At 71.7% G+C, this 57,671-nt stretch carries 48 protein-coding genes and 1 other RNA gene (1 of these 49 running past the window's edge); 30 read left to right on the top strand and 19 right to left on the bottom strand.

All coding sequences use genetic code 11. The annotated features are described in order from the left end of the window. The 3 genes in view from OQ02_RS33690 to OQ02_RS33680 are tightly spaced (each overlapping or abutting the next) and all read right to left on the bottom strand, a layout consistent with a single transcriptional unit that may run on beyond the window. A protein-coding gene (locus OQ02_RS33690; protein WP_033442702.1) for a TIGR02680 family protein crosses the window boundary here: on the bottom strand, positions 1 to 2,924 show its 5' portion. 1,108 nt of this gene lie to the left of the window's left edge; 2,924 of the gene's 4,032 nt are visible here — the first part of the coding sequence; its start codon is at positions 2,922 to 2,924; the stop codon falls past the left edge of the window. Further along, on the bottom strand, positions 2,921 to 4,087 hold the full coding sequence (locus tag OQ02_RS33685; protein ID WP_033442701.1) for a TIGR02678 family protein: 1,167 nt from the start codon (positions 4,085 to 4,087) through the stop codon (positions 2,921 to 2,923). Before OQ02_RS33685 ends, OQ02_RS33690 begins: the two co-directional genes overlap by 4 nt. Beyond that, a complete protein-coding gene (locus OQ02_RS33680; protein WP_033442700.1) occupies positions 4,087 to 5,568 on the bottom strand; it encodes a DUF2397 domain-containing protein in 1,482 nt (493 codons plus the stop codon). Before OQ02_RS33680 ends, OQ02_RS33685 begins: the two co-directional genes overlap by 1 nt. A 51-nt stretch (positions 5,569 to 5,619) precedes the next feature. Between OQ02_RS33680 and OQ02_RS33675 the strand changes: the two genes are divergently transcribed. Continuing rightward, positions 5,620 to 6,588, top strand: a complete 969-nt coding sequence (locus tag OQ02_RS33675; RefSeq protein ID WP_033442699.1) for a cobalamin biosynthesis protein — start codon at positions 5,620 to 5,622, stop codon at positions 6,586 to 6,588. Here OQ02_RS33675 and OQ02_RS33670 read toward each other — a convergent pair. Genes OQ02_RS33670 through OQ02_RS33655 form a run of 4 tightly spaced genes read right to left on the bottom strand, consistent with a single transcriptional unit; the run spans position 6,530 to position 9,245 of the window. Further along, positions 6,530 to 7,342 (bottom strand): SURF1 family cytochrome oxidase biogenesis protein, encoded by an 813-nt coding sequence (locus OQ02_RS33670; protein ID WP_033442698.1) that lies wholly within the window; start codon positions 7,340 to 7,342, stop codon positions 6,530 to 6,532. The genes OQ02_RS33675 and OQ02_RS33670 overlap by 59 nt on opposite strands. Before the next feature lie 16 nt (positions 7,343 to 7,358). Then, positions 7,359 to 7,934, bottom strand: coding sequence for a DUF1349 domain-containing protein (locus OQ02_RS33665; protein ID WP_231500335.1), 576 nt, complete (start codon positions 7,932 to 7,934; stop codon positions 7,359 to 7,361). Then, positions 7,931 to 8,761: a fructosamine kinase family protein gene (locus OQ02_RS33660; RefSeq protein WP_033442697.1), complete on the bottom strand. Its 831-nt coding sequence runs from the start codon at positions 8,759 to 8,761 to the stop codon at positions 7,931 to 7,933. Before OQ02_RS33660 ends, OQ02_RS33665 begins: the two co-directional genes overlap by 4 nt. Before the next feature lie 28 nt (positions 8,762 to 8,789). Beyond that, positions 8,790 to 9,245 carry a low molecular weight protein-tyrosine-phosphatase gene (locus OQ02_RS33655; RefSeq protein ID WP_033442721.1) on the bottom strand — a complete coding sequence of 152 codons (456 nt, stop codon included), beginning with the start codon at positions 9,243 to 9,245 and terminating at the stop codon, positions 8,790 to 8,792. A gap of 79 nt (positions 9,246 to 9,324) precedes the next feature. Between OQ02_RS33655 and OQ02_RS33650 the strand changes: the two genes are divergently transcribed. The 8 genes from OQ02_RS33650 to OQ02_RS33620 all read left to right on the top strand — a co-directional run bounded on the left by OQ02_RS33650 (position 9,325) and on the right by OQ02_RS33620 (position 17,759). Continuing rightward, positions 9,325 to 9,792 (top strand): hypothetical protein, encoded by a 468-nt coding sequence (locus OQ02_RS33650; protein ID WP_033442696.1) that lies wholly within the window; start codon positions 9,325 to 9,327, stop codon positions 9,790 to 9,792. A gap of 407 nt (positions 9,793 to 10,199) precedes the next feature. Further along, positions 10,200 to 11,192 carry a polyprenyl synthetase family protein gene (locus tag OQ02_RS33645; protein ID WP_231500334.1) on the top strand — a complete coding sequence of 331 codons (993 nt, stop codon included), beginning with the start codon at positions 10,200 to 10,202 and terminating at the stop codon, positions 11,190 to 11,192. 10 nt (positions 11,193 to 11,202) lie between these two features. Next, a complete protein-coding gene (gene cobC, locus OQ02_RS33640) occupies positions 11,203 to 12,246 on the top strand; it encodes an Rv2231c family pyridoxal phosphate-dependent protein CobC (protein WP_033442695.1) in 1,044 nt (347 codons plus the stop codon). After that, the gene (locus tag OQ02_RS33635) at positions 12,243 to 13,118 is read left to right on the top strand and encodes a Nif3-like dinuclear metal center hexameric protein (protein WP_033442694.1); all 876 of its coding nucleotides are present in this window, start codon (positions 12,243 to 12,245) and stop codon (positions 13,116 to 13,118) included. Before cobC ends, OQ02_RS33635 begins: the two co-directional genes overlap by 4 nt. Beyond that, on the top strand, positions 13,115 to 13,852 hold the full coding sequence (locus tag OQ02_RS33630; RefSeq protein WP_033442693.1) for a zinc ribbon domain-containing protein: 738 nt from the start codon (positions 13,115 to 13,117) through the stop codon (positions 13,850 to 13,852). Before OQ02_RS33635 ends, OQ02_RS33630 begins: the two co-directional genes overlap by 4 nt. After that, on the top strand, positions 13,849 to 14,961 hold the full coding sequence (locus OQ02_RS33625) for a bifunctional RNase H/acid phosphatase (protein ID WP_033442692.1): 1,113 nt from the start codon (positions 13,849 to 13,851) through the stop codon (positions 14,959 to 14,961). Before OQ02_RS33630 ends, OQ02_RS33625 begins: the two co-directional genes overlap by 4 nt. 73 nt (positions 14,962 to 15,034) lie before the next feature. Further along, positions 15,035 to 15,433: RNase P RNA component class A (rnpB, locus tag OQ02_RS41590), an RNA gene on the top strand. Between the two features lie 715 nt (positions 15,434 to 16,148). Then, on the top strand, positions 16,149 to 17,759 hold the full coding sequence (locus OQ02_RS33620) for a DUF6345 domain-containing protein (protein WP_033442691.1): 1,611 nt from the start codon (positions 16,149 to 16,151) through the stop codon (positions 17,757 to 17,759). A gap of 249 nt (positions 17,760 to 18,008) precedes the next feature. Here OQ02_RS33620 and OQ02_RS33615 read toward each other — a convergent pair whose 3' ends face one another. Continuing rightward, positions 18,009 to 18,353 (bottom strand): ParB family protein, encoded by a 345-nt coding sequence (locus tag OQ02_RS33615; protein WP_033442690.1) that lies wholly within the window; start codon positions 18,351 to 18,353, stop codon positions 18,009 to 18,011. A 382-nt stretch (positions 18,354 to 18,735) separates the two neighbouring features. Here OQ02_RS33615 and OQ02_RS33610 point away from each other — a divergent pair, with 382 nt between their 5' ends. From OQ02_RS33610 to OQ02_RS33560, 11 genes are all read left to right on the top strand, one after another. After that, positions 18,736 to 19,014, top strand: a complete 279-nt coding sequence (locus OQ02_RS33610) for a hypothetical protein (RefSeq protein ID WP_033442689.1) — start codon at positions 18,736 to 18,738, stop codon at positions 19,012 to 19,014. 3 nt (positions 19,015 to 19,017) lie between these two features. Continuing rightward, a complete protein-coding gene (locus OQ02_RS33605; RefSeq protein WP_033442688.1) occupies positions 19,018 to 19,488 on the top strand; it encodes a hypothetical protein in 471 nt (156 codons plus the stop codon). A gap of 25 nt (positions 19,489 to 19,513) precedes the next feature. Then, the gene (locus tag OQ02_RS33600) at positions 19,514 to 22,330 is read left to right on the top strand and encodes an ATP-binding protein (RefSeq protein ID WP_051773111.1); all 2,817 of its coding nucleotides are present in this window, start codon (positions 19,514 to 19,516) and stop codon (positions 22,328 to 22,330) included. A gap of 73 nt (positions 22,331 to 22,403) precedes the next feature. After that, a complete protein-coding gene (locus OQ02_RS33595) occupies positions 22,404 to 24,311 on the top strand; it encodes a hypothetical protein (RefSeq protein WP_033442686.1) in 1,908 nt (635 codons plus the stop codon). Beyond that, positions 24,311 to 24,922: a hypothetical protein gene (locus OQ02_RS33590; RefSeq protein WP_033442685.1), complete on the top strand. Its 612-nt coding sequence runs from the start codon at positions 24,311 to 24,313 to the stop codon at positions 24,920 to 24,922. Before OQ02_RS33595 ends, OQ02_RS33590 begins: the two co-directional genes overlap by 1 nt. 1 nt (position 24,923) lies before the next feature. After that, complete coding sequence (locus OQ02_RS33585) at positions 24,924 to 25,925, top strand: C40 family peptidase (RefSeq protein WP_156077474.1); 1,002 nt, start codon at positions 24,924 to 24,926, stop codon at positions 25,923 to 25,925. Positions 25,926 to 25,937: 12 nt separating this feature from the next. After that, positions 25,938 to 26,465: a hypothetical protein gene (locus OQ02_RS33580; protein ID WP_033442684.1), complete on the top strand. Its 528-nt coding sequence runs from the start codon at positions 25,938 to 25,940 to the stop codon at positions 26,463 to 26,465. Positions 26,466 to 26,502: 37 nt separating this feature from the next. Next, positions 26,503 to 26,691: a hypothetical protein gene (locus OQ02_RS33575; protein ID WP_033442683.1), complete on the top strand. Its 189-nt coding sequence runs from the start codon at positions 26,503 to 26,505 to the stop codon at positions 26,689 to 26,691. A gap of 21 nt (positions 26,692 to 26,712) precedes the next feature. After that, positions 26,713 to 28,119, top strand: coding sequence for an RNB domain-containing ribonuclease (locus OQ02_RS33570; protein WP_156077473.1), 1,407 nt, complete (start codon positions 26,713 to 26,715; stop codon positions 28,117 to 28,119). Positions 28,120 to 28,144: 25 nt separating this feature from the next. Continuing rightward, entirely contained in the window at positions 28,145 to 28,813 is a 669-nt protein-coding gene (gene npdG, locus OQ02_RS33565; protein WP_033442682.1) for an NADPH-dependent F420 reductase, read from the top strand. Continuing rightward, the gene (locus OQ02_RS33560) at positions 28,813 to 29,568 is read left to right on the top strand and encodes a helical backbone metal receptor (RefSeq protein WP_033442681.1); all 756 of its coding nucleotides are present in this window, start codon (positions 28,813 to 28,815) and stop codon (positions 29,566 to 29,568) included. Before npdG ends, OQ02_RS33560 begins: the two co-directional genes overlap by 1 nt. Before the next feature lie 33 nt (positions 29,569 to 29,601). Here the strand turns inward: OQ02_RS33560 and pip are convergent, their stop codons facing one another. Then, on the bottom strand, positions 29,602 to 30,543 hold the full coding sequence (pip, locus tag OQ02_RS33555; protein ID WP_033442717.1) for a prolyl aminopeptidase: 942 nt from the start codon (positions 30,541 to 30,543) through the stop codon (positions 29,602 to 29,604). A 73-nt stretch (positions 30,544 to 30,616) separates the two neighbouring features. Continuing rightward, positions 30,617 to 31,471, bottom strand: a complete 855-nt coding sequence (gene panB / locus OQ02_RS33550) for a 3-methyl-2-oxobutanoate hydroxymethyltransferase (protein ID WP_033442680.1) — start codon at positions 31,469 to 31,471, stop codon at positions 30,617 to 30,619. Positions 31,472 to 31,762: 291 nt separating this feature from the next. Here panB and lysX point away from each other — a divergent pair, with 291 nt between their 5' ends. Beyond that, positions 31,763 to 35,026, top strand: coding sequence for a bifunctional lysylphosphatidylglycerol synthetase/lysine--tRNA ligase LysX (lysX, locus tag OQ02_RS33545; RefSeq protein ID WP_033442679.1), 3,264 nt, complete (start codon positions 31,763 to 31,765; stop codon positions 35,024 to 35,026). Here the strand turns inward: lysX and OQ02_RS33540 are convergent. Continuing rightward, positions 35,010 to 36,722, bottom strand: coding sequence for a right-handed parallel beta-helix repeat-containing protein (locus OQ02_RS33540; RefSeq protein WP_033442678.1), 1,713 nt, complete (start codon positions 36,720 to 36,722; stop codon positions 35,010 to 35,012). The two genes, lysX and OQ02_RS33540, sit on opposite strands and share 17 nt — an antisense overlap. Before the next feature lie 66 nt (positions 36,723 to 36,788). On the opposite strand from OQ02_RS33540, the gene OQ02_RS33535 reads away from it, so the two are divergent. Both OQ02_RS33535 and OQ02_RS33530 read left to right on the top strand, forming a co-directional pair. Then, positions 36,789 to 37,604: a TetR/AcrR family transcriptional regulator C-terminal domain-containing protein gene (locus OQ02_RS33535; RefSeq protein WP_033442677.1), complete on the top strand. Its 816-nt coding sequence runs from the start codon at positions 36,789 to 36,791 to the stop codon at positions 37,602 to 37,604. Between the two features lie 78 nt (positions 37,605 to 37,682). Next, complete coding sequence (locus tag OQ02_RS33530) at positions 37,683 to 38,510, top strand: hypothetical protein (RefSeq protein WP_033442676.1); 828 nt, start codon at positions 37,683 to 37,685, stop codon at positions 38,508 to 38,510. 78 nt (positions 38,511 to 38,588) lie between these two features. Here OQ02_RS33530 and OQ02_RS33525 read toward each other — a convergent pair whose 3' ends face one another. Beyond that, positions 38,589 to 39,338 (bottom strand): SDR family oxidoreductase, encoded by a 750-nt coding sequence (locus OQ02_RS33525; RefSeq protein ID WP_033442675.1) that lies wholly within the window; start codon positions 39,336 to 39,338, stop codon positions 38,589 to 38,591. A 120-nt stretch (positions 39,339 to 39,458) separates the two neighbouring features. Between OQ02_RS33525 and OQ02_RS33520 the strand changes: the two genes are divergently transcribed. Further along, positions 39,459 to 40,304: a helix-turn-helix transcriptional regulator gene (locus tag OQ02_RS33520; protein ID WP_033442674.1), complete on the top strand. Its 846-nt coding sequence runs from the start codon at positions 39,459 to 39,461 to the stop codon at positions 40,302 to 40,304. Here the strand turns inward: OQ02_RS33520 and OQ02_RS43005 are convergent. Next, positions 40,243 to 40,419: a DUF397 domain-containing protein gene (locus OQ02_RS43005; RefSeq protein ID WP_081916123.1), complete on the bottom strand. Its 177-nt coding sequence runs from the start codon at positions 40,417 to 40,419 to the stop codon at positions 40,243 to 40,245. The genes OQ02_RS33520 and OQ02_RS43005 overlap by 62 nt on opposite strands. Continuing rightward, positions 40,416 to 41,246 carry a helix-turn-helix domain-containing protein gene (locus OQ02_RS33515; protein WP_051773109.1) on the bottom strand — a complete coding sequence of 277 codons (831 nt, stop codon included), beginning with the start codon at positions 41,244 to 41,246 and terminating at the stop codon, positions 40,416 to 40,418. The genes OQ02_RS43005 and OQ02_RS33515 overlap by 4 nt, the downstream gene beginning before the upstream one ends. Before the next feature lie 107 nt (positions 41,247 to 41,353). Here OQ02_RS33515 and OQ02_RS42020 point away from each other — a divergent pair, with 107 nt between their 5' ends. Beyond that, complete coding sequence (locus OQ02_RS42020; protein WP_063747205.1) at positions 41,354 to 41,623, top strand: hypothetical protein; 270 nt, start codon at positions 41,354 to 41,356, stop codon at positions 41,621 to 41,623. Further along, a complete protein-coding gene (locus OQ02_RS33505; RefSeq protein ID WP_033442673.1) occupies positions 41,577 to 42,530 on the top strand; it encodes a hypothetical protein in 954 nt (317 codons plus the stop codon). Before OQ02_RS42020 ends, OQ02_RS33505 begins: the two co-directional genes overlap by 47 nt. 27 nt (positions 42,531 to 42,557) lie before the next feature. Here OQ02_RS33505 and OQ02_RS33500 read toward each other — a convergent pair whose 3' ends face one another. Together OQ02_RS33500 and OQ02_RS33495 are read right to left on the bottom strand one after the other, a co-directional pair. Next, positions 42,558 to 43,610 carry a DUF6461 domain-containing protein gene (locus OQ02_RS33500; protein ID WP_033442672.1) on the bottom strand — a complete coding sequence of 351 codons (1,053 nt, stop codon included), beginning with the start codon at positions 43,608 to 43,610 and terminating at the stop codon, positions 42,558 to 42,560. A 45-nt stretch (positions 43,611 to 43,655) separates the two neighbouring features. Further along, positions 43,656 to 45,206: an alpha/beta hydrolase gene (locus OQ02_RS33495; RefSeq protein ID WP_197043609.1), complete on the bottom strand. Its 1,551-nt coding sequence runs from the start codon at positions 45,204 to 45,206 to the stop codon at positions 43,656 to 43,658. An 83-nt stretch (positions 45,207 to 45,289) separates the two neighbouring features. Between OQ02_RS33495 and OQ02_RS33490 the strand changes: the two genes are divergently transcribed. Together OQ02_RS33490 and OQ02_RS33485 are read left to right on the top strand one after the other, a co-directional pair. After that, positions 45,290 to 47,005, top strand: a complete 1,716-nt coding sequence (locus OQ02_RS33490; protein ID WP_033442671.1) for an NAD+ synthase — start codon at positions 45,290 to 45,292, stop codon at positions 47,003 to 47,005. Positions 47,006 to 47,283: 278 nt separating this feature from the next. Next, positions 47,284 to 48,465, top strand: a complete 1,182-nt coding sequence (locus tag OQ02_RS33485; protein ID WP_063747203.1) for an MFS transporter — start codon at positions 47,284 to 47,286, stop codon at positions 48,463 to 48,465. A 4-nt stretch (positions 48,466 to 48,469) separates the two neighbouring features. Here the strand turns inward: OQ02_RS33485 and OQ02_RS33480 are convergent, their stop codons facing one another. The 3 genes from OQ02_RS33480 to OQ02_RS33470 are packed head-to-tail and all read right to left on the bottom strand — an operon-like array spanning position 48,470 to position 51,301. After that, entirely contained in the window at positions 48,470 to 49,051 is a 582-nt protein-coding gene (locus OQ02_RS33480; protein WP_033442670.1) for a TetR family transcriptional regulator, read from the bottom strand. Between the two features lie 31 nt (positions 49,052 to 49,082). Continuing rightward, a complete protein-coding gene (locus OQ02_RS33475) occupies positions 49,083 to 50,654 on the bottom strand; it encodes an MFS transporter (RefSeq protein ID WP_331281567.1) in 1,572 nt (523 codons plus the stop codon). Next, a complete protein-coding gene (locus OQ02_RS33470; RefSeq protein WP_033442668.1) occupies positions 50,651 to 51,301 on the bottom strand; it encodes an LppX_LprAFG lipoprotein in 651 nt (216 codons plus the stop codon). The genes OQ02_RS33475 and OQ02_RS33470 overlap by 4 nt, the downstream gene beginning before the upstream one ends. Before the next feature lie 150 nt (positions 51,302 to 51,451). Here OQ02_RS33470 and OQ02_RS33465 point away from each other — a divergent pair, with 150 nt between their 5' ends. Further along, positions 51,452 to 52,795: a glutamine synthetase family protein gene (locus tag OQ02_RS33465; RefSeq protein ID WP_033442667.1), complete on the top strand. Its 1,344-nt coding sequence runs from the start codon at positions 51,452 to 51,454 to the stop codon at positions 52,793 to 52,795. 11 nt (positions 52,796 to 52,806) lie between these two features. Further along, positions 52,807 to 57,252, top strand: coding sequence for an FkbM family methyltransferase (locus tag OQ02_RS41570; RefSeq protein WP_051773106.1), 4,446 nt, complete (start codon positions 52,807 to 52,809; stop codon positions 57,250 to 57,252). Positions 57,253 to 57,671 lie beyond the last annotated feature (419 nt).

Raw genomic sequence — 57,671 nt, 5'->3', positions numbered from 1 at the left:
TGCTCCGCCGCCGTCTCGATCTGCGCCTTGAGCTTCGCCGCCTCCTCGCGCGCCGACGTGACGTCCTCCCGCACCCGCTTCAAGTCGGCCCGGATCTGCACCCGTGAACGCTCCACACCGGACAGCTGCTCGGCGATCTCCCGCGCCTCACCGCCGATCGCGTCGGTCAGCTCGGCCAGGGTCGACGCCTGCGTCCCGTAGTCCCGGCACCGCGCCTCGGCCTCGGACTCGGCGGCCACCCGGTCGTCCACGGCCGCGTGGTAGCGGTGCGTCGCGTCGGTCAGGTCCCGCACGGTGGCCTGGCACTGACGGCGCAGCACGTCACCGAGCCGGTCCGCGATGCGCTGGGCCTCGGCCGCGTCGCCCTGCGCGCTCCGGAGCCCTTCCGTGTCCGCCGGCAGCTCGGCCTCGCCCGCCTGCCGGACCACGGCGGCACGTGACGCCTCGTAACGCGCTTGAGCCGCTTCCAGCTCGGCCCGCAGCTTCTCCGCGTGGGCGGCGGCGCGGTCGGCCGTCTCCCGCGCCGTGTGGAGCCGCCCGTGCCGCGCGAGCAGGTCCCGGTCGGACGGGAACCGGTCGACGTACTGCTCCCACTCCTCGACCAGACCGCGTGCCGCCAGCAGGTCGGCCGCCGCGACGCCCAGGTCGGCCCGCAACGCCGACAGCTCGTCCTCCAGCTCGCCGATCCGCCGCTGCCGGGCCGCTTCCCTCGCGCCGGCGCCGATGAACTCGGCCATCTCCTTGCGCCAGCCGCCCGTCAGCACGCCCGCCTGCCACCGGCCGTCGACGGACACCGCGAACGCGCCCCGGTCGAGCGACACCGACGCGAGCAGGCCGGCGACCACCGAAGGGGACACCGGCGAGTCGGGCTCGACCGTGGGCACCAGGACCGACGCCAGCGACGGTCCGTCCACGGGGTCGGCCGCGACGGCGACGACATCGCCGTCCACCGCCCCGGTCGGCCCGACCCACGCGTCCAACAGCCCGGACGCTTCGAGGGCCGCCTCCAGTCCGGCGCGCTGCTCCACGTCCACGCCCGCCTGGAAGTCCACCAGCCGGTAGAACGGCGCCCCGGTCGACGGATCACGGTCGGCCGCCACGAAACGCCCCCGCGCGGGCGCCTGCGCCGTGCCCGACCGGAGGCCGGTCAACTCGGCGTCCCGCGCGTCGATGGTCCGGCTCAGCTCGGCGTTCCGCTGCCCGATCGCGTGCGCGCGCTCCCGCGCCGCCGTCACCAGGGGCCCGACCCACTCACGAGCCGCACCGGCCAACGCCCGCGCCGTGGACGGGTCCACCGACGCGGGCAGCGCCAGCCCGCCTTCCGGCCGGGTCGGCCCGGCGTCCTGCCAGGCCTCCACGTCCGCCAGCCACGCCTGCGCGACCTCGGCCAGCTCCTGCGCCTCCTGGTTGCGCAACGCCGCCGCCTCCGTGGCCGCGCGCTGCGCGTCCCGCGCGGTCAGCTGGAGGGCGTCCACCTGGCGTTGCGCGGTGTCCAGCTCAGCCGCCTGCGCGGCCAGCGCGAGCGCCAGGGCACCCCGCTGCCGTGCCGAAGACGCGATCGACGACGTGCGCGACACGAGGTCGTCCAACGCCGGCTCGTCCAACCCCTGCTCGTCCAACGCCGGCGGCACGCGGCGTTCGATCGGCAGCGGCTCGGCTTCCGGATCAGGCTTGGCCCGCACCGACTCCGTCCGCACCATGGCGTCCAAAGTGGACACCCGGGGGACGTCCGGCACCGCCGCGGGGGAGAGGCCGGCCGCGCGCAGGTGGTGGCGCAGCGGCTCCACCAGCTCCTCCGCCGAGCCCAGGTCCTCGGCCAGCCGCCGCAACAGCCGCAGCACGCCGTCGACCGCGCCGTCCTCCTGCAACCGCTGCTTGTTCGCCATGTCCAACGCCGCCACGGCCGACGAACGCTTCTCCGCCACCAGCTTCTCGCGCGTCTGCAAGTCCTGGAGATCCCGGAACGCGGGCAGCTCCTTCAGCGCGCCGATGGTCTCCTCGGCCCGCTGCTCACCGGCTTCCAGCTCCGACAGCGACTGCTCCGCCGCCGCACGGGCCGCCAGCGACCCGGTCAAGGACGCCGACAGCCGAGCCGACGCCCGTTCCAGCTTCCGCACCCCGTCCTCGGCCGAGCCCAACCGCTCGGCCGCCGTGCGCAAACCGCCGAACGCGTAGTCGGAGTACGTCTTGAGGAACGTCCCCAGCGCCGCGTCCGCCGACGACAGCCGGGTGATGTTCTCCCGGATCGACTCCAGGTCGTCGAACGACGTCGCCAGCTGCTCCACCATCACCTGGTCCAACGGCGGCAGCGCGTCGGACAGGATCTGCTCCAGCTGCCCTTCCAGCACCTTCAGCCCGACGTCCGGGTTGCGCAGCGTCCGCTGGAGGTGCAGGAGGTCGCCGTACCGGGCCGCGGGCACGCCGTACACGGTCTCCGCCACGCGAGCCCGGAACGCGGCCTCCTCCAGCACGCAGTCCGCGCCGACCAGGTCGCGCAGCTGCACCGGGCCCAGCGGCGTCCGCTCCGCGCCCACCAGCGCCAGGTCGTGCCCCACTCGCAGGGGCGTGATGAACCGCCACGAGTCGGTGATCGCCTGCGACGTCTTGGACGCCTTCACGCCCAACCCGCACGTCAGGAACTCGCCCTCGCGTTCCAGCTCGACCCACGCGTACCCGATGCGGTTCGGCCCGCCGTCGTAGTCGTCCAGCATGAGCCGCCGCAGCGACACCGTGTCGAAGCCCTTGGAGCCGACCTGCCGCAGGTCGCCGTCCAGGCACAGCGGCAGCAGCAGCTCCAGCGTGCGCGACTTGCCGGACCCGTTGGTGCCCTGGAAGATCGCGCGCCCACCGGAGAAGTCGAACGACTGCTCGGTGTACTGCCAGATGTTGACGATGCCGCCCCTGTGCAGCCGCCACCTGTTCACGCGGTCTCCTCATCGAACAACGACCAGCTCGGCACTTCGGGGACGACGACGGGCTCCGCTTCCCGTTCCGGATCGCCGTCGGGCTGCGGTATCCAGCGGTGCGCGGCGGCGTTGAGCAGCCACCCGTCATCCCCTGGCACCGCCAACCCCATGCGGCGCAGCAGTTCCAGCACCTCGTCGGTCAGCCGGTCCAGGTCCTCGGTGAACTGCTTCGACCACGCGGCAGGGTAGTCCTCCACCAACTGCTCGCACACCGACCGCAACTCCGCGCGCTCGACCGCGTGCCGGCCGTCGGGGCGCGGGTCCGCGGACAGCAGCTCGGGCAGCGCCAGCAACGCGATCCGCGCGACCGTGGACGTGCCGGGGAAGTACAGGTCCGTCAGGTAGTCCTCCGGGTCGGCGGCCAGCACGCCTTCCACCCGGCACTCGGTGTGGAGCCCGAAGCACGTCTCCAGCAGCGCGGACTCCTTGCGCTGGTTGCGCCGCAGCCAGTCCGCCTGCTCGGCCGGCAGGTCCGCGTACAGCACCACCGGGTTCTCCACCAGCTTGCGCCGCACCGCGTGCTCGACACCGCGCGGACCCGGCCGGGCGGCCAGCGCCACCAGCTGATCGGGCGACGTCGCCTCGGCCACCGGACCGGTGAGCAGCTGCCCGAGCAGGTCCGTGTCGATGGTGATCAACGCCTCGGCCTGCGCGTCCACCGTGCCCTCGGTCTCGTGCAGCACGCCCAGCGACACCAGGTGCCGCAACGCCGCCGTCAACGCGCGCCGGTCCGCCACGTCGTCCACGACGGTGATCCCGGCCTCCGCCGCCGCCGCGCGGATGTCCGCCACCAGCCGCGACAGCAGCGTCTGCCGGCCGACCCCGGTCAGCACCGCCATCGTCAACGCCACGTACGCGTACCCGCGCGGTGACATGCCGAGCACGCCGCGGGAGTCGTCGGCGCCCGGCCCGGACTTGTAGAGCCGGGCGAACCGCCGCTCCACCGCCAGCCGGTACCCGAGCGTCCGGGCGAACAGGTCCTGCAACGCGGCCCGGTGCCGGTAGACCAGCGACAGCAGCTCGCCGTCCGGGCCGTCCGCGCGCAGCAACGGCCGGCGCAGCAGGGTGCGGGCGCACCGCACCGCGTTCGCCGCGTCGATCTCGGAGAGGTCGTCGAACATCAGTCGAGCACCAACGTCGAGTCGTGCAGGGTCAGGGTGCCCGCGGCCGACCGGATGCGGGTCTCCCGGCCTCGGGCGTGCGCGACGGTGACCCGCAGGCCGCGCACCGGGTCGGTGGCCGAACCCGGGTCGAACGCCGTGTCCCGCTGCGCCATGGCCAGCGTCAGCAGCTCGCACAACACGCCCAGGGCCTCACCGGACAACGTCGTCTCGGCCAACCGGGGCGCCGCCGCGGCCAGCTCCGCCACCGACGCGGCCCGCCGTTCGTCCGCCTCCCGCGCCTCGGCCAGCAACGACTGCTCGGTCATCGGGTCGTCCAGGATCCGCGACGCCCGCCCCCGCGCGCCGCGATCACTGCGGCTGCGCACGCTCACGGTGACGTCGACCACCGGACCGTCCCGCCACGGCGTGCGCTCGTTGTCGCTGTCGTGCTCGGGCGCCGGCGAGACGTGCCGCGCGGAGTAGAGCCCGAACGCCGCCGCGTACAGCTCGTTGGCCTGCGCCCGGGACCCGGAGTCGAACCACGACGCCAGCTTCAGCAGCTCGGCCCGGCGGCTCGGCAGCAGCCCGCCGCCGGACGTGGCCCGCTTCACGCTGGCCAGCAGCGACCCGATCGCCCGCGCGGTGGCCTCGCGCAACGCCGTCACCTGGCTCGGCCGGCCGGGCCGGTCCACGAACCAGTCCGTCAGCTCCTGCCAGTCCTCGGCGGACCGCCCGCGCGCTCGTTCGACCTGCTCGCCGAGGTCGGCGCGGCCCAGGAGCCGCAGCAGCTCGGACCGCGCCGAGTTCACCCGCGCCAGGGCGTCCGCGATGGCCGGGGTGTGCCGCAGCACGTCCTCCACGACCATCTGGATGTACTCGACCAGCAGGTTCCGGAACCCCGAGATCTCCTCCGGCGCCAGGTGGTGCCGCGTCACGACCTGACCCAGGTACGCGTAGAAGTCGCGCACGGTCGCGGCCAGCTCGGCGTGCTGCAGGAACAGCGTGGTGACCTGCTCGGCCAGCACCTCGCGCGGCCGGCGACCGCCGCTGATCAACGCCTCCGACAGCGACTGCCCCAGCCCGCCCAGACCGCGTTCCACGGCGGGCAGCAGCTCCCGGGACACCTCCCGCGCGCCCTCGGGCACGCGCAGCAGTTCGTCCACGTCGCGCTGCACCCGGACCGCGAGCTTGCTGACCTGGTAGCGCACGCTGCCGTGCTGGAACTCGGCGATGCTCGACGCCACCACCTCGCGCCGGCCCTGCACCAGGTTGCCCCACTCGACCAGCTGCCGGAGCCGGTTGATCACGTTCTCGATGCGCGACTCGCCCGGCTCGACCCGGCCCTCGCGCTCGGCGCCGGCCAGGGCGCCCGCGACCTCGCCCGCGGACAGGTCGGCCAGCAGTGTCGAGGTGAACAGCCGCATGATCGCCAGGTACGTGCGCTGGTGGTCGCGCGCGTCCAGGTAGGCGTAGAGCTTGAGGCGGCCGGCTGGTTCCACGGTGGGCCACCCTAATGCGGCGGTCCGACACCTGCGGGCTACCGTGCCGGTGTGAGTCTGGGGCGGGCGGTGGGGTTGGTGCTGGGCGTGGCCGCCGACGCGGTGTTCGGCGACCCCCGGAAGTATCACCCGGTAGCGGGATTCGGGCGGGCTGCGGCGGCGCTGGAGCGCAAGCTGCACCGCGACCACAAGGCGGCGGGGGTCGCGCACACGGTGGCGCTGGTCGGCGGCACCGTGCTGGCCGGTGTCGCGGTGGAACGGCTGGGCCGGCGCAGCCAGGTGGCGCAGGCCCTGACCACGGCCGCGGCGACGTGGATCGTGCTCGGCGGGTCGTCGTTGGCCGACGAGGGCACCGCGATGGGCCGCGAGCTGGACGGCGGCGACCTCGAAGCGGCGCGCAATCGTTTGCCCAACCTGTGCGGGCGTGAGCCGCGCAAGCTGGACACGCTGGGCCTGGCGAAGGCGACCGTCGAGTCCGTGGCGGAGAACACGTCCGACGCGGTGGTGGCCCCGCTCTTCTGGGGAGCGGTCGCGGGCGTGCCCGGTCTGCTCGGCTACCGCGCGGCGAACACCCTGGACGCCATGGTCGGCCACCGCAACGAGCGCTACCTGCGGTTCGGCTGGTCGGCGGCCCGGTTGGACGACGTGGCGAACCTCGTGCCGTCACGGCTGGCGGCACTGCTCACGACGGCGGGCGCGCCGGTCGTCGGCGGGTCCGCGGGTGAGGCTTGGCGGACGTGGCGACGCGACGCGGCGGCGCACCCCAGCCCCAACGCGGGTCAGGTGGAGGCGGCGTTCGCGGGGGCGTTGGAGGTCCGGCTGGGTGGGCGGACCGTGTACGCGCACGGCGCGGAGGACCGGCCGGTGCTCGGCCACGGCCGCAACCCCGACGCGGGCCACGTGACGCGGGCGGTGGAGCTGTCCCGGGTCGTCGGCGCCTCGGCGGCGGCCGTGACCGCGGTCATCGCGCTGGTGCGGCCTCGTCTTCGGCGAGCTGCTCGGCGACGGACTTCCGCCTGACCTTGGTCTTGCCCTGGTCCCGGTCGCGGTCGTCCAGCGCGCCGCCGGGCCGGACCTCGCGGACGGTGAAGTACAGCCAGCCGCCGAGCGCCATCGCGCCGAACGCGATCCACTGCAACGCGTAGGAGAAGAACGGCCCCGCGTCGAGCTTCGGCAGCGGCAACGACTCCTCGACGCCGGGCTGGCCCTCGGTGAGCTGGAAGTAGCCCGGCCGGATGTCCAGCCCCGCCGCGCGCCCGACCACGGCCGCGTTCACCGAGTACACCTGGCGGTGCTGGTCCTCCTGGAACGCCTCGCGCTGGTCCGACTCCTCACGCCGGACCAACGCGACCAGGGTCACCTCGTCGGTCGGCACGGGCTTCAACCCGGGCACCTTGATGCCGTTGACGGGCCGCACGTAGCCCCGGTCGACCAGCACGATCGGACCACCGGTCAGCTGGAACGGGGTCAGCACCTCGAACGCCGCCTCGCCCTGGACGGTCCGCAGCCGTGCCACGGCCTGCCCCTCGGGCAGGTAGCGGCCGGTCAGCGTGACGCGCCGCCACTCGACGTCGGCGTTCGGCCGGTCGAGCAGCGTGGTGACGGGCACCGGATCGGTGCGGACGGACGAGGTGACCGCGCTGTTTTGCGCCTCGCGCTCCACGTCGCGGCTGAACTGCCACGGTGCGAGCAGCGTGAAGCACGCGCCCGCGAACACCCAGACCACCAGCGTCAAGGCCAGCCAGCCGGGTTGCAACAGGAACTTCAACCGCACGTGACCACGGTAAGCCCTAGGCCGTTGTGACCTGCACCCGGTCGAATCGCGTGGTGAAACCGGGGCCGGTCGGTGCCGCCGCCATCACCCCGACCAGCGCCTCCACCTCGGGCGGGAAGTAGGCGAGGCGCAGCATCGTGGTCGGCTCGGCGTCACCCATGCCGTAGCGGACGGTCACCGCGTCGCCCTCGCGCACGGCGGAGATCGTCGCCCGCTGCACCGGCCCGCCGGGCACCACGGACCAGTCCGACACGTCGCGCGTGACGACCGTGCTGACCTGGAACTCGTCGTCCACCAGCTCGACGCCCGCCTTGATCCAGTTCCGGCCGTCGACCCACAGCGCGATGCCGGCCTGGTCGTACTGGGCGGCGTAGTCGGCGGTGAACGAGGCCACGATGGTGAAGTCGCCGGTCAGCGGCACCCCGAGCACGTGCCCGCTGTCGCGGACGTAGCCGTAGTGCGTGGTCCGCCAGAAGTCGGAGTCCGGGTCGCTGGTGATGCTCAGCCCGTCCTGGTCGCTCCAGGCGCGGGGCTCGTTGAGCCACCGCCAGTCGTCGCGGTCGAACGCCTTGATCCCCATGTGCGACATCATGTCAGCGAACGTGCCGTGGACAACGCCTGTTGTGCGTAACCACGGCCGAACAGCGCAGCGTGGACGAGCACCGGGAAGAGCTGGTGCAGCGGGAACCGGCCGCGCCAGCCGTCGCCGAGCGGTGCCGCCTCGTCGTAGGCGGCGAGGACGCGGTCCAGGTGGGGGCAGCCGAACAGGGCGAGCATGGCCAGGTCGCTCTCCCGGTGACCGCCGTGGGCGGCGGGGTCGATGAGCCAGGCGCGGCCGTCGGCGGCCCAGTGCACGTTGCCGTTCCAGAGGTCGCCGTGCAGCCGGGCCGGTGGCTCGTCGGGGGCCTCGACCGCCACGGCGTCGAAGATCCGGGCTTCTCGGGCGGTCAACGCGCCCGCGTCCACGGCGAGGCGGGCGTAGTAGGCGATCCGGTGCTCCTTGAACCAGTCCGCCCAGGTCGCGGACGGGGTGTTCCGCATCGGTGCGAGCCCGATCGCCGCGTTCACCGGCCCGTGGGGCGGGGGAGCGCCGAACGCGGGCGCGCCCGTCGCGTGCAGGGCGGCGAGCCGACGCCCGAACTCCTCGGCAGCACTCGGTGTTGGTCGGCCGCGCTCCACCCGGTCCAGCACCAGCCAGTGCCCCCGGTGGCCGCGCACCCTCGGCACCGGCGGTCCTGCCGGCTCGGCCAACCACGCCAAGGACGCCGCCTCGGCCGACACCGCGTCCGGGTCGTCGTGCCGCTTGGCCACCACCAGGTCACCGTCGGCCAGGTCGACTTCCCACACGTCGCCGCCCAACCGCCGCGCCCCGACCGCGCGCACCCCGGTCAGCCCACCCGCCGCTTCGGCGGCTGTCACCGTCGTCCCCGGTGGCCCGGACCGCTGGTCACAGCCGTTCGCGCACCCACGCCAGCAGCCCCGGCACGGAGGCCTCGACCATCCCCACCACCGCGTCGAACCCGGCCTTGTCGCCGTAATAGGGATCGGGCACGTCCACGCCGTCCGCGTCCGGGTCGAACGAGCGCAGCAGCCGCACCCGCTCCGGTTCGGGGACCATCCGCCGCAACGCCCGCGCGTGCCCGGAGTCCAGCGCCACCAGCAGGTCCGCGTCGAGGTGGTCCTCACCGACCTGTGCCGCGGCGTGGTCGGTCGGGTAGCCGTTGTCGGCCAGCGACTTCGCCGCCCGGGGGTCGGCCGGGTCGCCCACGTGCCAGCCCCCGGTGCCCGCGCTGGTCACCTCCACAAGATCACCCAACCCGGCCCGGCGCAGGTGCTCGCGGAATATGATCGCGGCTACGGGGGAACGGCAGATGTTGCCGGTGCAGATGAACGAGACGGTCAGCGTCACGGCAGGTGAGTCTGCCAGGTGTGCGGCCCGGGTCCTCGCCACTCGAATCGGCCGGCGTTCGTGGGGGGTCCGCATGTCGGGGGTGCTGGTCGGTGTCGTCGTGCTGCTCGCGGCCACGGTCGCCGTGGTGGTCGCGGTGCGCCGCCGGTCCTGGCCCGAGACGCCCGCGTTCGCCAGACCACGCCCCGTGACGTCGCCCGGCGGACCTGCCCGCGACCCGGACGCCGGATTCTTCACCCACCGCGGTTTGCTGTTCCGGAAAAGGCATTTCTTCGTCGGCACGGGCTGCCCGCCGGTCCTCGTCACCGATTTCCGGTCACTCGACGTGTTGCGTCGGGAACAGCCTGTGCGCATTGCCCGGCACGGCATTCGAACGTGGTGGTGGTACCGGGACGAGTTCTATCGCGAGGCGGCCGGGCTGGGGCCCGACGACGTGCTGACCTGGGTTCGTGAGCGGGATCGGAGACTGCTGGCCAGGCAGGACCGGGCCCGGCTGCTGTCCGCGGCGGAGGAGAGCCTGCGAAAGCGCGAGAACGGGTAACGAACGAGCCCGTAATTCCGACGCCAATGTGTGGGGAATGCGTCGGGAAGGAAAGTGAATGACTCGCACATGTGTCGTGCGCCGGGTTCGTCCGTCCTATTCGGAGCGGGTGGCGCCGGGGCGCACCGGGGTGTCCGGGCGGCCGAGGAAGGTCGGGGACCGGTGAACGAGCCGTCGCTGTGCCGGTGGAACAGGTGCGAGGTGCCCTCGCTCACGCACCTGGTCATGAGCCTCGCCATGGTGTTCTTCGCCATGGCCAGCTCGATGGTCTGAACGGCCCCTGACTCGGAACTCGCAGGTCACGGGGTTGTGAGCCGTTTCGGCGGCACCCGGCCGGTCCGCCGCGCGCGGCTTCGGGTTTCGACAATCTCAGTGCGCTCTCAGGTGCGACGCGAGACGATCAACCCGTGTCCACCGTGAAGCCGTCGACCATGCCGACCATGCCGGCGCTCGCCCGGGCGCTGCCGAAGGTCGAGGACGAGATCCGGGCCCTGGCGACGTCGTCGTCATTACCGATCGTCAACACCTACACCGGCCGCATCACCGCGGCGGGCGGCAAGCGACTCCGCTCGGTGCTGATCCTGGCCGGCGAGCTGGCCGCGTCGGGCATGATCACCGACAAGGGCATCACCTCCGCGGCCTGCGTCGAGCTGCTGCACGCGGGCTCACTGGTGCACGACGACCTGATGGACAACGCCGAGGAACGCCGCGGCGTGCGCACCGTCAACGCGGACTGGGGCGTCGGCCCCGCCGTCCTCGTCGGCGACTTCATGCTCGCCCGCGCCAGCCAGGCCGCGCTCGACCAGATCTCCCCGTACGCCGCGAGCGTGATGGCGCAGTCGGTCACCCAGCTGGTCGAGGGCCAGGTGCTGGAGGTGCTCGACCTCTACAACGCGCACCGCACCCCGGACAACGCCCTGCGGTCCATCGAGCTGAAGACCGGCGCCCTGTTCGAGGTGGGCTGCGTGCTGGCCGCGCACTGCGCCGACGCCGACGACGCCACCGCCGCCGCGCTGTCCCAGTACGGCGCGCTGTTCGGCCTGATGTTCCAGATCCTCGACGACCTGCTGGACCTGGCGTCCACTGCGGAACGGCTGGGCAAGCCGGTCGGCAACGACATCCGCCAGGGCGTCTACACGTTCCCGCTGCTCAGGGCGATGACCTCGGACCAGCGAGCGCTGCTCGAGAAGCGGGGCCGCGACCTGACGGACGCGGAGCTCGACCACCTGCTGATGGAGCTGCGCGACACCAGCCTGGTCGCGGACACCCTCGCCCACTGCACGTCGCTGGCCGCGCAGGCGGTGCGCGGACTGCCGGACCTGCCCGAGTCGGAGGCGCTCGGCGTGCTGCGCGAGCTGCCCGGGGCCTACCTGGACTGGGCGGCGTCCCAGATCGCCTAGACTCGCGGCGATGACCAGCCAGGATTCCGGCCGGGCGCTCCTGCGCCACCACGGGGACGTCGACGCCGCGCCCGGACTCGCGGACTTCGCGGTGAACGTGCGGCTGCCCGCGCCGCCCGCGTGGCTGCGCGACCGGCTGGTCGCCGCGCTGGACGACCTCGGCTCCTACCCGTCTGCCGCCGCCGAAGAACGCGCCCGTCAAGCCGTCGCGGCGAGGCACGGCCGTGCCGCCGACGAGGTCCTGGTGCTCAACGGTGCCGCGGAGGGGTTCGCGCTGCTGCCGAACCTGCACCCGTGCCTGGCCGCGGTGGTGCACCCGTCGTTCACCGAGCCCGAGGTGGCGTTGCGGGACGCGGGCGTGCCCGTGCACCGGGTGCAGCTGTGGCCCGAGGACGACTACGCGCTGCGGCCCGAACTGGTGCCGGAGGAAGCCGACCTGGTCGTGCTCGGCAACCCGACCAACCCGACGTCCGTGCTGCACCCGGCGGCGGTCGTGGCCTCGCTGAGCAGGCCCGGTCGGGTGCTGGTGGTGGACGAGGCGTTCGCCGACACGATCCCCGGTGAGCCGGAGTCGCTCGCCGGCCGCGCCGACGTGCCGGGTCTGCTGGTGCTGCGGAGCCTGACCAAGACGTGGGGGCTCGCGGGTCTGCGCGCGGGCTACCTGCTCGGCGCGCCGGAGCTGCTGGCCCGGCTCGCCCTGCCGCGTCCCCAGTGGCCGGTGGGCAGCCTGGTGCTGGAGGCCGTCGTCGCGTGCTGCGAGCCGGACGCCGTGGCCGAGGCAGAGGCGTTGGCGCGTGAGGCGCGTGAGCACACCGCGCACGCCGTGTCCCAGCTCGGTGACCTCGTGGTCGTGCCGCCCGACGCGCCGTTCGTGCTGCTGCGCGTGCCCGAGGGTGAACGGGTGCGGCAAGCGTTGCGGGACAAGGGGATCGCGGTGCGGCGCGGTGACACGTTCCCCGGCCTGACCCCCGACCACCTGCGGGTCGCGGTCCGCGCGCCCGGGGAGTTCGCGTCCCTTGTGGACGCCCTGCGAGTGGTGCTGGAGGAGCGGTGACGACGCTCGGCGACGTGCTGGCAGCCCTGGAGGCCGCCTACCCGCCCGCGACCGCCGAGTCCTGGGACGCCGTGGGCCTGGTCTGCGGCGACCGCGCCGAACCGGTGTCCAGGGTGCTGTTCTGCGTCGACCCGGTCGAGTCCACAGTGGACGAGGCGCTGGAGGTGGGCGCGCAACTCCTGGTGGCGCACCACCCGCTGATGCTGCGCGGCGTCACCGGCGTGCCCGCCGACGACCCGAAGGGCGGGCTGGTCCACCGGCTCATCCGGTCCGGCGTCGCCCTCTACACCGCGCACACCAACGCCGACACGGCCAACCCCGGCGTCTCGGACGCCCTGGCCCAGGCCATCGGCCTGCGCGTCACCGGCCCGCTCGTGCCCCACCCCGACACCGACTCACACACCGACTCACGCACCGACACCGACTCACGCACTGACTCACGCACCGGCATCGGCCGGATCGGCGAGCTGGACCGGCCCGAACCGCTGCACCGGTTCACCCGCCGCGTCGCCGACGCCCTGCCCGCGACGGCGTGGGGCGTGCGCTCGGCGGGCGACCCCGATCGACCCGTCCGGCGGGTGGCGGTGTGCGGCGGCGCGGGCGACAGCTACCTGGCCGCCGCGTCCCGCGCCGGCGTCGACGCCTACGTCACCGCCGACCTGCGCCACCACCCGGCGGGCGAGCACCTGGCCGCGGGCGGCCCGGCACTGGTCGACGTCGCGCACTGGGCCAGTGAGTGGCCGTGGTGCGGACAGGCTGCAGACGTCGTGCGCGCCGCGCTCGGCGGTACGGTCGAAGTCCTCGTCTCGACCCGCCGGACCGACCCGTGGACCGTCGGCGTGACGAGCCGAACAGGAGGATCATCCCAGTGAAAGCCGATCCCGCCGTGCAGCGCAGGCTGCTCGACCTCGCGCAGGTCGACGCCGAACTGTCGCGCGTCCTCCATCGACGCCGCACGCTGCCCGAGATCGCGGAGATCGCCGAGGCGGAGAAGCAGTTCCGCGCCAAGCAGGACGCGCTGACCACGATCGAGACCACGCTCGGCGACCTGAACCGCGAGGTCAAGCGGCAGGAGACCGAGATCGACCAGGTCCGCGCCCGCGAGGAGCGCGACCGCAAGCTGCTCCGCGAGGGCACCGTCGGCGCCAAGCAGCTGACCGACCTGGAGCACGAGCTGGCCACCCTCGGCCGCCGCCGCGGCGCGCTGGAGGACGACCTGCTGGAGCTCATGGAACGCCGCGAAGCCGTCGAAGCGGACGGCCAGCACGCCCGGGTCGCCCTGGACAAGGCCCAGGAGGCGATGTCCGACGCCGCGCGCCGCCGGGACAGCGCGTTGGCCGACCTGGAGTCGACCGAGACCAAGCGCGCCGCCGACCGCAAGCTCATGGTCGGCCAGTTCACCGCGCCGCTGCTCGCGCTGTACGACCGGGTGCGCACGCACAAGGGCATCGGCGCGGCGCTGCTCCAGTCACGCCGCTGCGGCGCGTGCCGCATCGAACTCGACCGCAACGCGTTCGCCCAGATCAAGGAAGCAGCGCCGGACGAGGTCATCCAGTGCGAGGAGTGCGGCGCGATCATGGTGCGGACCGGGGAATCGGGTCTGTGAGGGTCGTCGTCGAGGCCGACGGCGGCTCGCGCGGCAACCCCGGGCCCGCCGGGTACGGGGCCGTGGTGCTGGACGAGTCCGGCGCGGTCGTGGCCGAGCGGTCCGAGGGCATCGGGGTCGCGACCAACAACGTCGCCGAGTACCAAGGGCTCCTCGCGGGCCTGCGGGCGGCGGCGGAGGTCGGCGCGTCCGAGGTCGACGTGCGGATGGACTCCAAGCTCGTGGTCGAGCAGATGTCCGGCCGGTGGAAGGTGAAGCACCCGTCCATGCAGCCGCTGGTCGCGCAGGCCCGTGAGCTGGCGCGGGCGTTCGACCGGGTGGGCTACGAGTGGATCCCGCGCGAGCGCAACCAGCGCGCGGACCGGCTGGCGAACCAGGCGATGGACGAGCAGGCGGGCGTGGCGCGGCCGGAGAAGCAGACAGCGGCGCGGCCGGAGCCCCAGCAGCCGGACGTGGCGGCGACGCAGTCACCCACGTCGTGGACGGGCGCGGTCGGTGAGCCGACGCGGCTGTACCTGCTGCGGCACGGGCAGACCGAGCTGTCGGTGGCCCGCCGGTACTCCGGGCGCGGCAACCCGCCGTTGACCGACATCGGGCGCGGGCAGGCCGAGGCCGCGGCACGTCGGCTGGCGAAGATCGAAGGCCTGAGCGCGGTGGTGGCGTCCCCGTTGGCGCGGGCCCAGGAGACGGCGCGGGCCGTCGCGGCGGCCACCGGGGTCGAGGTCGCGGTGGACGAGGACCTGATCGAGACCGACTTCGGCGCGTGGGAGGGCCTGACCTTCGCCGAAGCCGCCGAACGCGACCCCGACGTGCACCGGCGGTGGCTCGGCGACCCGTCCGTGCCCGCGCCGGGTGGCGAGAGCTTCGACCAGGTGCACCACCGGGTGCGGCGGGCGCGCAACGCCGTCGTGTCCCGGTTCGGCGGTGCCAACGTCGTCGTGGTCAGCCACGTCACGCCGATCAAGTCGTTGCTGCGGATGGGCTTGGACGTCGGCCCGTCCCTGCTGTTCCGGCTGCACCTGGACCTGGCGTCGTTGTCGGTGGTCGAGTTCTACCCCGACGGGCACGCCTCCGTGCGGCTGGTCAACGACACGTCGCACCTGGCATAGGTCCGCGCAGTCCGCTCCGGGGACCGGCCTGGTGCCACGGCCTGGGAACACGCCGGTATCCTGGTGGGGCGGATGAGTCGGCAGGGCGGCCGCGTCGACGGATTCCGATCCGTCGCCGAGGAAAGTCCGGACTCCACAGGGCAGGGTGGTTGTCAACGGCAACCAGGGGCGACCCTCGGGACAGTGCCACAGAGAACAGACCGCCTCGGCGCGAGCCGGGGTAAGGGTGAAACGGTGGTGTAAGAGACCACCAGCGCTCCCGGTGACGGGAGCGGCTAGGTAAACCCCACCCGGAGCAAGGCCAAGAGGGTGCCTCCGGGCACCTGCGCAGGCGATCGAGGGCGGCCCGCCCGATGCCTGCGGGTAGGCCGCAAGAGCCTGTCGGCAACGGCAGGCCGAGATGGATGGCCGCCGAACGGGACCGCCGCAAGGCACCCGGGAACAGAATCCGGCTTACATGCCGACTCATCCGCCCGATCCAGCCGGTCCCTGCCGGCTCCTCCAGGCCTCGGCTCCCGCTCCGTGGCCTTCGGTTGCCGGTGCCTGCCTCCAGTTGCCGGTGCCTGCCTTCGGTTCCGGCTACCTGGCCGTCGGCTCCTGTTGCCCGGTTCGCCGATCCTTCCAGGCACCGCCCTTCGGCTCTCGGCTTCCCGTGCGTGATCCACCGGTTCCCCTCGGCCCGGTCTCGCCCCCGTTGCGCGGTGTCCGCCAGTCACTCGGGGTCGTCGTATCCCGGCTCTCGTCTCCAGTGTGTGGTGTCCGCCAGTCAGTCGCGGCCGTCGTACCCCGGCTCCCGCCCTCCGACGCGTGGCCCACCGGCCCCCGCCCGGCCCAACCCGCCCCGAGCCGCTTGGCCCGCAGGAACCTCCTCGGCCCCGCGCTCCTCGCCGAGACCCCAGCGCCCCCCGGCCCGACAGCCCACACCCTCCACCGATCGAACGCTTCGCAGGGGTCCTCTCCAGGGGGACCCCTGATCTTCATTCTGCCGGCAGGGTCCGACAATCCGGCCCGGCGTGACCCGCGGCCCAGTCCGATCGACCTACCTGTCCGCCTGGTAAATCCCTTGCGCGCCAACGTTGTTACACAAGTGAGGCCGTTCGAGTGGTTCCTCGTATCAACCCGGCCCGGTGCCGATCCTCCTCGCAGACCACGGGCCCTGCCCCGCGGTACCACGAGGAGGGAATCCCATGTCCACTACGACGAGGCGCGCCACCACCTGGCTCGCCCTGACCGGCCTGTTGGGTGCCGCGGCGATCACCGGGTCCGCCGCCACCGCCACGGCCGCATCGGCGGAGCTGCCGGTGTACGGGGTCCGGTCCGCCGGGCTCAACCCGGACCAGGCCGCCGCCCTGCAACGCGCGTTCGGCCTCAAGGACGTCCACCTGGCCGACGACGGCTCCGTCGCGTTCGCCGACGAGTCCACCTACCTGCACGTCCCCGGCCTGGACAAGGGCGCGGGCAAGCCGGACGAGGACGGCAGCGAGACCACGCAGACGCTGCTCGACGTCGAAGCCCTGCGTCGCCTCACCGCCATCCCCGTCGAGGACGCCACCAAGAAGGCCCTCGAAAGCCTGCGCGGGATCGGCCTGCTGCCCGCCAACGCCACCCCGACCGCCAAGCAGACGACGTTCGAGGTCGTCGACGCGTACGACAAGCCGGTGATCTCCGCGCCGCTGGACACCGCGGTGTCGTTCGCCTTCACCCTCGACGGCGTGCCGCTGGAAGGACCCGGCGCCAAGATCAGGATCGCGTTCGACGGCCGGGGCGGCGTCGCCGGCCTCAGCTACAGCACCCGTGACGTGGTCAAGGTCGGCACCGTGCCGGTGCTCAGCCTGGACGAGGGTCGGGATCGGTGCGCGAAGGCGCTCGGGTCGAGCGTGAAGCCGACCGGCGTGTCCTATGTCTACGAGGCGCCGGCGTTGTCCGCGCGGGTCGACAAGCTGGAGCCCGGGTTCCGCTGTGACGGTGTCAACGCCGACGGCGCCGACGTCCAGTCCGTCATCGTGGGCGCGACCTTCGACACGCGGCTGCCGGAGCCGGACCCGGTGCAGCCGCCGCGTTCGGAGAGCGCCGTCAGCCCGCAGTGGACCAACCGGATCGACGTCGGCAGCGAGGGCACCGGGTCGTGCTCGGGCCTGCCGTTGACGGGGAACAACCTGGCCGCGTTCAACAACCGGTTCACCGCGGCCGGCGTGCCGGTGCAGTTCAGCTGGCTCAACGCCAACGCGTGGGAGCGGGACTTCAAGGACCCGGCGTTCTTCGGCGGCCTCGACCACGTGTACGCGGATGACGTGGACATGACGTATTGGCAGGGGCACGGTTCGCCGACCGGCTTCTCGTTCGCCGGGTGCAGCAGCAACACCGACACGTTCCTGTCCAACAACGACGCGCGCTGGGGCAACCGGGACGTCGAGTGGATGAGCCTCTTCACCTGCTCGATCCTGAAGAGCTCGTCGGGCGGGCTGAGCTGGGCGCAGCGCTGGGGCAAGTCGTTCAAGGGGCTGCACCAGATCAACAGCTTCGACACCGTGTCGTACCACAGCGGCGTGCACGGCGGGAGGTTCGCCAACTACCTGGTGCGGACGCCGTTCCTGTGGTGGAACAAGCCGATGAACGTCCGCAGCGCGTGGGCGCAGGCCTCGATCGACACCCAGCCGGCGCAGGTCCGGTGGGCGACCATGGGGCCGATCGGCAGCGGCGGGCTCGCCAACTTCAACGACTACTTCTGGAACAAGGGCCCGGTCGGACCGGACACCCTGCCGACCGGCGGTTTCTGGCGCATCTCCGGCTCCAGCTGACCCGCAGCACCGAGGGGGTCCCTTCCACACCTGGGGGTGGGAAGGGGCCCCTTCCGGCGCTTCACCGTCCGCTCCTCGAAGCCCGACTCGCGCGTTCTGAGCGTTGAACTCGGGTGTCCCGAACGTAGGACTCACCCGTCCCGAACGTAGGACTCACCCGTCCCGAACGTAGGACTCACGCGTCCCGAACGTAGGACTCACGCGTTCTGAACGTAGGACTCACGCGACGGGAGCGTGGGACTCGCGGGGTCAGGTGCGGCGGGCGGGGCGGCCGGGGGGCATCCGGAAGACCGGGCGGAAGGCCTCGCCGTTGTTGTAGCGGCGTTCGAGGTCGGCCACGTAGGCCTCGACGGCCGGGTTGACGATGTCGGCCAGGCTCCGCACCCCGGCCTCGCCCTCGTACGCCGCCAGGTAGGTCGCCGCCGCCCGCGCCCGCTCCAACACGTCCTGGTCGAAGTTGACGGTCCGCTGCACCCGCCGCCCGGTTTGCCGGTCCGCACCGGTAACCTGATCATTGCCCGAGACGGTCACGGAGACGGTGATTTCGTTCACTCCGGCGGCTGGTTCGGGCACGGCCTCGGGCGGCTGGGTCATCGGCGAGCCTCCTCGGCGTCGTCACGTCGGGCTGCGGTCCGTTCGGGCTCGAACGCTCGGCCGGACGGGGTAGTCCGAAGGGCCGGCGGACAGAGGGCTGGAGGTCGTGCACACTGTGCGTGACCAGGGGGTTCGCAGCCGGGTGAACTATCGCAGCAATCGGGAGAATCCGGAGAGGTCGGTTCTCCACCGGCTTCCCCCGAACCATGATGTCCGTGGCCAGATTAGACGTAATCGACTGCCAGGGGAACGGTTATTGATCTACCCACCGCTAGCCGACCGATACACCTCGTGACGAAGACGTGTTCTACTCGATAGCGCACCAACCGGACGGGCACCCCTCGGCTCGCCCGGCGAAGTCCTGCGTACTCAGGAGTACGAGATGACCGCCCAGACCCTGGTAACACTCGCGCAGCAGCAACCGCTCGCGCCCGGCACAGGCGGCTTGCGCCAGTGGATCCTCGACAACCTGGTTCCGCTGCTCTTGCTGACCGTCGCCCTCCTGCTGCTCTGGCTGGGAGGCGGCAAGGGCGACAACGCCGGGGTCATGCGTCGCCTGGGCGGTGTCATCATCGCGTTGGCGATCATCGGACTGGCCGTGACCACGAACGCGGGCGCCAACATCGGCCAGTGGATCGCCGGCCTCTTCACCGGCGGGTGACCCTTGCGGGTACGCACTGACGACGAGGTCTACCGGGTCGACGCCGTCTGGCTCGGCCCGCCCAAAGCGACCTTCCCGTGGCGTGCGCGTTACGTCGCGTGGGGTGTCGGCATCGTGGTGTTCCTGCTGGTCACCGCTGTCCAGCGGCAGGTCGGCTTCGGGTTCGACTTCATCAACACCGGCTGGGGCTTCGTGATCACGATCGCCCTGACCAGGTTCATCTGCTCGCGGATCAGCCACGAGCGCCCGCTGTCGTCGGTCCTGACGATGTGGGTGCGCGAGCTGACCGCGCCGCGCGAGACGACCTCGGGCCGTGGTGGCGCGTCCAGCGCCGCGCGGATCCGGATCAGTTCGCACCGCCCCCGTAAACGTCCCAAGGGGGCGAAACGCGCGAGCGCCGCCACCCGATCCCAGCACCGCGGGCAGCAAGACCGCCGTCAGAAGGAGGTGCGCGGTGTTCGGACGCCGGCGTGACCGTGACCGACGATCCGCTGCGCACGTGGCACAGCACGCCGCCGCCGCGCGCGACGACCACAAGGTGTACAGCAAGCGCGGTCGCCGCCTGCCGGGCGAGCAGGCCGTGCCCAGCTACACACCGTCGATCTCGGCCCGCAGCATCGACGGCCACCTGCTGCGCACCGGCCAGGAGGTCTACGCCTGGTACCGGCTCGCGCCGCAGCGCTGGTCGTTCCGGTCGGACTCGCAGCGCCAGGACCTGATCGCGGCGATCGCGGGCCAGTACGCCGAGCTGCAGGGCCGCTGGATGCACCTGCGCGTGACGACCCGCCCGTACCCGATCCGGATGTGGGCCGAGGCGCACGTCCACAACGCGGTGCGCAGGCTGCCCGACACGCCCGGCACGCTGAGCTTCGACGACTACATGGTCGGCGAGCAGCAGCAGCTGATGGGCCGGTCGATGGCCGAGAAGGAGGTCTACCTCGGCGTCCAGGTGCAGACCCGCAACATGATGGACCGCGCGGTCGAACGCGCCGCTCCCGTGCTGCGCAAGGTCTTCCCGGACGCGGTGGACGCCGAGCTGGTCGCCATCGAGTCCGAGATCGACCACCTCGACCAGGTGATCGGCTCCGCCGGGCTGGAGGGCCGTCCGGCCACGTCCGAGGAGATGTCCTGGCTGATGCACCGGTCGTGCTCGCTGGGCCTGCCCGCGCCGCGCAACCTGCCGGCCGTCCCCGGTGCGCCGTGGGAACCCGAAGACCTGGCCAGCTTCACCGACGCGGCGGACTTCCACCAGGAGCCGTACTCGCCGACGGTCACCGTTCGTGGCCGCACCGGCTCCAACGCGGGCATCAAGCGGCACGTCGCGGTGCTCACCGTCGGTCTGATGCACGGCCTCCAGATCCCCGAGGTCGACGACCCGTGGATCCAGCGGTCGGACCGGCTGCCCGCGTCCGTCGAGTGGTCCGCGCGGATCTACGTTCGGCGTCCCGAAGAGGTCGCCGGTGAACTCCAGCGGCAGATGAGCAAGGTCCGCTCGCAGGTGCGGCACTACACGGACGAGCACGAGCTGGACCCGCCGCAGTCGCTGGCCCGCCAGGCGTCCCGGGTGCTGGAGATCGACGACGAGATGACGTCGGGCTTCACGGCGCTGGGCACGCGCGTGCGCAGCTGGTGGCGGCTCGCCGTGTCCGGCCCGACCGAGCGCGAGGCGCTGCGCCTCGCCCAGGGCCTGCTCGACCTCTACAAGCCGAAGGTGGCGATCGAGCACCCCGAGGCGCAGTACGCCATCGCCCGCGAGTTCATCCCCGGTGAGCCGCTGTCGTCGTCGGCCTACCTGCGGCGCGGCTCGGTGCTGTGGGCGGCGTCCGCCGTCCCGACCGCGACCGCCGAGGTGGGCGACCGGCGGGGCATCCTGCTGGGCGAGACGGTCACCGCGACCCGGCGTCCGGTGGCGTGGGACCCGTGGATGGCGCAGGAGCTGCGCGACTCGTCCGGCCTGACCGCGATGGTCGCCGGTCTGGGCGCGGGCAAGTCGTTCCTCGGCGGTGGCATCGTCTACAAGACGCTCCGCGCCGGGGCGCACTGGACGCTGCTCGACCCGTCCGGTCCGCTGGCGGCGCTGTGCGAGCTGCCCGAGCTGAAGCCGTACGCGCGGCCGATCAACCTGCTCAACGCGCAGGCGGGCATCCTCAACCCCTACCGGGTGGTGGCCGAGCCGCAGCTCGAGCACTTCATGGACGAGGAGGACCCGGAACGGTCGTGGCGGCGTGAACGCGCGCTGGCCGCGGCGACCCGCCGTCGCCTCGTGCTGGACGTGCTGTCCGGCCTGCTGCCGTACGAGGTCGCACGGCTGCCGCAGACCCGGATCGTGCTGCTGCGGGCGGTCCGCACGGTCGGCGGCCGGCCCGACGCGCACCCCGGCCAGGTGTTCGAGGCGCTGCGGCGGGACGCTTCGGAGCACCACGAGCACGCCGTCGTGGTGGCCGACTTCCTGGACGAGATGCGGGAACGCATGTCGCTGCTCATCCCCGAGCAGGACGCGGACCCGTACAACGAGGCGCGCGACGACCGGCTCACCGTGCTGACCATGGCGGGGCTGAACCTGCCGAAGGACGGCGTCGGCCGCGAGCACTGGACGGACGCGGAAGCGCTCGGCGTGGAGATGTTGAACCTCGCCGCGTGGCTGACCCAGCGGTCGATCTACGAGCGGCCGAAGGACCTGCGCAAGGGCGTCTGGATCGACGAGGCGTTCTTCCTGTCCGAAGTGCCGACGGGTCGCGTGCTGATGAACCGCTTCGCCCGTGACTCGCGCAAGTGGAACGTCCGGGTGCTGCTGTCGTCGCAGATCCCGGCGGACTTCCTGAAGATCCAGGGCTTCGTCACGCTGCTCGACTCGGTGTTCGTCGGCCGGCTGGACGACGACTCAGCGCAGGCCGACGCGTTGCGGCTGCTCAAGGTGCCGATCGGTGCGGGCTACGAGCAGGTCGTGGCGTCACTGGGCCGTCGCCCCGGCGGCGTCCGCACCAACCTCGAACGCGACCGCGCGCCCCGCCAGTTCATCTTCGCCGACGGCGCGGGCGGCGTGGAGCGCATCCGGATCGACTTCTCCGGACCGCACCTGGAGCACCTGCGCAACGGCCTCGACACCACCCCGGACGCGTTGCGCGACGGTGCGGCGCCCGCCGAGGTCGAGGTCTCCTCCCCGCCGCAGGACCCGTTCGCGTACGCCGAGCAGTACAGCGACGAGTACGACGACGAACTGGCCGCCGACCTGGAAGTCGGCCTGGCCGACGAGCTGGTCGACTCGGCGCACGGCGAGGGAGGAAACCGCCGACCGGGCCGGGAAGGCGCGGCATGAACGGGCTCGTGAGCGAATCGTCCAGTGCGGGGCACTGCGCACCTGCCGCGCCGAACCCCGGCGAGGTGGGTCGATGAGCACCCTTTTCCTGGTGGCGCTGGTCGCCGTCGCGCTCTACGCGCGGCGGCGTTTCAGACGCGCGCAGGAACAGGCGGTGGCGCAAGGCAGACCGGGCCGTGCCCGGTGGCGCGCGATGGCCGTGGTGGTGGCGATCGTCGGCCTCCAGGCCGTCATCGGGGCCGCGCCCGCGCAGGCCGCGCCGTGCGGTGACGCGCCGAACCCGGAACGGCCCGGCTCGGGCATGGTCGGTGCGATCGACCCGCCGATCGGCAACGGCATGCCGGGCACGCCGTACCTGACCTACGGGTACGCGGGCATGGTCTGGCACACCTACCAGGAGAAGTGCCTGGTGCCCAACGCCACCCCGGTGCTGGACACCTGGATGGGCAACGAGCTGTTCAACGTCGGCAAGAACATCGTCGGCGCGACGAACGCCCTGCACTACACGGTCGTCGGCCAGGGTCTGCTCCAGCCGCTGGACGAGGCGGTGAAGGAAGGCGTCCAGAAGGTCTACGACAACGTCTACCTGCGCTGGTTCGGCCTGGTGGCGCTGATCCTGGCGGTGTTGATGTTCCGCCAGATCTGGCAGGGCGACCTGGCGTCGATCAGCAAGCGGGGGCTGTGGGCGCTGGCCGCGATGTGGCTGGCGACGTCCACCCTGGCGCTGCCCCAGTTCTACGACCTGCTCGACAACACGCTGGTCAGCAAGACGTCCGAGATCCAGGCCGGTTTCATCAACGTGGACGAGAGCCAGGACAACCTCGACGTGCTGCCGTCGCGGCTGCACGACTCCGTCGTCTACCAGAGCTGGCTGCGCGGCGAGTTCGGCGCGCCCGAGGCGCCGCAGGCGGCCGAGTTCGGCCCGAAGCTGCTGGCCGCGCAGGCGTGGACGGTGCAGGAGCTCGGCGAGCACAAGGACGGCGACCAGGCCGCGCTCGACGCGAAGAAGGCCGAGTACAAGAACATCTACGCGCAGCTCGGCCCGACGAAGGGCTACTTCAGCGGTGAGGACGGCGGCCGGACCGGCGCCGGGTTCCTGTCCCTGCTGCAAGCCGTCGCGTTCTCGTTGTTCCAGCTGTTCGCGAAGGCCGCCGTGCTGCTGGCGCAGTTGCTGCTGCGGGTGCTCACGCTGGCGGGCCCGCTCATCGGCCTGGTCGCGTTGATCCACCACGACCTGCTGCGCAAGGTCGCCCGCGCGGCGGCCGTGACGGTGTTCAACGTGCTGGTGCTCGCGGTCCTGGCCGGCACGCACGCACTGCTGCTCCAGGCGATCTTCAACGCGACCGGGTTGTCCTTGCTGACGAGGACCCTGCTCGGGCTGATGCTGACGCTCGTCTGCTTCATGGTCGGCAAACCGCTGCGCCGGATGTGGCAGATGGTCGAGATGTCGATCGGGTCGGCGAGCAACGCGTTGCCGATGCGGGGCGGGATCTTGTCGAGGCTGCGCAAGAAGCAGGAAGGGCCGTCGCCGCAGGAGGAGTTCTGGGACACCGTGCGCGACACGGACCCGGACGGTCCGGAGGTGCCGCAGCGGGATCGGCGGCGGGTGCGGCCGGAGGCGACCAACCCGGTGGCGGCGACCGCGCAGCGGCTGGACCGGGCCGGGAACAGCGTGGGGGAGTTGGGCATGGGTGTCGGCCGGAACGGCGCCGCGGCGCTGCCCGTCGGTGCGCAGGGCGGTCCGCGGGCGGCGTTGCCGTCGGGGCGGTCGCGGGTGGTCGACGCGCCGCCCGTCGCCGACCGGAGCTACGACCGGGCGGACGACGCGGTGCTGGTGCCGTCGCGCACCAACGGGTTCAACCGGGTCGCGGACGCGCACGTCCTGCCTGCCCCGCGCCGCGCCGAGACGGAGGTCGTGGCGGGCCGCCAGGTCCACGTGATCTACCGGCCGTCACGCGGGCTCGAAGTCAGGGACAGCTGATGCCGATCCGGACCAATCGCGGCCGGGCGGCCGTGTACCGACGCCTGTGGGGCTGGCCGCTGCGCTCGCCGAAGCACCTGGTGGCGACGATCGTCGGCGTGACCGTGCTGGTCACCACGATCAGCGTCGTCATCCCGAACGCGGTCAACCAGCGGTCCGCCGGTGGCCAGGGCGGCGCCACCACGTCGACCACGCGGTCGGTCGCCGGCGGCGGCAACCAGGTCGGCGTGCTGCCCTCCACCACGTCCACGCCGCTGCCGACCAAGGCGCCGAGCCCCACCGCGGCACCCAGTTCGGCTCCGGTGAACGCGAACGCCCAGCTGGTCGCCGACATGTGGGTGGACGCGTTCGGCTCCTTCGAACCGGGCAAGACGACCAAGGACAAGTGGCTGGCCGACCTCAAACCTCACACGTCGGAGGAGCTGTTCCCCCGATTGGAGTCGATCGAGCCGGCGAACGTGCCCGTCGTGATCGACCAGCCGGTCAAGGCGGTCAAGTCGTTCACCGATTCGGCGGAGTTCGAAGCGCGGCTGGAGGACGGCAAGCTCGTCGTGACCGTGGTGAAGCTCCCCGAGGGTTGGCGCGTGCACGAGTTCGACAAGGTGGGGTGACATGCTGAAGATCGGGCTCGTGGTCGTCGCGGTGGTGGCTGTGATCGCCGTGGCCGTGACCAACGGTGTCTCCACCGTGATCAACGAGAACACGCCGTCGGAGGAAGCCGCCAACATCCGGATGGCGAGCTGCAACGCCTCGATCGGCCCGTGGACGGCCGGCGGTGAGGAGAAGGGCCGCGGCGACGCGGAACGGCTCACCAAGGAGCAGCTGACCACCGTCGCCAACATCATCTCCATCGGCCGTCAGCGCGGGCTGCCCCCGCTGGCGTGGCAGATCGCCATCCAGGCGGGCATGACCGAATCGGGGCTGCGCAGCCTCGACTACGGCGACCGCGACTCGCTGGGCATCTTCCAGATGCGGCCGTCGATGGGCTGGGGCACGCCCGCGGAGGTCACGAACCCCGACTACGCGATCCGCAAGTTCTACGACGTGCTGCTCAAGCTCCCGAACTGGGAGGAGCAGCGTCCCGGTGACTCGGCGCAGGACGTGGAGAGGTCCGCGTTCCCGGACCGGTACCACCGCTGGGAGGCCATGGCCGCCTTCCTGATCGGCAAGGAAGGCGACGTGAGCGACCCGGCCGGCTGCGGCGAGGGCGCGGGCGGCTACCTGCTGGCGTCGAACGCGGCGGGTACCGCGATCGAGTTCACCAAGGAGCAGTTGGGCGAGGAGTACCTGTGGGGCGGCAACGGCCCGGACCGCTGGGACTGCTCCGGCATCCTGGTCAAGGCCTTCGCCAAGGCCGGCGTGAAGATCCCCCGCGTGGCGAACGACCAGTACATGGCCGGCGGCGCGTACCTGCCGGTGCGCGAGGCCAAGGCCGGTGACCTGATCTTCTGGGCGACCAACCCGGCGAACCCGGTCACCGTCCACCACGTCGCCATGTACCTGGGCAACGACGAGTACATCCACGCGCCGCAGACGGGTGACGTGGTGAAGATCAGCAAGATCAACTGGAACTATCACGAGTTGATGCCGCTGGCCGTCCGGCCGGGCGTGTAGGGAGGCACGACGGTGTTCAACCCCGAACCCATCCAGCGCCCGTCCGGGCCACCCGCGTCGAGCACCCCGGCGCGGGACTACCTGAACACCAGGCCGCCCGGCACCGACCAGTCGTACGCGGTGCTGCCGCGGTCGCTGGTCGAGGCGATGCCGCTGCCGTGGCAGCAGCAGATGGCGCACCTGCTGTCCGACTTCCACCGCGCCTACGCGCACCTCGACTGGCCGGTGTACCGGGTGGTGCCGTCCCGGGTGGAACGGCTGGTCGACCTGGACGAGGAGCAGCTGGCCGAGGTCGGCGCGATCGCGGAGCTCGACGTGGACGGCGAGCTGGTGTACCGGGACCGCAGCGGAGCCCTGATCACCGATCCCGAGCACCAGAACGTGCTGGTGTCGGTGCTCGACCCGATCCCGGGCGACTTCGCCAACGCCAACCAGAACACCCCGCCCCGCGGCTTCCCGCAGCCGCCGGTGGTGCCGCAGCCGACGTACCCCCAGTCGGGTCCTCTCCCGGTCCAGGCGCCTCCGACACCCCGGTGGTGAACATGACATGCGCTCCGGTGCATGGAAACCTGGAGGCATGGCTTCTGATCCGAACGCTTGGTACTACTGCCTGACCCACCAGACGGTCGAGCACGGTGTGGGCTGCCGGGGCGGGGACCGGATGGGCCCCTACCCGGACGAGGCCACCGCGCAGCGCGCGCTGGACCTGGCACGGGAGCGGACCAAAGCCGAGGACAAATCGGATAAGGAGTGGGGCAAGCGCTGAGGCCGGCCTAGGGTGCAGGACATGCTGATCCGCACCGGCCGAGCGGACCTGGACTTCGCCGGCGTCCGGACCGAGTTCGGCCTGCCCCGGGAGTTCCCGGCGGCGGCGCTCGCCGAGGCACAGACCGCCGTGTCCCGCGACATCGGCCCGGCCGAGCGCGAGGACGCCACCGCGCTGCCGTTCGTGACGATCGACCCGCCCGGCGCGAAGGACCTGGACCAGGCGCTGCTGGTGGAACGCGTCGGCTCCGGTTTCCGGGTGCACTACGCGATCGCCGACCTCGGCGCGTTCGTGGTGCCCGGCGGCGCGCTGGACGCCGAGGTGCGCAAGCGCGGCCAGACCCTCTACCTGCCGGACGGCAACGTGCCGCTGCACCCGCCGGTGCTGTCCGAGGGCGCGGCGAGCCTGCTGCCCGGTCAGACGCGGCCGTCGGTGCTGTGGACGTTCGAGTGCGGCCCGGACGGCGAGCCGGTCGACGTGCGGGTGCGCCGCGCGATGGTGCGCTCCACCGCGCAGTTCGACTACGAGGGAGTCCAGGCGTCGTTCGAGGCCGGGAACCCGCACCCGTCGATCGAGGCACTGCCGGACTTCGGCCGGTTGCGCCGGGAGCGCGCGGCCGAACGCGGTGCGGTCGAGTTGCAGCTGCCCGAGCAGGAGATCGTGCCGAACGGCGACGGTGACTGGAAGCTCGCGGTCCGCCCCCGCGCGGACGTCGACTCCTGGAACGCCGAGGTCTCGCTGCTCACCGGCATGGCGGCGGCGAAGATCATGCTGTCGGCGAAGGTGGGCGTGCTCCGCACCCTGCCCGACGCGGACGACGGCGCGGTGGACGCGTTGCGCCGGTCCGCGCACGCGCTGGGGGTGGAGTGGCCGGACGGCACGACCCCGTCCAGGCTGCTGGCGAGCCTCGACCCGAGCCGACCGGAGGCGCTGGCGCTGTTCGTGGACGCGACCCGGCTGCTGCGCGGCGCCGGGTACACGGCGTTCAACGGCGCGGTGCCCACCGTCTCCACGCACGCCGGCCTGGCCGCGCCGTACGCGCACGTGACCGCTCCGCTGCGCCGCCTGGTCGACCGCTTCGCCACCGAGGTGTGCCTGGCCGTCACCGCCGGCGAGGAGGTCCCGGAGTGGCTGGTCAAGGCGTTGCCCCTGCTGCCGGGCCTGATGGGCAGCTCGGACACCCTCGCGAGCAAGGTGGACCGGGCGTGCCTGGACCAGGTGGAGGCGTGGGTCCTCGCCGACCGGGTGGGCCAGCGGTTCGAGGCGGTGGTGCTGCGGGCGGACACGAACGACGCGGACGTCTTCGTCGCCAACCCGCCGGTGATGGGCCGCTGCACGGGCGAGAACCTGCCGGAAGGCGAACGCATCGCGGTGCGGCTGGTCGAAGCCGACCCCGAGCGCCGGAAGGTCGTCTTCGAACGCGTGTGATGTGCGCGTGTGATGTGATGGCCCGGTGACTGATATTCGTGAGCTCACCGTCGGGGTCCTGGGTGGTACGGGTGCGCAGGGCAAGGGCCTGGCGCTGCGGTGGGCCAAGGCGGGACTGAAGGTCGTCATCGGGTCGCGCAACGCCGAACGCGCCGAGGCCGCCGCCGAAGAGGTGCGCGAGCAGGCCGGCGTCGGCCACGTCAGCGGCGCGGACAACGAGGGGTGCGCGGCGCAGGCGGACGTCGTGCTGATCGCGGTGCCGTGGGACGGGCACGCCGACACCGTGGCCTCGCTGCGCGAACCCCTCCAGGGCAAGATCGTCATCGACTGCGTGAACCCGCTCGGCTTCGACAAGCAGGGCCCGTTCGCCCTGCCCGTGCCGGAGGGCAGCGCCGCCCAGCAGGCCGCCGCGCTCCTGCCGGACTCCCGCGTCACGGCCGCGTTCCACCACGTGTCCGCGGTCAACCTGGCCGACCTGGCCATCGAGCGGGTCGACAACGACGTGCTGGTCCTCGGCGACGACCGCGAGGCCACCGACCTGGTCCGCGCGCTGGCCGAGGCGATCCCGGGCTTCCGCGGCGTCTACGGCGGCCGGCTGCGCAACGCCCACCAGGTCGAGGCGTTCACCGCGAACCTCATCGCCATCAACCGCCGGTACAAGGCGCACGCCGGCCTGAAGATCACCGACATCTGATGCTCCCCGTCGACGACCTCGGCGAGCCGGTCGTGCTGCCCGGCCCGCCGCGGCGCGTGGTCAGCCTGGTGCCGTCGCTCACCGAAGCGCTGGTCACCGACGCGGTCGACCCGGCCGTGCTGATCGGCGCGACGGACTACTGCACGCACCCGCCGGACCTCGACGTGACGAGGGTCGGCGGCTCGAAGTACCCGGACGTGGACCGGGTGCTCGCTCTCCGGCCGGACCTCGTGCTGGCGAACAGCGAGGAGAACCGTCACGAGGACGTCGAACGCCTCCGGGCCGACGGCATCCCGGTGTGGGTCACGGCCGCGCCCGCCACCGTCCCCGCCGCCCTCGGCTCGCTGCGCCGCCTGCTCGGCACGGCGTGGGACGTGGAGCCGGGCTGGCTGGTCGAAGCGGAAGAGCTGTGGCGCGAGGTGACCCCGCCGTGGACGCGTGCGGTGATCCCGGTGTGGCGCAAGCCGTGGGTGATCCTGGGCCGCGACACGTTCGCCGGCGACGTCCTGCTGCGCCTCGGAGTGGTCAACGCCTTCGCGGACCACCCCGAGCGCTACCCGCGTCCCCGCCTCGACGAACTCCAGGACGCCGACCTCGCCGTGCTGCCCGACGAGCCCTACCTGTTCACCCCGGACGACGGACCCCAGTACTTCCCCGGCCTGCGCCCGGTGCACGTCTCCGGCCGCTACCTCACCTGGTACGGCCCGTCGCTGGTCGAGGCGCGCACCGCCCTGGAGACCGCGCTCCGGCCCTGAGCGTTCAGGCCCTGAGCGTTCAGGCCCTGGGGTTCAGGCCCTGAACCGGTCGGTCGCGGCCAGCAAAGCCCGCAGGGTGCCCGGCTCGTCGAACGCGTGCCCGGCGTCCGGCACCACCACCAGCTCCGAGTCCGGCCACGCCCGGTGCAGCTCCCACGCCGACGTGGTCGGTGTCGCCATGTCGTACCGGCCCTGCACGATCACACCCGGGATGCCGGCGAGCTTGCCCGCGTCACGCAGCAACTGCCCTTCCTCCAGCCACCCCGCGTGCCGGAAGTAGTGGTTCTCGATCCGCGCGAACGCCAGCGCGAACCGGGGCTGCGCGAACTCCGCCACCAGCTCCGGCCGCTCCACCAGCGTCACCGTCGACGCCTCCCACACGCTCCACGCCACCGCCGCCGCCTCGCGCACCACCGGATCGGGGTCGTCCAGCAGCCGGCCGTAGGCCTCGACCACGTCGGCGCCTTCCGGCACCAGTGCCGTCACCCGTTCCCACAGCTCCGGGAACAGCATCCCCGCCCCGCCGCGGTAGAACCAGTCGAGTTCCTTGCGCCGCAACAGGAACACGCCGCGCAGCACCAGCTCGGTGACCCGCTCGGAGTGCGTCTCGGCGTACGCCAGCGCCAGCGTCGACCCCCAGGACCCGCCGAACACCTGCCACCGGTCGACGCCCAGGTGCTCGCGCACCTTCTCCAGGTCCGCCACGAGGTGCCAGGTGGTGTTCGCCGTCAGGTCGACGGACGGGTCGGAGGCGTGCGGGACCGACCGACCGCAACCACGCTGGTCCACCAGCACGATCCGGTACACGGCCGGGTCGAACAGCCTGCGGTGCACGGGTTTGCAGCCGCCACCGGGACCGCCGTGCAGGAAGACGACGGGCTTGCCGTACGGGTTGCCGCACACTTCCCAGTAGACGCGGTTGCCGTCGCCGACGTCGAGCAGGCCCTGGTCGTAGGGCTCGATCTCGGGGTACATGAACACCACTCTGCCGTACCGCCGAGTCGCCGCGCGGACCCGCGAGGCCCGCGCGACGACCACAGGTGGGGCATCAGTGGAAGGTGTGCTCCGGGCCGGGGAACTGGTGGCCCTTGACCTCGGCCGCGAACTGTTCCGCCGCCGACTTCATCACGCCCGCCACGTCGGCGTACCGCTTCACGAACCGCGGCGCGCGACCCCGGCGCAGGCCCATCATGTCCTGCCAGACGAGCACCTGCGCGTCCGTGTCCGGTCCCGCGCCGATGCCGACCGTCGGGATGCGGAGGTCGTGCGTGATCTGCTTGGCGACCTCGCCGGTCACCATCTCCAGCACCACGGCGAACGCGCCCGCGGCCTCGACGGCGTGCGCGTCGTCCACCACGGCGTCGAACGCGTCACTGCGGCCCTGCACCCGGTAGCCGCCGAGCTGGTGCTCGCTCTGCGGGGTGAACCCGATGTGCGCCATGACCGGGATGCCCGCGTGCACGATGGCCTCGATGTGCGGTGCGAAGTGCTTCCCGCCTTCGAGCTTCACCGCGTGCGCGCGGCCTTCCTTCATGAACCGCACGGCGGTCGCCACGGCCTGCTCCACCGACACCTGGTAGGAGCCGAACGGCAGGTCGGCCACGACCAGCGAGCGCTTCACCGACCGGGTCACGCCCCGGACCAGCGGGATCAGCTCGTCCACCGTCACCGGCAGCGACGTGTCGTAGCCGTAGACGTTGTTGGACGCCGAGTCGCCCACCAGCAGCACCGGGATGCCCGCCTCGTCGAACAGCTCGGCGGTGTACATGTCGTAGGCGGTGAGCATGGGCCACGGCTCGCCGCGTTCCTTCATCTCCCGCAGGTGGTGGATGCGCACCTTCTTGCCGGTCGGGGCGCCGGAAGCCCCGTTCCCGTAGGGCGCGGTTACCTCGTTCGAGGTCATGTCGACCGTCCTCCCTCGGGGCCTGCGTCGTCGCGGGTCCCCGGGCCTTGTTGCACGGTTACCGGACCAGCGTGACACCGTCGCGGGAGGAATTGCGCGGAGTGCGAGGTGCTTCACACGGCCCGCGTTCGGGGCCGAATCCGACTGCACCGATCCGGAAAACCCCGCCGAGCCGAGCACGACCACCGGCCCGTCGGGGGGATCCGGACGCGTTCACGTGGTCGCGATCGGCGAGGGAGGCGATCATGGCGGACAACCGGATTTCTTGGAACGCGTCGTGGCGGTGGCCGGATGGCTGTGACCGGGTGGATGGGGCGGACGGCGGGCGTCGTCGCCACGGTCGTGCAGCTCGCGGCCCTGGCGTCGATCCTGCTGTTCCTGGTGGACGAGAGGTCCGATCTCGCCAGGGGCGTGCTGACCGTCGCGTACCTGCTGGGCCTGCCGGTCGGGGCCAACCCGTTCATCGTCGTGGTGCTGGTCGTGCTCGGCGCCGCCCTGCGCCGCCGCAAGAGGGCGGCGCTGTGGGTGTTGGTGCTGTTCCAAGCGGTCAACGCGGCCTCGTACGTGCTGTTGCTGACCCTCTACCTGATCGACCCGTCGCGCTTCCTCGGCCCCGACGAGCCGTCGAACCGGCTCCAGGCGACCATCGACCTCGGTGGTTTCACCGTCGTCAGCGTCGCGCTCCTGATCCTGCTGCTGAAGATCAAGCCCGCGTTCCCGGCCGAGCTGGCTCCCGGCGCGTGGCGGCAGGCGCTCCTCGTCCTGCTCGGTGGGCTCGTGGCGTTGTGCCTGGCCGGCTGGGCGCTGACCGCGGTGTTCCCGGGCTACCTGTACGGCACCTGGCACCGGTTGGTCTGGGTGGCGAACCAGGTCATCGGCGACGTCCTGCCGCAACGCCGCGGCGGTGAGGGACCGCCGGAGCTGGGCGCGCTGCTCGCCTTCGGCGGGCTTCTCGTGGCGATCGCCGCGCTGTACGTGTTCTTCCGCGGCGTGCGGTCCAGCCGCCGGCTCGACGACACCGAGGAGCTGGCCGTGCGGCGGCTACTGGCCGCGCACGGCGAGCAGGACTCGCTGGGCTACTTCGCCACCCGCCGCGACAGGAGCGTGGTGTTCGCCCCGAACGGCCGCGCCGCGCTCACCTACCGGGTGCTCGCGGGCACCACGCTGGCCGGCGGCGACCCGATCGGGGACGAGGAGGCCTGGCCGCAGGCGGTCCGGGCGTGGCTGGACGAGGCCGGGCGGTACGGCTGGCTGCCCGGCGTCCTCGGCGCGAGCGAACGCGGCGCGCACGTCTACGCGGCGGCGGGCCTCAAGGCGTTGGAGATCGGCGACGAGGCCGTGCTCGACGTGCGCGAGTTCACCCTGACCGGCCCCGAGCGGCGGGCGGTGCGCCAGGCCGTGAGCCGGGTGGAACGCGCCGGCTACACGTCCCGCGTGCGGCGGCACGCCGAGATCCCGTCCGACGAGCTGGCATCCATCCTCGACCTGGCCGAACGTTGGCGCGGCGCGGCCACCGAACGCGGGTTCTCCATGGCGTTGGGCAGGCTGGGCGACCCGACCGACGGCCGGTGCGTGATGGTCGAGGCCTACGACGCGAGCGGTGAGCTGCGCGGGCTGCTGTCGTTCGTGCCGTGGGGCAGGCGCGGGCTGTCGCTGGACGTGATGCGCCGCGACCGTGCCGCCGAGAACGGTCTGAACGAGTACCTGGTCACCGAACTCGTCGGGGCCGCCGCGCGCCTGGGCGTGCAGCGGGTCTCGTTGAACTTCGCCATGTTCCGCGCGGTGTTCGAGGAAGGCGGCCGGATCGGCGCGGGACCGGTGCTGCGGGCGTGGCGACGCGTGCTGAGCCTGGCGTCCAGGTTCTTCCAGCTCGAATCGCTCTACCGGTCCAACGCCAAGTACGGGCCCGACTGGCTGCCCCGCTACCTGTGCTTCGCCCGCGCCCGGCAGCTACCGCAGGTGAGCGTCGCGGCGGGCGTCGCCGAGGGGTTCGTGCCGAGCCTGAGGTCCCTGGTCGAACGCGGTTCGGCCCATGCCCTGCGCGGCGGCGCCGCGGACACGGGCTTCGCCGCGGCGGTCGCCGAGATCGACGCGACCAAGGTCGAGGCCCGGCCGGAACGCCGCCCGGAGCAGGTCCGGGTCCGCATCGCCAAGCTCGACCGGCTGCGTGCCGACGGCATCGACCCGTACCCGGTGGGCTACCCGCGCGAGCAGTCGCTGGCCGAGGCACGTTGGCGGTTCGGCGAAGTCGTCGCGGTGACCGGCCGGGTCGTGGCGCTGCGCGAGCTGGGCGGTCTGTGCTTCGCCCGGATTCGGGACTTCACCGGTGAGCTCCAGCTCATGCTGGACGCCGGACGCCTCGCCGACCTCGACGCGTGGAAGGCGGGCGTCGACCTCGGCGACCACGTCGGCGTGCGCGGCGAGGTGGTCTACTCGCGGCGGGGCGAGCTGTCCGTGCTGGCCGACTCGTGGACCGTGACGGCGAAGTGCCTGCACCCGCTGCCGGACAAGCGCAAGGGCCTGACCGGCCCGGAGACCCGCGTCCGCCGCCGCTACCTGGACCTGGTGGTGAACGAGGACTCGGCGCGGATGCTGCGGCTGCGCAGCGACGTCGTGCGCGGCATCCGCGACTTCCTGCACGACCGCGGGTACCTCGAAGTCGAGACGCCGATGCTGCAAGCCGTGCACGGCGGCGCGAACGCCCGCCCGTTCGTCACCCACATCAACGCCTACGACATGCGCATGTACCTGCGCATCGCGCCCGAGCTGTACCTCAAGCGGCTGTGCGTGGCGGGCGTGGACCGGGTGTTCGAGCTGAACCGGAACTTCCGCAACGAGGGCGCGGACGCCACCCACAACCCCGAGTTCACCATGTTGGAGGCCTACCAGTCGTACGCCGACTACACGACGATGCTGCACCTCATGCGTGAGCTGGTGCAGCACGCCGCCGTCGCCGCGCACGGCCGCCAGGTCGCCGTCCGCGACGGGCTCGAAGTCGACATCTCGGGGGAGTGGCCGATCGTCCCGGTGCACACCGCGGTCTCCCACGCCCTCGGCCGCACGATCACGTCCGACACGCCGTTGCCCGAGCTGCGCGGTCTCCTGGCCGACCACGGCGTCGAACCGGGCGACGACGCCGACCACGGCACGCTGGTGCGGGAGGCGTACGACGAGCTGGTGGAGCCGAACACCGCCGAACCCACCTTCTACACCGATTTCCCGACCTCGGTGTCACCCCTCGCCAGGCCGCACCGCGCCGATCCCCGCCTGGCCGAGCGCTGGGACCTGGTGGCGTTCGGCGCGGAGATCGGCACGGCCTACTCGGAGCTGACCGACCCGCTGGAGCAGCGCCGCCGGCTGGAGGCGCAGTCGCTGAAGGCGGCCAGCGGCGACGTCGAGGCGATGGAGCTGGACGAGGACTTCCTCGAAGCCCTGGAGCACGGCATGCCGCCCACCGGAGGACTGGGGATGGGCGTGGACCGGGTGCTGATGATGCTCACCGGCACGTCGATCCGGCAGACCGTGCTGTTCCCGTTCGTCAGACCCGTTCCGTGAGGAGGCCGGCGCGGGCCCGGATGTCCGCCGTGGCGGCGTCGAGCGCGGCGGCGTCGACGATCGTGGTGTTCCCCTCGTACGTGACGCCCGCCGGCACGGCGTCGCCGCCGACCGGGTCGGCGTCCCAGAAGTTGCCCCGGTAGACGACGTGCTCCAACGGCGGGCTGACGTGCAGGACGGACGTGTTGTCCGCGCGGGCGACCACGTTCTCCTCGACCGTGACCCAGCTCGCCCCGTAATCGGTGTAGAGGCCGAAGTTGTACGGCGTGCGGACGTCCTCGATGACGTTCCCGCTGATCACCGAGCGGTTGTCGGCGTCGCCCTGCGGGCCGGACAGGTAGATCCCGCCGCCGTCGGCCAGCACGCCCATGGCGCCGATCACCAGGTTGTGCGTGATCCGGGTGCTCCGGCCCGGACCGGCGACGATGCCGTTGTGCGGCACGTCGTGGACGTGGTTGTGCGTGATCGTGCAGTCCTCGGTGCCCAGGACGGTGACGCCGGGTGAGCCGGAGTGGTCGAGGCCGACGTGCGCGATGAGGTTGTCCTCGATCAGCACGGCCCGGCTGCCGGTGACCGCGACGGCGGAGGCGGCCAGCGTGTCGAAGTCGCAACCGCGCACCACGAGGTCCGCGCCGCCGGTCGCGCCGAGGCCGGTGGCGCCCAGGCGGGTGAAGCGGCAGCCCTCGAACCTCATCCCGGTGGTGCCGTCGAGCCGCACGCAGGCCGGGACCTGCTCCTGCCCGCTCGGCGCGGTCAGCCACGCGCCCTCGCCCATCTCGATCTTCTCGATCGGGCCGCCGTCGTAGTAGCCGTTGCCGTGGTAGTGCGGGAAGCCGTCGTCGCTGCCCGGCCGCAGCCACGTCGTGTCGGCGAACGTCAGGCCCCGGAACGTCACGTTCCGCGTGCCGGTGGCGTGCACCAGCACTTCCAGCGCGGGCACGACCACGTGCGGGTCCTCGTCCTGGCGCGGGAGGTAGTGCAGGACGTGCCCGCCCGGCCGCGACCGGTCCAGGGCGAACGTGCCGGGCTCGGTGAGGAGCGCCGGGTCGTTCTCGACGCGGGTCGGCGCCGGTGGACCGGCGGTCACCTGGCCGTACCACTCGGCGTTGTACAGGTCCAGGGCCCGGTCGAACGCGGGCCGCGCCATGGTGATCACGGTCTCGTCGCCCTCGCGGGTGACCTCGGCGACGGCCAGGCGTGCCTCCGTCCACGGGTAGACGCCCCGGTGCACGAACTCGACGCCCGCCGCGTTCCGCCAGTCCAACGGGTGGTCCGTGACGTAACCGGTCGGCGTCCGGCGCACGTCGCCGGGCAGCCCGTCGACACCGGCGCGCTCGGCCCGCCGGCCGTTCACCGCGAGGTGGCGGGTGACCAGGTCGCCGACCTCGGCCAGCCACACCCCTTCCGCCGTGCGGTGGCCGGTGACCTCCCGTCCGCCGCTGATCACGACCTCCTCCCGCGCGTCGGTGCCGTAGCCGAACGCCTGGTAGACGATCCGGTGGCCGTCGCCGCCGGAGTCGTCCTCGGTCAGCTCGAACGGCTCGGTGAGCACGTGCGTGCCCGTTCTGAGGTGCACGACCACATCACCGGTCGCCTCGCGGGCCGCCCGCCGCGCACGTTCCAGGGTGGCGAACGGCCGGTCGGCGGTGCCCGACGTGGCATCGTGCCCGGTCGGGGAGACGTGGAACTCGATCATGAGCACACCTTCCCTTGTTTATGGCGTAAACAGTGTTGATGTATACCATGGGCGCGGAGGTGCGTGATGGGGAAAGCCGACGATCCCGACCGCGGGGTCGAGCTGCTGTGGGACGACCGGCCGGCGTTGAGCCTGGACCGGATCGTCGCCGCCGCGGTCGAGGTGGCCGACGCCGAGGGGTTGGCCGGCCTGTCCATGCGCAAGGTCGCCGAACGGCTCGGCTTCACCTCCATGGCGCTCTACCGCCACGTGCCGGGCCGCGCGCACCTGGTGGACCTCATGCGCGACGCCGTGCTGGGGCAGCCGGTCGAGGCGTCCGGCGGCGACTGGCGGTCCAGGCTGGCGGACTTCGCCCGGCAGGCCTTGGATCAGCGGAAACGGCATCAGTGGCTGGCTGAGGTGCGAGGTCGGCACGTGCCCGGTCCCCACGCGCTCGCCCACTACGAGCACGCGCTCGGCATCCTCGTGGACACCGGCCTCACCCCGGCCGAGGTGGTCGCGGCGGTCGGCCTGGTCGCCCGGTTCGTGGACGCCGAGGCGCTGGCGCTGGTCGAGGCGGTACGCGCGGAGCAGAGCACCGGCATGAGCGACGACGAGTGGTGGGGTGCCCGCGACACGCTCTACGCCCGGTTCGACCGCTACCCGGTGCTGACCGGGCTGTGGGAGGCCGGTGGCTTCGACCAGTCCGTGTCGCCGTTCGAGTTCGGCCTGGCCCGGCTGCTCGACGGTATCGAAATACTCATCCGCGAGCGTGATGTAAAGCGTGATGAAACCTGTCGGATGTGTGGCGAACCGGTCGAGCAACCGACGTCCGGGAGGCCCCGCGCGTACTGCTCGCGCGGGTGCCAACAGCGCGCCTACCGCAAACGCAAGGCGAACTGACCGTGGTCAGGTCCACGGGGGCGTGTAGAGCGAACGCCTGACACGCTCGCCTCGTCATCGGCAATAGGTTCCGGCTCCATGGGGCATCGAACCAGGAAGATCGTCGCGGTCGCTGTCGCCGCACTGGCCGTGACGACCGCGTGCGGTGACGGGGGTGGGTCGTCAGCCGGGGGCGGCACAGGCGACGCCGGCAAGCCGAAGGCGATCACCAGCGCCGATGAGGTGATCAAGGTCGTGGACCAGGGCTTCCTCACCTACCGCCTCGTCAAGCCCGGTGTCGAGAGCGACTACGTGAGCTACGGGTACGTCATCGAGAACGTCACCGACGAGGTGGCCCTCACCGTCCGGGTCAAGGTGGAGTTCACCGACGCGGCGGGCGACCCCATCCCGGACCTGAAAACCGGAGGCAGCGAGTTCAGCGTCGTGCTGCCCGGTCGGCAGATGGGCGCCGGACGCACCGACCTGTTCGCCGGCCCGGCCCCCGGTGGCGACCGCCCGGCCATCGCCGGCATGAACGTCAAGATCACCATGATCCAGGCGCTGGACACCCCGGATGGCAAGCGGTACCGGAAGCCGCCTGGCTCCTACACCGAGTTGAAGACGGGTGACCCGGTCGCCGGCGAGCGGAACAGCAGGGCCGAGTCGGTCACGGTCGAGGTGACCAACACCTACGACGTCCCGCTGAAGCCGAAAGCGACAGCGGTGGTGCGGGATGCCGACGGCGTCATCGTGGGCGGCATGGACGGCAAGGCCATGGCCGAGCTTCAGCCGGGCGACAGCGCGAAGGCCAAGTTCTCCGAGCGGCCCATCGCGGAACCGAGGCTCGCCGGTGGAACCGTCGAGTGCTACGCGGACCCCAACCTGGGGCGGATGATCATCAGGGACGTCGTGTGGCACGAAGAGTGATGGCGCGGACGCCGGGCGACGACTGGAACCGCCCATCGGCCCCGACGGAGGGGTCGATGGGCGGCGCTTGTCCAGTCGTCAGACCTGGACGGTCGGCAGCACGATGAGCTGCCGCAGGTTCACCTGCTTCGGTCGGCTGGTGGCGTACCCGACCACGTCGCCGATGTCGGCCGGGTTCAGCGGCGGCACCTGCTCCCGCCACGCCTCCAGGTGCGCGTCCACCTCCGGGTTGTCCATGTGGTCGGCCAGCTCGCTGTTGACCAGGCCGGGTTCGACGTTGGTCACCCGCACGCCCAGCGGGCCGAACTCGGTGCGCAGGTTCGCCGACAGGTGCGTGACGGCGGCCTTCGTCGCGGTGTAGACGCCGTAGTTGGGGAAGGTGATGTGCGCGCCGACGGACGAGATGTTCACCAGGTCCGCCGTGCCCTCCGCGCCGGCTGCGACCAGGTCTCCGGTGAACGCCCTGGTCACGTTGAGCAGGCCCTTGACGTTGGTGTCGATCATCCGGTGCCACTCGTCGTCGCGGCCCTCGGTGATCGGGTTGGCCAGCATCACGCCGGCGTTGTTCACCACCAGGTCGACCCGCCCGAAAGCGGTGTGGATCGCCTCCACGGCCTCGGTGAGGTCACCCGTCACGTCGGCGGCGACCGCGAGCGCCTGCCCACCCTCGGCAGCGATCTTCCCGGCCAGTTCGGTGAGCCGGTCCGCGCGGCGGGCCAGCAGCGCGACCTTCGCCCCGGACCGGGCGAGGACGAGCGCGATCTCGGCGCCGATGCCACTCGCGGCACCGGTGACGACGGCAGTGCGGTTGTTCAGGTCGTAGGTCATGGCAACAACACTGGGGCCGGTCGCCGCCGGTACCAGAGGCCCTGCGCCACCTGTGGAGAGCCGTTCCCTAGGTCTGGCAGTACCCAGGCTAGGGCGGTCCGAGGCACCCATACTGGACAGGTGAACCACGACGTCGGCGAATTCCTCCGCAGCCGCCGGGCTCGCGTGCGCCCGGACGACGTGGGCCTGCCCGGTGGTGGCCGCCGCCGCGTCCCAGGCCTGCGCCGCGAGGAGCTGGCGATGCTGGCGGGCGTGAGCGTGGACTACTACATGCGACTGGAGCAAGGGCGGGCTCCCGCGATCTCCGACTCGGTCCTGGACGCCGTCGCCCGCGTGCTCCGCCTGGACGAGACCGAACGCGCCCACCTGCGCAACCTCGTCCGCCCGGTCCCGTCGAAACGCCCCGCGCCCCAGCACGTCCGCCCCGGCCTGCGGCGGCTGCTCGCCATGGCCGACGACGTGCCGGCGTTCGTGATGGGCCGCCGGGCGGACATCCTCGCGTGGAACCCGCTGGCCGACGCCCTCTACGGCTTCACCGGACAGGCGCCGGAGGACCGCAACGCCGCCAGGCACACGTTCCTGCGCCCGGAAGCCCGCACCTTCTACCGCGACTGGCCCACCGTCGCCGAGGACATGGTGGCGTTCCTCAGGCTGGACGCGGGCCGCTACCCCGACGACGCCAGGCTCGCCGCGCTGGTGGGGGAGCTGTCGGTCAAGGACGAGACGTTCCGCAAGCTGTGGGCGCAGCACCGGGTGATGGAGAAGACGCACGGCACCAAGCTCATCCACCACCAGGTGGTGGGCGACCTGGACCTCGACTACGAGACCCTGCAACCCACCGGCGACCCGGACGTGGTCCTGGCCATGTACACGGCCCGGGTCGGCTCGCCGACCGAGGAACGCCTCAAGCTGCTGGCCAGCTGGTCCGCAGAGCCTTCAGGAACGCCCTCAGAGCAGCAGGCCTGACTTCCAGCACCGGCCCGTCGACGTTCTTCGAGTCGCGCACGGCGCCCAATCCCGCCCGCAACTCGACACAATCACCACCACTGTTCCCGCTGTAGCTGCTCTTCCTCCAGGTCATGGCTCAACGCTAGCAAGCAAATCCGTGCTCGAAACCGCCAACAGCTCCTGGAAAACGGCTTCGTAGTGGGAGATCCGGCTCTCCTCGTCCACCAGCAGCCCGTCGGTCAACGTCTCGACGTACACGGTCTTGGCGCGGTCCTCCGGCGGGGTGAGGATCATGAAAGGGAAGTACAGCGCGCTCGTCAGTCCGACACTGTCCGGGATGATCCGGATGGTGACGTGGGGCAGCTCCGCCAGCTTCCTCAAGTGCGCGATCTGCTCGACCCTGGTTTCCTCCGACCCGACCGGAGCCCGCAACACCGACTGCCGGATCACCAGCGTGTAGTCCGGCGGGTTCTGCCCGGTGATGCGAGCCTGCCGGGCCATCCTCGCCTGCACCAGGCGTTCGACGTCGGCGGGCCGCAGCGCCGAGTTCGTCTCGATCACCGCCCGTGCATAGGCCTCGGTCTGCACCAAGCCGTGCAACAGATCCGGCCGGTACAACTCGATGCGCCGCGCGGTCTCCTCGGTGTTGAAGAACTTCCGCAGCCGGTCGGGGATGGCCGAACCCCACGGCGTCTTGGGCCGCCGCCGACGTGCCTCCTCGCCCAGGTGCAGGAGGTCCGCCCGCTCCTCGTCCTGCACGTCGAAGAGGTCGAGCAGGGCCGCCAACTCCAGCGGCGGCACCGAGGTGTCGCCGCGCAGGATCGTGCCGACCTTCGACACCGAACAGCCCAGCGTCCGCATGATGTCCGCGCGGTCCTTGCCGCTGCGCCGCATCAGCTCCTTGAGCCGTTCGGCGAGCCGCGTGCGGTAGTCGGTCGGGCTCTGACCGCTGGTGGTCATGGGTCTCCTCGACGTAGATCGCCGACAGTCTGCCCGAGCCCCGCCCACGATCTCGTCACCTGATCAGGCGACTACTCAACCTGAGTGTTCAGCTTTAGCGTTTGGCCATGACCGATGAAGAGCGTGAATGGGTGGTGGAGGAGGCTCCGCGCCTGTTCGCCGTGGTGGAGCGCGACCCCGAGTTCCAGGTGGCGGCGTGGGGCCTGGCGTTCGAGGACAGCGCCCAGGTCGTCTCCGAGGACGGCACCCTGCGCATGAACCTGCAAGGCCCGGACAGCTGCCTGCACCTCTTCCGCGGTTCGGAGCTGATGTGGGTCGATGATGTGCCCCGTGCCCCTGCCACACGTCTTCCAAGTCACCAAGTACGACCCGGCTGATCGCGACGAACACGGCCGCTACCACGGGCCCGAGGACGTCACGAGTGATCACGGAGTCGTGGAAGCGGCCTACCTCTCCGCCATGGCCGCCTTCGCCGAGGACACCGGGGTGACCCGCCTGGCCATCCGCGACCCCCTGCTCCCGGGCGTCGTCACCTTCGGCGTGGAGGCGCCGATCGAGGGCTGGGGGTTGGCCGGGCTCTTCCCGCCGGACCTGACCGGCTTCCACGACGGCGCGGAGGTCGACCTGGCCACCGGGCTCGAACTCCTGCGGGCGATGCTGCGTGACAACGGCGCCTCGTGCGACCTGGAGGTGGACGAGAGGTTCTTCGTCCACGTCAGCTTCGACCAGTACATGGTCATCGGCAGCGCGGAGCCCTGCGAGAACGCGATCTCCCGCACCCGGTCACTCGGGCTGTTCCCGGAATCGATGGATCCCGACCACTACTATCGGAGCCTCGAACGCCCTCCTCCGCAGCGGCCGGCCGACGACGCCTTCTGGACCGAGCTGACCGACCTCGCCACCCATCGCGGCGTGGTGACCTTGGAAGAGGGCTACGTCCTCAACGCCTGCCGCTGGCATCGCGTCGCCGCCTCCGACGTCGACGCGATCCGAGCCCGGCTCACCCCTCGGTCGAGGCTGTGGGTGTGGCCCGACCTCGACGACGACGTGGCCGCCGTCCTGCGCGAACTGCCGGAGGACTGCTCGGAGATCGTCTGGGAGCACCGGGACGGGCGGATCACCAGCTGCCACGCCGAGGACGAGCACTACCCGGAGCTGCCCGCGCTCCTGGCCGACGCTCGCGCGGCGTTGGCGATCTCCGGGTACGCGCGCGACCGCCACCCACTGCTCGCCGCCGTGCTGCCCGATGACGACGGCGTCCTGCGCGCCCGCTGGGATCTCTGATCGGACCTCTGACCGAACCGCGGGTGGTCAGAGGGCCTGGGCAAGGCGGTCGCGGAGGTCGGGCCAGGTCGTCTTGTCGATCTGGCAGGCGTTGGCGACCGCCAGGCTCAGGCCGACGCGCGCGTCGTCCACCAGCCGGCCGTGAGCCGCCGCCATGGCATGTGCGCGGGAGACGAGGCCGTGCTCTGTCGGCAGGTCGGAGGAGGCTGACGTGCGGCAGCGGTCCCAGCGCAGGGTCAAGGCCTGCCGATACGCCTCCTGGGCGCGGTTCGCCAGGCGCTCGCGGAGATCGGTGCGTTCGGCCGCCGACAGGGAGTCGACGTCCCGGGCGAGGCTGTCGAGCACGACGGGATCGTCGACACCCGCCGTCTCACAGGCCGAGGTGACAGCCAGGGTGGCCGCCGAACGCAGTTGGGCGCCACCGGCCGTGGACAGGGCGGCGTGCAGCCCCGGCGCGCCGACCTCCACCCACTTCACCGGGTCCGACAGGTCGAGCCACGGGAATCCGCCGATCACCGAGGCGGGGTGCGGCCGGCTCGCCCACTCGATCGGCACTCGCACGCCGCTCACTCGTTCGAGGACGGCCAGCGCCGACTCGCACGTCAGCTCCTCGAAGTCCAAGCCCCGGACGAACGGCTCCAACGCACCCTCGGCGGGCGGCTCGTCGGTCACGGGGTCGAAGTCGTCGACCACCGCACCGTCGTGGGCGAGAGTGATCTGCGAGACCATGTTGACGTTCCAGTAGGCGCTCGCGGCCACCGTGCCGGCGGACAACCGGGACAAGACCTCGGGCATGGACCCGTGGTAACCGTTGTGCTCGGCCAGCACCACCCACCCGTCGAGGACGTCGGCGACCACCAGCCGCAGGTCCTCGGGGAAAGCCGACATCGCGGCCCGACCGGCGTCGACGAGCGTCGCCTCACGGCCTGTGGCCACGCCGTCGAAGCGGACCAGCGCCTCTTCGACGGACAGCCCCCGCACCACCGTCAGGCACATCATCTCGTCCGGCCACCCGTTGTCCGCCAACAGCGCGGCGTAGTGGTCCACGGCATCGGCCCTGACGGTCGGCTCCGGAAGCATGATCGAAGTTTTCCACGATCGTGGTCCACGACGGCCGGAAACGGGCTAAGAGCAGCGCGTCCCGTCGGCGGGCAGCTTCAGGTTGATCAGGTACTCGTGCCCGGCGTCGTCCACGCACTCGTTGCCGTGCAGGTACACGGTGTGCTGGTTCCCCTCGTACGTCAGCAGCCCGCCGCCCAACGCCTTCGCCAGGCTCACGCCCGCCTCGTACGGCGTCGCCGGGTCACCGGTCGTGGAGATCACCAGCACCGGCGGCAGCCCGGCCACGGCCTTGTGCTCCTGCACGCTCGGCGGCACGGGCCAGAACGCGCACGTGTCCAGCGCCGCCGCGGCCGGCTGACCGTCGTCCAGGAACGGCGCCGCCGCCTTGTACCGGCGCGCCAGGTCGTCCAGCAGGGCCTTGTCGGTCACCCGCGGCTCGTCCACGCACTTCACCGCGGTGAACGCGTCCGTGATGGTGGAGTACCGACCTTCCTTGTCCCGGTCGAAGTAGTTGTCCGCCAACAGCATCAGCACGTCACCGCGGTTGTTCTTCAGCTCGGTCAACCCGGTGTTCAGCGGCGCCCACAGCTCCTCGGTGTACATCGCCTGGATGACGCCGGTGATCGCGTCGTTGTACGACAGCTTCCGGTCGCCGACCGCCACCGGCCGCTGCACCAGCGGCAACGTCAGGTCGCGGAACACCTGGTTGGCCTTCGACGGGTCGCTGCCCAGCGCGCAGTCCTGCCGGGTCGCGCACCACGCCGCGAACGCGTCGAACGACTTCTGGAACCCGGCGGCCTGCGCGATCAGCGACTCGACCTGGCCCTGCGTCGGGTCCACCGCGCCGTCCAGCACGAGCGCCCGCACGTTGCCGGGGAACGCCTGCGCGTACGCGGCGCCGATGTGCGTGCCGTACGAGTAACCCAGGTAGGTCAGCTTCTCGTCGCCGAGCGCCGACCGCATCACGTCCAGGTCCCGCACCACGTCCCTGGTGCCGACGTTGGCCAGCACGTCGACGCCGGTCGACGCGGCGCACTTCTCCGCGTACTGCTTGTTCTCCGCCTCGGTCTGCGCCACGCCCGCCGGTGACGTGTCCAGGTCGTCGTCCAGCCGATCGGTGTCCCGTTCCGCGTCGGTCAGGCACTTGACCTGCGGCTGGCTCGCCCCGACACCGCGCGGGTCGAACCCGACCAGGTCGAACCGGTCGCCCAGATCAGTCGCCTTGACCTCCGAGCCGAGGCTCGCCGCCGCCGACATGCCGGACGCGCCGGGACCACCCGGGTTGATGATCAACGACCCGATCCGCTCACCGGCCGCGCGCTGCCGCAGCAGTCCGATCTTGATGGTGCGGCCCTCGGGCTTGGTGTAGTCGAGCGGCACCTCCATCCGGGCGCACTCGATCGACTTCTTGGTCTTGTAGAGCGTCGTCGTCGACCCGGTGGTGGCGTAGGGCGCGCAGTCCTCCCAGCCGAGGCGCTGCCCGTAGAACCGCTCCAAGCCGGCGGGCACGACGCCGGCCGGCCCTCTCTGCTCCAGTGCCGTCCCGGCGGTGGGCGACCCGGTGACCACGCTCGTGCACGAGGCGAGGAGCGGGAGGGCGAGGAGGAGCATCATCCGACGGCGCACGGTTCGATCGTATGGTGACTCGTCGGCCACAACGCCCGCCATGGCCCCTCCGAGTGAGCGAGAATGCCCCCATGCCACAGCTCCGACTCGCCCTCGCCCAGGTGAACGCCTGTGTCGGCGACCTGGCGGGCAACACCGAACTCGTCGTCGAGTGGTCGCGCAAGGCCGTCGAGGCGGGCGCCCACCTGGCCGTCTTCCCCGAGATGGCGCTGACCGGGTACCCGGTCGAGGACCTGGCCCTGCGGGTGTCGTTCGCCGAGGCGTCCAAAGAGGCGTTGACCAAGCTCGCGACCAGGCTGGACGAGGCGGGGTGCGGCGACCTGGCGGTGTTCGTCGGCTACCTCGACCGCGACGAGCACGGGATGCGAAACGCCGCCGCCGTGCTGCACCGGGGAGAGGTGGTGGCGCGGCAGAACAAGCACCACCTGCCGAACTACGGCGTGTTCGACGAGCGCCGCTACTTCACGCCGGGCGACACGCTGGACGTCGTCCGCGTGCACGGGCTCGAAGTCGGCATGGTGATCTGCGAGGACCTGTGGCAGGACGGTGGCCCGATCGCCGCCCTCGGTGAGGCGGGCGTGGACCTCGTGGTCTCGCCGAACGCCTCGCCGTACGAGCGGAAGAAGGACGACGCCCGACTGCCGCTGGTGGCCCGTCGCGCGGCCGAGGCCGGTGCGCCGCTCGCCTACGTGAACCTGATCGGCGGGCAGGACGAGCTGGTGTTCGACGGTGACACGATGGTGGTCACCGCCGACGGCACGCTGATCACGCGCGCGCCGCAGTTCGTGGAGCACCTGGTGGTGCTGGACCTCGACCTGCCCGGCGGCACGCCGCGCACCGAAGGCGCGTACGGCGGGTTCACGGTCCACCGCCGGACGGTGTCCGACGAACCGCTCCCGGCCTACGAGCCGCTGCCCGTGCCGCAGTCGGCCGAGCCGCTGTCCGACGAGGCAGAGGTGTGGCACGCGCTGGTCACCGGCCTGCGCGACTACGTGCACAAGAACGGCTTCCACTCGGTGGTGTTCGGGCTCTCGGGCGGTATCGACTCGGCGGTCGTCGCGGCCCTGGCGGTCGACGCCCTCGGAGCGGACCACGTCTACGCCGTGTCGATGCCGTCGGTGTACTCGTCGGACCACTCGAAGTCCGACGCGTACGACCTGGCCCAGCGCACCGGCTGCCACTACTCGGAGCAGCCGATCGCGGACATGGTCAGCGTGTTCGTCGACCAGCTCGGGCTGACCGGGCTGGCGGAGGAGAACGTCCAGGCGCGGTGTCGCGGCGTCACGTTGATGGGCCTGTCGAACCAGCACGGCCACCTGGTGCTCGCCACCGGCAACAAGACCGAACTGGCGGTCGGCTACTCGACGATCTACGGGGACGCGGTCGGCGGGTTCGCGCCGATCAAGGACGTGCTGAAGACGTTGGTCTGGGACTTGGCGCGGTGGCGCAACGCGCAGGCCGAGAAGCTGGGCGAGCTGCCGCCGATCCCGGAGAACTCGATCGCCAAGCCGCCGTCGGCCGAGCTGCGACCGGGTCAGGTCGACACCGACTCGCTGCCGGACTACGACCTGCTCGACTCCGTCCTGGACGACTACGTCGAGGGCGACAAGGGCTACCGCGACCTGATCGCCATGGGGTTCTCGCACGAGCTGGTCGACAGGGTCCTGCGCATGGTCGACAAGGCCGAGTACAAGCGCCGCCAGTACCCGCCGGGCACCAAGATCACGTTCAAGGCCTTCGGCCGCGACCGCCGGTTGCCCATCACCAGCGGCTGGCGCGAAGGCTGACCCCACAAGGACCGTGAGTCCTACGTTCGGAACGCGTGAGTCCTACGTTCACGACCCCCGAGTTCAACGCTCAGAACAGTGGATCTTGTACTGAGCGTTGAACTCAGGGGTTCCGAACGTAGGACTCACGCGTTCTGGATGTAGGACTCACGCGGCTTCGGGGGTGACCCGGCCCACATTCCATCTCCACCGTTGGAGTTTGCCCGCGACCGGTCGTAGCCTGAATCCAACGCCAAGGTTGGAATCAGGCGCCTCCTCGCACCCCAGGTTGGAGATCGGTGTTGCGCACTACCCTCAGCCGCCCACCCGTGCTCGTCTCGATCCTGGTCGCGGCCGTGATCCTCGCGGTGGGCCAGCTCTACCTGACGGTGCCCCTGCTGCCCGGCGTCGCCGACCGGTACGACGTCCCCCTCGCCACGGCCGCCTGGGTGGGCGGTGGCTTCGGGTTCGCCTTCGCCCTGGGCAACCTGGTCTTCGGCACCCTCTCCGACCGCTACGACCGCCGCCACGTGATGGCCTTCGGCCTGACCCTCGGCGCGGTCGCGGGCATCGTCGCGGGCGCGTCCCCCGCGTTCGCGCCGCTCCTCGTGGCCCGTGCCGCACAAGGCTTCCTGGCCGCCTCGATCCCGGCCGTCTCACTCGCCTACGTCGCCGAAGCGCTGCCGCCGGCCCGCCGCGCGGTGGGCGTCACGGCGCTCTCCGGCTCGTTCCTCCTGGCCGGGCTGGTTGGCCAGGCCTACGCGCTGGGCGTCGACAAGGCGATCGGCTGGCGCTGGGTGTTCTGGCTGCTCGTGCCGCTCCTGCTGGTGGTGGCCGCGCTCCTGACCCGCCTGCCCGCGACGCCCCGCCCGACCCCCGTTCCACTGGTCACGACCTTCACCCGGCTCGGCGCACTCCTGCGCCGCCCGCCGCTGCTGGTCGCCTACGTCGGCGCGATCACCCTGCTGCTGACGTTCGTCGGCATGTACACCGCCCTCACCGCCACCGTCGGCGAGCGCTACGGCATCCACGACGCCGTGGACCTGCTGCTCGTCCGCCTGCCCGGCCTGCCGGGCATCGCGCTGGGCCTGTTCGCCGGTCCGCTGATCACCCGCTTCGGCGCGCACCGCGTGGCGCCGGCGGCGTTCGTGGTCGCCGCCGCGGGCCTGGTCCTCGAAGCCACCTCCGCCACGCTGCCGGTCCTGCTGGTCGGCAGCGCGATCTTCGTGGCGGGACTCGCCGTGACGATCCCGGCGCTGGTGTCGTTGGTGGCACGGGCTTCCGGCGAGGCGAGGGGGACGGGCCTGGCGGCCTACGCCTTCCTCGTCGGCCTGGGCGGCGGCATCAGCCCCGTCCTGGTCACCGCGCTGGCACCCGCCGGGTTCGCCGTCATCTGCCTGACCCTCGCCGGCCTGCTCCTCGTCGCCGCGGCCACCCTCGTCCTGGGTCCGCGCCCGGCCCCTGTGCCGGTCGCCGGCTGAAGCCCTAAGCGGTCGGGGGCGACGCGAGGCGACGCGCGGCCTCGACCACGGCCGCACGTCGCCGGGCCAGGTCGTCCCCACCGGTCACCATCCGGGACACCTGGGGCACGGCCAGCCACCACGACGTCAACGACATGATCATCAGCACCAGGTCGGCGGCGTCCGGCGAAGCGGCCAGCACGCCGTCCGCCTGCGCCGCCCGGAACGCGTCCACCTTGCGCCCGTAGTGCGCGGCCCGCACGTCCTCGTCGGGCACCGCGCCGTCGCCGTACGCCAGCGCCTCCCACTGCAACAACCGCACGAGGTGCGGGTTGGCCACGTGGTAGTCGAAGCACCGCCCCGCGTACGCGCCGACGTCCCGCAGCTCGTCGAACGGCACCGCCGCCGCGATCTTCGCCAGCTCGTCCGACAACACCGTGGCGAACAGCCGTTCCTTGTCGCCGAAGTAGTTGTAGAGCCGTTCCTTGTTGACACCGGCCCGTGCCGCGATCCGCTCGACCCGGGTGCCCGCGAGCCCGTGCGCGGCGAACTCGACGACCGCCGCCTCCTTCAGGCGCCGACGGGTCTCCTCGGTGTTCCAAGCCACGCCGCGATGATAACCAACCGCACCGTTGCTTTCACCGGTGCGAACCGGCACCCGACGGACGTCCGGGCAGCAGGAGCGAGAACACCGCGCCCAAGCCGCAGATCACCGCCGTGATCCAGAAGATCTCGTGGTACTCCGTCAGCAACGCGTCCGTCAGCGCCGTCTTGTAAGCGGCGGCCTTCTCGGTGAACTCCTCCGGTGACATCCCGAACGGCAGCGGGGTGTCCAGGTCCGCCGTCAGCTCCTGGAACCGGTGCAGGCCCCACGCCGACAGCCCGGCCACGCCGACGAGCATCCCGGTCATCCGCGCGACCACCACGGCGGCCGACGCGACACCGTGCTGCGAAGCCGGCACGACCCGCAGCACCGCCGCCGACACCGGCGCGATCACCAGCCCCAACCCGAACCCGGCCACCGCCAGGTCCCGCCCGATCACGAACGACGACACCGAGGCCGGCCACTGCGCGATCAGCACGTACGCGACCGCGGCCACCGCCAACCCGACGAACGACACCCACCGGTCGCCGACCCGCGCCGCCAGCCACCCGCCGAGCACCGCGCCCACCGGCAACGCGATGAGGAACCGGGCCAGCATCGCCGCCGCCGCGCCCGAGTCACGTCCCAGCACGGTCTGCGCGAACAGCTCCACGTCCACCAACGTCACCATCAGCGCCGCACCGGCCGCCAACGACACGGCCAGCGACGCCAGGAACGGCCGCATGGCCACGCCCGCCGGGTCCAGCAGCCGCACCGACGACCGCCGCTCCCACCACACGAACCCGACGAACACCACCGCCGCCGCGCCGAGCACCGGCAGACCCCACGACGGCAGCACCGCGTGCGCCGGATCGGGGTTGTAGAGCCCCACGACCAGCAACGACAGCGCCAACGCCAGCAAACCGCCGCCGACGAAGTCGATCCGCACCGCCGACCGGGCGGACCGCGGCACGGTCAGCTGCACGACCACCACCGCGATAGCGGCGAGCGGCAGGTTCACCCAGAACACCCACCGCCAGCTCTGCGGCTCCACCGACTCGAAGAACGTCCAGGCGTTGAACAGCGACGCCACGCCCACGCCGTACAGCGTGCCCAGCACGCTGCCCAGCTCCTGCGCGGCACCCACCACGCCCAGCGCCGAAGCACGCCGTTCCGCCGACCACAGGTCCGCCACCAGGGCGAGCGTCACCGGCAGCAGCGCGCCACCGGCCAGTCCCTGCACCACCCGCCCGGCCACCAGCAGCGGCAGGTCGCCGGCCAGCGCCGTCACCGCCGAACCGACCGCGAACCCGACCAGGCACACGTGCAGCACCAACCGCCGCCCGAACCGGTCCGACAGCTGCCCGAGCAGCGGCATCCCGGCGACGTACCCGAGCAGGTAACCCGTGACCACGGGCGTCGCGCGTTCCAGGTGGTTCACCGGGATGCCCAGGTCACGCACCATGTCCACGAGCACGCCGACGACCACGTACGCGTCCAGCGCGCCCAGCAGCACGGCCACCGCACCGGCGCCGATCGCCAACCGCCGCGCCTTCACCGAGCCCTCCGCAGCTGAACCCTCCACAGCCGAGCCCTCCATCGGCGAGCCCTTCACCGGCGAACTCACGCGGGCGGCGAGACGGTGACGGGCTTGTTGAACTCGGACAGGTCGATGGTGACCTTCGCCCCGCTCGGCAGCTCGAACACCGCCTTCTCCAGCTTGTCCGCCCGCACCGAGAACGTGGACGCCACGTCGGCGTCGATCCCCGGCACCAGCCCGGCCACCACGTCGCGCGGCACGGTGGCCGTGACGACCGAGACGCCGTCCTCCGAGCTGACCGTCTTCGCGTCACGCGCGTCGGCCAGCACGCGGGCCACGCCCTTGTCCGGGTCCAGGATCGCGGTCGGGTCGTACACCTGGCCCGCGAGCGCCGCGGGCAGCTTGGTGTAGCCGCCGGTCGGCCCCTTGAAGTGCAGGTCCTTCCCGACCAGCACGTACTCGACCTCGATCAGCTGGCCGAACTGGTCGACCGTCGCCCGGCCCTGCGATTCCCCCTGGGCGTTCAGGTCGCCCTCGGCGGACTTCACCGGCACGTTCGGCAGCTCACCGTCGACCTTGATCGAGAAGTGGGTGCTGGTCACCGACTTCATGCTCTCGGCGGCCTTGTCGAGCAGTTCCGGCCCGGCGGGCAGGCCACCGCCGCCACCGGACGACGTGCAGCCCGCCACGACGGCGAGCACGAGCGACCCGATCAGGGCACGACGAGGGAGCATGGGGTGAATCGTAGATCCCACCGGCCGCTGCCAGGCCGAAACGCCCGTGCACGACCATGACCTGCGGTTTGTCGTCATGCGGCAAACGGCCGAGCGCGTTCGGCCGAGTCGGCAACGCGCCGCCGACCGTCCTTACCTAGGCTTCAGGTCATGAACCGCCAGCAGGAGTTCGTGCTCCGCACCCTTGAGGAACGCGACATCCGGTTCGTCCGGCTCTGGTTCACGGACGTTCTGGGCTTCCTCAAGTCGGTGGCGATCGCGCCCGCCGAACTCGAAGGCGCCTTCAGCGAGGGCATCGGGTTCGACGGCTCCGCGATCGAGGGCTTCGCCAGGGTCTACGAGTCGGACATGGTGGCCAAGCCCGACCCGGCGACGTTCCAGGTGCTGCCGTGGCAGACCCCGGACAAGAACCACTACTCGGCGCGCATGTTCTGCGACATCGCCATGCCGGACGGCTCGCCGTCGTGGGCGGACCCGAGGCACGTGCTGCGGCGGACCCTGGCCAAGGCCAGCGAAGCCGGTTTCACCTGCTACGTGCACCCCGAGATGGAGTTCTTCCTGCTCAAGGGCCTGCCGGACGACGGGAGCGAGCCCGTTCCGGCGGACAACGGCGGTTTCTTCGACCAGACCAGCCACGAGACCGCGACCCACTTCCGCCGGCACGCCATCGAGGCGCTGGAGGCCATGGGCATCTCGGTCGAGTTCAGCCACCACGAGGGCGCGCCCGGCCAGCAGGAGATCGACCTCCGCTACGCCGACGCGCTGACCATGGCCGACAACGTGATGACGTTCCGGTACGTGATCAAGGAAGTCGCGATCACGCAGGGCGTGCGGGCGTCGTTCATGCCCAAGCCGTTCTCCGACCAGCCCGGCAGCGGCATGCACACGCACGTCAGCCTGTTCGAGGGCGACCGGAACGCGTTCTACGACGCCGAGGACCCGTACCAGCTGTCCGACACCGGCAAGATGTTCGTCGCCGGCCTGCTGAAGCACGCCCGTGAGATCTCCGGTGTGACCAACCAGTGGGTGAACTCCTACAAACGCCTGATCGTGGGCGGTGAAGCGCCGACGGCGGTGTGCTGGGGCCACGCGAACCGGTCCGCGCTGGTGCGCGTGCCGATGTACTCGCCGGGCAAGTCGTCGTCCCGCCGGGTCGAGATCCGGTCGCTCGACTCCGCCTGCAACCCGTACCTGGCGTACGCGGTGATCCTCGCCGCAGGCCTGAAGGGCATCGAGAAGGGCTACGAGCTCCCGCCGCCCGCCGAGGACGACGTGTGGTCGTTGACCGATCGCGAGCGCCGCGCGGCCGGGTACGACAACCTGCCGCAGAACCTGGGTGAGGCGTTGACCGAGATGGAGAACTCGGAGCTGCTGCCCGAGGCGCTGGGCGAGCACGTGTACGACTTCTTCCTGCGGAACAAGCGCACGGAGTGGGACGCGTACCGGCGCAGCGTGACGCCGTACGAGTTGCGCACCCTGTTGCCGGTCCTGTGAGGAAGACACCCGTGCGGGTGGTCCACACCGGGCACTCGGAGAAGCTAGGTTTGCAGACCGTGACCGAGGTGCCCGGACGTTCGGAATCCCGTCCCACGTTCATCGCCTGCACGGTGGCGACCGCCGCCGACCTGCCTGCGGTGAAGGTGCTGTCGAGCTCGTTCCTGGCGAGCCACCCGCAGGCCAGGTTCATGGCCCTGGTGGTCGACGCCCTGCCGGAGAGATCCGGTCCGGGGCTGGTCACGCCCGCGGACCTGGGCGTGGGCGCGGAGGAGCTGGCGGAGCTGGCGACCGGGTGCACGGCGTCGCAGCTGTGCGGCGTGCTGCGGCCCAAGCTCCTGGAACAGCTGCTGGGCCAGGGGCTGCCGGTGTTGTACCTGGACCCGTGGGTGCAGATCCTCAACCCGCTGACGGACCTGGTCGAGTCGGCGGTTCGGCGCGGGCCGCTGGTCCTGCTGCCGAGGTCGCTCCGGCCGTTGCCGGACGACGGCCTGCGCCCGACACCCACCGAACTGCTCGAAACGGGCGTGTTCGACCCGGGTTTCCTGCTGGTCGCGCCGGGGGCCGAGCCGTTCCTGCAGTCCCTGGGCGAGCAGCTGCGCCGGACACCGGACGCCACGAAGGCCGTGCTGGACATGGCGCCCGCCTTGGTGAACCTGCACGTGCTGCGTGACGCGACGGTCGGCCTGTCGGTGTGGAACGCGCCGCAACGAGACCTCCACCGAGGTGAGGACGGGACGCTGACGACCATCGGCGAACCGGTCCGCAGCGTCCACTTCGCAGGCTTCGACCCCAACCGGCCGTGGCTGCTGTCGGCAGACTTCGCCGACCGGCCGCGCGTGCTGCTGTCGGAACACCCGGAACTGGCCGAACTGTGCACGGCGTACCGGGCGGAACTGGTGCGCAAGGGCCACACGCCGCAGAAGGTGCGCTACGGCTTCGGGCAGCTGGCGGACGGTACCCAGATCCCGGACGAGCTGAGGACGGACTACCGCGACACCGCCCGAACTCACCCGGGCTCCGCGTTCAGCCCAACCCCCCGCCCAGCGCTCCCAGCCTCCCCGCCCAACTCGAACGGCGCGGACACCCCGGAGACACCGGTCGCCCAGCCGACCCCAGCCACCCGCGTCACCCCAGTCACCCCAGCTACCGTGATCGCCCCAGTCACCGTGGTCGCCCCGGAGGCCCTGAACGGCCGAGCCGTCCCCCTCACACAAGAGGCATCGGACAGCCAGGAAACCAAGGCCCCCTCAGCCGCCCCCGAAGAGCCGGCCGCGACCAACCCCCCAGCCCCGCAGCCCTCGGTAGCAGCCACCACCCCCACCACCCCCGCTGCGCTCCCCACCGCCGCCGCGACCACCACCCCCGCCGGCGCAACCCCGTGCGAGACCGCAGCCACGCCAGCCGCAACCGCAGCCGCAGCCACCCCGGCAGTTTCCGCCGCCAAGACCTCAACCGCTGCTACCCCCGCCGCTGCCGAACGCGCCGAGACCTGCGAGATCCCCGCAGTCGCCCCACCCCCCGCCGCTGCCACACCGGCCCCGGCGGCCTCCACACCAACCCCGGCCCAGGCTCAGACCTCCGCCCCAGAACAGCCCCCTGCCCCGCCGCAGACTCCTGTGCCCGCGCAGCCGCCCTCCTCCTCAGCGCAGCCCGTTGCCTCCGCGCTTACCTCTGACGCGGCGCAGCCCTCTGCCCCGGCGGGTACCTCCGCGCCGACGCAGCCCTCTGCTCCGGCGCAGACTCCCGCGCCCTCCCAACCCGCTGCCCCAGCACAGGCATCCGTCCCAGCGCAGCCCTCTGCCCCCGCGCAGACCGCAGCGGTTCGGACCGCCCCGCCTCCGGCCTTCGGCCCGGACGGCGGAGCGGGATTCGTTGCCTGGGCGAGTGAACCCGCACCCCACCTCCCCGGCAGCACCCGCTGGGCCGCCGCGCTCTGGCGCTCCGACGAAGCCCTCCGCACCCAGTTCCCCGACCCCTTCGGCGCGGACGGCGAGGCCTTCCGCGACTGGTGCGCCTCCGTGGGCGTGGCCGCCGGCCGACTGCCCGTGACCGCAGTCCCGAGCTCACGCCCCGAAGTCCCGGTCCTGCACGACCAGCTCGGCGTCTCCGTCCTCGGCACCGGCCCCATCGCCGAACTCGTCCACGCCGCCGCCCGCGCCTCCGGCCTGCCCACCTCCACCACCGCCGGCTACCCGGTCGTGGTCCGCGTCGGCACCACCGAGAAGGTCCCGGACAGCCGTTTCGTGGTCGACTACGTCCTGGACGACGACCAGCCCACCGACGCCACCGAGATCTGGGTCCCCTCCGAAACGACCCGCGCCGCCATCGAACGCCAAGGCGGCCCGGCTGTCCGCGTCCTCCCGCTCCCCGTCCCGGAAGCCGTCGTGAAGGACCGGGAACCACACGATGGGGTGGTCTTCGGCGCCCTCGCCGACCACGCAGCAGACCGGGCGGGCAACGCGCTGGGAGCAGTCTCGGCGTTCCTGTCCGCCTTCCCCGACCGCACCGACGTGACGCTGCGCATCGAGGTCACCAACGCGGACACCCACCCCGAAGCCGCCGAACGCCTGCGCCTCGCCACCTCCGCGGACCCGCGCATCGAACTGGTCGACACCCTCGGCACCGTCGACTGCCTGATCCACCTGCACCGGGGCGGCGCCTGCGACCGGATCGCGCACACCCTCGCCCGCCACGCGGCCGAGGCGACACCCATCCTGACCTCGCACCACGGCGCGGTCGCCGAGCTGTTCGACAAGTCCGCGGTGATCTTCGTGCCGTGCCGCCAAGGCGTCGAGCCCGACCTCCAAGCCGCCGTCAAGCTCATGCGCGCCCTGGCCGACGACCTGCCCGCGGCGGTGGCGATCGGCGCCAAGGGACGCGACCACGTCCGCGCCACCCGCGAAGTCACCAAGGTCGGCGAACTCCTCCGCGACCGGGTCGAACACGCCTACCGGGGCTGGCGCGCCCGCCGGGCGAAGCCCGCACCGACCGTCGACCCGATGAAGGCCCTGCACTCGGCGAAGCACGCCCTGCTGCGCCAGCCCGACGTCGGCACCGCCAGCCGCACGCCCATGGCGCCGCAGCTGCGCAAGGTCGTCCTGCGCGTGCTCGACCACTACGACAACCACATGCGAAACGTGCTCGCGTCCCTCATCGACGGGGTCGAGCGCACGGTCTCCGAGCTGGTCCGCCGCCAGGACGACATCTCCACCGGCGTCGGCCTCGGTGAACTGGAAGTGCTGCGCGCCGAACTCGAGCAGCACGCCGACCACCAGGGCCACCTCGCCGACCAGCTCGTGGGCATCGACGACAGCGTGGTCCGGGTCCGGGCCGACATGTCCGGTCAGGGGCGGCGGCTGCGCGAGATCGAGGACGCCGTCGTCGCCGAGGCCGGGAAGCGCGCGAAGCAGGGCGACGCCATGGCCCAGCGGATCGACAAGCTCGCCGTCGCGCTCGAACGCACCCTCGACCGGATCGACTCGCTGGAGTCCAAGGTCGTGGACGCGCTGCGGGAGCGCGACACCAAGCTCGACTCCAGCCTGCGTGCCGCCACCCAGGCGCAGCAGACCGCCGACGCCCTGCGCCGGGTCGTGGTGCGCGAGCACGAACGGCACAGCGACACCGTGCCGCGGAGCTCACTGGTGCTGACCGACGTCGGCCTGCTCCGCCTGCCCTCGGACGACGCGTTCATGCTGCCGATGCTGTCCAGCAACGGGGTGTGGGAGACCGACCTGTCGGAGCTGATCGACTCGGTGGTCGAGCCGGACGGCATCTTCCTCGACGTCGGCGCGTACGTCGGCTACCAGACCGTGCGCATGCTGAGCAGGTTCGGCTCGGGCGGCGCGGTGGTCGCGGTCGAGCCGTGCCCGTCCGCGCGTGCGCTGCTGCGGCACAACGTCGACGTCAACCTGCCCGAACGGCTCGCCCAACAGCTCGTCCTGGTCGACGCCGCGGCGTGGGAGAGCACCGGTGAGCTGGCCTCCCAACCGGCGTTGACGGGCGGGGTGTCGGTGGCGCCGTTGCCGGACGACGCCGGTGACGACGTGCCGAGGGTGCGTGCCGCCAGGCTCGACAAGGAGCTGGAGGACGTGCCGACGTTGCAGGGCCGCAAGCTTTCAGTCGTTCGGGTGGACACCCCCGGTCGTGGTCACCGTGCGCTGGCCGGCCTGGTGCGCCTCCTGCGCCGGGACCGCCCGCACGTGTTCCTCGAGTTCTCCGCGACGACGACGGAGGGTTTCGGCGACGATCCGGTCACGGTGCTGAAGGAGTTCCGCATCTGGGGCTACGACCTGGTGCCGGTGGCGACCCGCGAACCGGCCTCACCGGAGCAGATCGTGACCGCGATGCAGGGCATGCGGACCATCTCGCTGTGGTTGCGACCCCGTCCCGTGGCCCCCAAAGGACCCGGTCCACAGGTCGCCGCACCGGTCCGCGTCGCTCCCGCAGCCCGCTGACCAGGCGATTTGACACCGGCCAAGGTCATGAGTAACTTTTACCGAGTCGCCAGCAAGAACCTCGGAACGAGCGGTTGACACCGCGAATCGGGCCGAGTAGACTACTGCGGCGTCAAGCTCCCAGAAACGAATAAGCAGCACAGCGTGCTGCCTCCGCTCTGGAAACCAGAACAAATTGAATGCAAAGCGAGTTCGTCGCGGAGCAGAGAAGCCGAAACCGGCCGATTTGACACCGAGAAAACGAACCAGCTAAGCTTTCGACAGAACGGAAACACAAAGCCCCGGAATGAACCGCGGTAAGATGCGGGACAAGATGGTGAGCGCGTGTTCTTTGAGAACTCAACAGCGTGCCGAATAGCCAGTAAATTTATGAACCTCGTCAAGAGGTTTCCTTTGAGATTGTTACTGGACAACTGACA

It is taken from the genome of Saccharothrix sp. NRRL B-16314, from assembly GCF_000716595.1.
GTDB lineage: Bacteria > Actinomycetota > Actinomycetes > Mycobacteriales > Pseudonocardiaceae > Actinosynnema.
This window is presented reverse-complemented; position numbering and strand designations above follow the sequence as displayed.

Bases quoted from the DNA above. Each gene is read 5' to 3' on its own strand.
- OQ02_RS33500 (WP_033442672.1), bottom strand. From the start codon at position 43,610: ATGCTTCCGGAGCCGACCGTCAGGGCCGATGCCGTGGACCACTACGCC.
- OQ02_RS33650 (WP_033442696.1), top strand. From the start codon at position 9,325: ATGTCGGGGGTGCTGGTCGGTGTCGTCGTGCTGCTCGCGGCCACGGTC.
- OQ02_RS33495 (WP_197043609.1), bottom strand. From the start codon at position 45,206: ATGATGCTCCTCCTCGCCCTCCCGCTCCTCGCCTCGTGCACGAGCGTG.
- OQ02_RS33595 (WP_033442686.1), top strand. From the start codon at position 22,404: ATGAGCACCCTTTTCCTGGTGGCGCTGGTCGCCGTCGCGCTCTACGCG.
- OQ02_RS33585 (WP_156077474.1), top strand. From the start codon at position 24,924: ATGCTGAAGATCGGGCTCGTGGTCGTCGCGGTGGTGGCTGTGATCGCC.
- OQ02_RS43005 (WP_081916123.1), bottom strand. From the start codon at position 40,419: ATGACCTGGAGGAAGAGCAGCTACAGCGGGAACAGTGGTGGTGATTGT.
- OQ02_RS33610 (WP_033442689.1), top strand. From the start codon at position 18,736: ATGACCGCCCAGACCCTGGTAACACTCGCGCAGCAGCAACCGCTCGCG.
- OQ02_RS33470 (WP_033442668.1), bottom strand. From the start codon at position 51,301: ATGCTCCCTCGTCGTGCCCTGATCGGGTCGCTCGTGCTCGCCGTCGTG.
- OQ02_RS33535 (WP_033442677.1), top strand. From the start codon at position 36,789: ATGGGGAAAGCCGACGATCCCGACCGCGGGGTCGAGCTGCTGTGGGAC.
- OQ02_RS33620 (WP_033442691.1), top strand. From the start codon at position 16,149: ATGTCCACTACGACGAGGCGCGCCACCACCTGGCTCGCCCTGACCGGC.
- OQ02_RS33685 (WP_033442701.1), bottom strand. From the start codon at position 4,087: ATGTTCGACGACCTCTCCGAGATCGACGCGGCGAACGCGGTGCGGTGC.
- OQ02_RS33490 (WP_033442671.1), top strand. From the start codon at position 45,290: ATGCCACAGCTCCGACTCGCCCTCGCCCAGGTGAACGCCTGTGTCGGC.
- OQ02_RS33570 (WP_156077473.1), top strand. From the start codon at position 26,713: ATGCTGATCCGCACCGGCCGAGCGGACCTGGACTTCGCCGGCGTCCGG.
- OQ02_RS33465 (WP_033442667.1), top strand. From the start codon at position 51,452: ATGAACCGCCAGCAGGAGTTCGTGCTCCGCACCCTTGAGGAACGCGAC.
- OQ02_RS33665 (WP_231500335.1), bottom strand. From the start codon at position 7,934: ATGATGTCGCACATGGGGATCAAGGCGTTCGACCGCGACGACTGGCGG.
- OQ02_RS33530 (WP_033442676.1), top strand. From the start codon at position 37,683: ATGGGGCATCGAACCAGGAAGATCGTCGCGGTCGCTGTCGCCGCACTG.
- OQ02_RS33590 (WP_033442685.1), top strand. From the start codon at position 24,311: ATGCCGATCCGGACCAATCGCGGCCGGGCGGCCGTGTACCGACGCCTG.
- cobC (WP_033442695.1), top strand. From the start codon at position 11,203: ATGACCAGCCAGGATTCCGGCCGGGCGCTCCTGCGCCACCACGGGGAC.
- lysX (WP_033442679.1), top strand. From the start codon at position 31,763: ATGGCTGTGACCGGGTGGATGGGGCGGACGGCGGGCGTCGTCGCCACG.
- OQ02_RS33540 (WP_033442678.1), bottom strand. From the start codon at position 36,722: ATGATCGAGTTCCACGTCTCCCCGACCGGGCACGATGCCACGTCGGGC.
- pip (WP_033442717.1), bottom strand. From the start codon at position 30,543: ATGTACCCCGAGATCGAGCCCTACGACCAGGGCCTGCTCGACGTCGGC.
- OQ02_RS33515 (WP_051773109.1), bottom strand. From the start codon at position 41,246: ATGACCACCAGCGGTCAGAGCCCGACCGACTACCGCACGCGGCTCGCC.
- panB (WP_033442680.1), bottom strand. From the start codon at position 31,471: ATGACCTCGAACGAGGTAACCGCGCCCTACGGGAACGGGGCTTCCGGC.
- OQ02_RS33560 (WP_033442681.1), top strand. From the start codon at position 28,813: ATGCTCCCCGTCGACGACCTCGGCGAGCCGGTCGTGCTGCCCGGCCCG.
- OQ02_RS42020 (WP_063747205.1), top strand. From the start codon at position 41,354: ATGACCGATGAAGAGCGTGAATGGGTGGTGGAGGAGGCTCCGCGCCTG.
- OQ02_RS33615 (WP_033442690.1), bottom strand. From the start codon at position 18,353: ATGACCCAGCCGCCCGAGGCCGTGCCCGAACCAGCCGCCGGAGTGAAC.
- OQ02_RS33525 (WP_033442675.1), bottom strand. From the start codon at position 39,338: ATGACCTACGACCTGAACAACCGCACTGCCGTCGTCACCGGTGCCGCG.
- OQ02_RS33575 (WP_033442683.1), top strand. From the start codon at position 26,503: ATGGCTTCTGATCCGAACGCTTGGTACTACTGCCTGACCCACCAGACG.